The sequence below is a fragment of the uncultured Roseobacter sp. genome, from assembly GCF_947495275.1.
Lineage (GTDB): Bacteria > Pseudomonadota > Alphaproteobacteria > Rhodobacterales > Rhodobacteraceae > Roseobacter.
Genome location: NZ_CANLYL010000002.1, coordinates 230,687 through 288,357, shown reverse-complemented (window position 1 = coordinate 288,357; position 57,671 = coordinate 230,687). Strand labels below are relative to the sequence as shown.

Annotated in this window: 51 protein-coding genes and 1 pseudogene (1 of these 52 cut by a window edge); 26 read left to right on the top strand and 26 right to left on the bottom strand. The window is 56.0% G+C overall.

Annotation, left to right across the window (positions count from 1 at the left end; translation table 11 throughout):
- The 3 genes in view from Q0802_RS04660 to Q0802_RS04650 are tightly spaced (at most 59 nt apart) and all read left to right on the top strand, a layout consistent with a single transcriptional unit that may run on beyond the window.
- A protein-coding gene (locus Q0802_RS04660) for a CHRD domain-containing protein (protein ID WP_298914285.1) crosses the window boundary here: on the top strand, positions 1–1,090 show its 3' portion. 2,108 nt of this gene lie to the left of the window's left edge; only the last 1,090 of its 3,198 coding nucleotides appear in the window; its start codon lies off the left edge, out of view; its stop codon occupies positions 1,088–1,090.
- Positions 1,091–1,149: 59 nt separating this feature from the next.
- On the top strand, positions 1,150–2,895 hold the full coding sequence (locus tag Q0802_RS04655; RefSeq protein WP_298914283.1) for a type I secretion system permease/ATPase: 1,746 nt from the start codon (positions 1,150–1,152) through the stop codon (positions 2,893–2,895).
- Complete coding sequence (locus tag Q0802_RS04650; protein WP_298914275.1) at positions 2,892–4,259, top strand: HlyD family type I secretion periplasmic adaptor subunit; 1,368 nt, start codon at positions 2,892–2,894, stop codon at positions 4,257–4,259. Before Q0802_RS04655 ends, Q0802_RS04650 begins: the two co-directional genes overlap by 4 nt.
- Before the next feature lie 187 nt (positions 4,260–4,446).
- Here Q0802_RS04650 and Q0802_RS04645 read toward each other — a convergent pair whose 3' ends face one another.
- Genes Q0802_RS04645 through ugpC form a run of 6 tightly spaced genes read right to left on the bottom strand, consistent with a single transcriptional unit; the run spans position 4,447 to position 9,936 of the window.
- Positions 4,447–5,352, bottom strand: coding sequence for an HAD family hydrolase (locus Q0802_RS04645; protein ID WP_298914272.1), 906 nt, complete (start codon positions 5,350–5,352; stop codon positions 4,447–4,449).
- A gap of 3 nt (positions 5,353–5,355) precedes the next feature.
- Complete coding sequence (locus Q0802_RS04640; RefSeq protein WP_298914269.1) at positions 5,356–6,168, bottom strand: sugar phosphate isomerase/epimerase family protein; 813 nt, start codon at positions 6,166–6,168, stop codon at positions 5,356–5,358.
- Positions 6,169–6,203: 35 nt separating this feature from the next.
- Positions 6,204–6,974, bottom strand: a complete 771-nt coding sequence (locus tag Q0802_RS04635) for a glucose 1-dehydrogenase (RefSeq protein WP_298914266.1) — start codon at positions 6,972–6,974, stop codon at positions 6,204–6,206.
- A 3-nt stretch (positions 6,975–6,977) separates the two neighbouring features.
- Entirely contained in the window at positions 6,978–7,535 is a 558-nt protein-coding gene (locus Q0802_RS04630) for an SIS domain-containing protein (RefSeq protein ID WP_298914263.1), read from the bottom strand.
- A complete protein-coding gene (locus Q0802_RS04625) occupies positions 7,532–8,893 on the bottom strand; it encodes a sn-glycerol-1-phosphate dehydrogenase (RefSeq protein ID WP_298914260.1) in 1,362 nt (453 codons plus the stop codon). The genes Q0802_RS04630 and Q0802_RS04625 overlap by 4 nt, the downstream gene beginning before the upstream one ends.
- The gene (ugpC, locus tag Q0802_RS04620; protein WP_298914258.1) at positions 8,890–9,936 is read right to left on the bottom strand and encodes a sn-glycerol-3-phosphate ABC transporter ATP-binding protein UgpC; all 1,047 of its coding nucleotides are present in this window, start codon (positions 9,934–9,936) and stop codon (positions 8,890–8,892) included. The genes Q0802_RS04625 and ugpC overlap by 4 nt, the downstream gene beginning before the upstream one ends.
- A gap of 138 nt (positions 9,937–10,074) precedes the next feature.
- On the opposite strand from ugpC, the gene Q0802_RS04615 reads away from it, so the two are divergent.
- The 6 genes from Q0802_RS04615 to Q0802_RS04590 all read left to right on the top strand — a co-directional run bounded on the left by Q0802_RS04615 (position 10,075) and on the right by Q0802_RS04590 (position 17,230).
- Positions 10,075–11,424 carry a sugar ABC transporter substrate-binding protein gene (locus Q0802_RS04615; protein ID WP_298914255.1) on the top strand — a complete coding sequence of 450 codons (1,350 nt, stop codon included), beginning with the start codon at positions 10,075–10,077 and terminating at the stop codon, positions 11,422–11,424.
- Positions 11,425–11,492: 68 nt separating this feature from the next.
- The gene (locus Q0802_RS04610) at positions 11,493–12,368 is read left to right on the top strand and encodes a sugar ABC transporter permease (RefSeq protein ID WP_298914250.1); all 876 of its coding nucleotides are present in this window, start codon (positions 11,493–11,495) and stop codon (positions 12,366–12,368) included.
- Positions 12,369–12,371: 3 nt separating this feature from the next.
- Positions 12,372–13,190, top strand: coding sequence for a carbohydrate ABC transporter permease (locus tag Q0802_RS04605; protein ID WP_298914248.1), 819 nt, complete (start codon positions 12,372–12,374; stop codon positions 13,188–13,190).
- A 14-nt stretch (positions 13,191–13,204) separates the two neighbouring features.
- On the top strand, positions 13,205–14,173 hold the full coding sequence (locus tag Q0802_RS04600; RefSeq protein WP_298914245.1) for a sugar-binding domain-containing protein: 969 nt from the start codon (positions 13,205–13,207) through the stop codon (positions 14,171–14,173).
- Positions 14,170–15,630 carry a xylulokinase gene (gene xylB, locus Q0802_RS04595; protein ID WP_298914242.1) on the top strand — a complete coding sequence of 487 codons (1,461 nt, stop codon included), beginning with the start codon at positions 14,170–14,172 and terminating at the stop codon, positions 15,628–15,630. Before Q0802_RS04600 ends, xylB begins: the two co-directional genes overlap by 4 nt.
- Before the next feature lie 220 nt (positions 15,631–15,850).
- Positions 15,851–17,230 (top strand): DUF3179 domain-containing protein, encoded by a 1,380-nt coding sequence (locus Q0802_RS04590; RefSeq protein ID WP_298914239.1) that lies wholly within the window; start codon positions 15,851–15,853, stop codon positions 17,228–17,230.
- A gap of 301 nt (positions 17,231–17,531) precedes the next feature.
- On the opposite strand, the gene Q0802_RS04585 is transcribed toward Q0802_RS04590, so the two are convergent.
- The 4 genes from Q0802_RS04585 to Q0802_RS04570 are packed head-to-tail and all read right to left on the bottom strand — an operon-like array spanning position 17,532 to position 21,794.
- Positions 17,532–18,509, bottom strand: a complete 978-nt coding sequence (locus Q0802_RS04585) for a sugar-binding transcriptional regulator (protein WP_298914236.1) — start codon at positions 18,507–18,509, stop codon at positions 17,532–17,534.
- Positions 18,510–18,551: 42 nt separating this feature from the next.
- Entirely contained in the window at positions 18,552–20,015 is a 1,464-nt protein-coding gene (locus tag Q0802_RS04580) for an FGGY-family carbohydrate kinase (protein ID WP_298914233.1), read from the bottom strand.
- 2 nt (positions 20,016–20,017) lie between these two features.
- Complete coding sequence (locus Q0802_RS04575; protein WP_298914231.1) at positions 20,018–20,977, bottom strand: transketolase family protein; 960 nt, start codon at positions 20,975–20,977, stop codon at positions 20,018–20,020.
- Positions 20,961–21,794 carry a transketolase gene (locus Q0802_RS04570; RefSeq protein WP_298914228.1) on the bottom strand — a complete coding sequence of 278 codons (834 nt, stop codon included), beginning with the start codon at positions 21,792–21,794 and terminating at the stop codon, positions 20,961–20,963. Before Q0802_RS04570 ends, Q0802_RS04575 begins: the two co-directional genes overlap by 17 nt.
- A 187-nt stretch (positions 21,795–21,981) precedes the next feature.
- On the opposite strand from Q0802_RS04570, the gene Q0802_RS04565 reads away from it, so the two are divergent.
- From Q0802_RS04565 to Q0802_RS04545, 5 genes are all read left to right on the top strand, one after another.
- Positions 21,982–22,962, top strand: a complete 981-nt coding sequence (locus Q0802_RS04565) for an ABC transporter permease (RefSeq protein ID WP_366523299.1) — start codon at positions 21,982–21,984, stop codon at positions 22,960–22,962.
- Positions 22,963–23,060: 98 nt separating this feature from the next.
- Positions 23,061–24,002, top strand: a complete 942-nt coding sequence (locus Q0802_RS04560; protein ID WP_298914226.1) for a substrate-binding domain-containing protein — start codon at positions 23,061–23,063, stop codon at positions 24,000–24,002.
- Positions 24,003–24,039: 37 nt separating this feature from the next.
- Positions 24,040–25,533 carry a sugar ABC transporter ATP-binding protein gene (locus tag Q0802_RS04555; protein ID WP_298914223.1) on the top strand — a complete coding sequence of 498 codons (1,494 nt, stop codon included), beginning with the start codon at positions 24,040–24,042 and terminating at the stop codon, positions 25,531–25,533.
- Between the two features lie 19 nt (positions 25,534–25,552).
- Positions 25,553–26,335 (top strand): glucose 1-dehydrogenase, encoded by a 783-nt coding sequence (locus Q0802_RS04550; protein WP_298914220.1) that lies wholly within the window; start codon positions 25,553–25,555, stop codon positions 26,333–26,335.
- A gap of 35 nt (positions 26,336–26,370) precedes the next feature.
- Positions 26,371–27,162 (top strand): SDR family oxidoreductase, encoded by a 792-nt coding sequence (locus tag Q0802_RS04545; protein WP_298914217.1) that lies wholly within the window; start codon positions 26,371–26,373, stop codon positions 27,160–27,162.
- 105 nt (positions 27,163–27,267) lie between these two features.
- Here Q0802_RS04545 and Q0802_RS04540 read toward each other — a convergent pair.
- Positions 27,268–27,747: pseudogene (locus tag Q0802_RS04540) on the bottom strand (aminotransferase class IV); the annotation flags it as partial.
- 276 nt (positions 27,748–28,023) lie between these two features.
- Between Q0802_RS04540 and Q0802_RS04535 the strand changes: the two are divergent.
- The 3 genes from Q0802_RS04535 to Q0802_RS04525 all read left to right on the top strand — a co-directional run bounded on the left by Q0802_RS04535 (position 28,024) and on the right by Q0802_RS04525 (position 31,609).
- A complete protein-coding gene (locus Q0802_RS04535) occupies positions 28,024–29,700 on the top strand; it encodes an aconitase family protein (RefSeq protein ID WP_298914214.1) in 1,677 nt (558 codons plus the stop codon).
- Positions 29,701–29,988: 288 nt separating this feature from the next.
- Positions 29,989–31,227 (top strand): PQQ-dependent sugar dehydrogenase, encoded by a 1,239-nt coding sequence (locus Q0802_RS04530; protein ID WP_298914211.1) that lies wholly within the window; start codon positions 29,989–29,991, stop codon positions 31,225–31,227.
- A 55-nt stretch (positions 31,228–31,282) separates the two neighbouring features.
- Positions 31,283–31,609 (top strand): cytochrome c, encoded by a 327-nt coding sequence (locus tag Q0802_RS04525; protein WP_298914208.1) that lies wholly within the window; start codon positions 31,283–31,285, stop codon positions 31,607–31,609.
- Positions 31,610–31,639: 30 nt separating this feature from the next.
- Here Q0802_RS04525 and ureG read toward each other — a convergent pair whose 3' ends face one another.
- From ureG to Q0802_RS04475, 10 genes are all read right to left on the bottom strand, one after another.
- Positions 31,640–32,251, bottom strand: a complete 612-nt coding sequence (ureG, locus tag Q0802_RS04520; protein ID WP_298914205.1) for an urease accessory protein UreG — start codon at positions 32,249–32,251, stop codon at positions 31,640–31,642.
- Entirely contained in the window at positions 32,248–32,937 is a 690-nt protein-coding gene (locus tag Q0802_RS04515; RefSeq protein ID WP_298914202.1) for an urease accessory UreF family protein, read from the bottom strand. Before Q0802_RS04515 ends, ureG begins: the two co-directional genes overlap by 4 nt.
- Complete coding sequence (locus Q0802_RS04510) at positions 32,876–33,355, bottom strand: urease accessory protein UreE (RefSeq protein ID WP_298914199.1); 480 nt, start codon at positions 33,353–33,355, stop codon at positions 32,876–32,878. The genes Q0802_RS04515 and Q0802_RS04510 overlap by 62 nt, the downstream gene beginning before the upstream one ends.
- A 6-nt stretch (positions 33,356–33,361) precedes the next feature.
- Positions 33,362–35,074: an urease subunit alpha gene (gene ureC / locus Q0802_RS04505; RefSeq protein ID WP_298914196.1), complete on the bottom strand. Its 1,713-nt coding sequence runs from the start codon at positions 35,072–35,074 to the stop codon at positions 33,362–33,364.
- Positions 35,074–35,379 (bottom strand): urease subunit beta, encoded by a 306-nt coding sequence (locus Q0802_RS04500; RefSeq protein WP_298914194.1) that lies wholly within the window; start codon positions 35,377–35,379, stop codon positions 35,074–35,076. Before Q0802_RS04500 ends, ureC begins: the two co-directional genes overlap by 1 nt.
- Before the next feature lie 10 nt (positions 35,380–35,389).
- Complete coding sequence (locus tag Q0802_RS04495) at positions 35,390–35,692, bottom strand: urease subunit gamma (RefSeq protein ID WP_298914191.1); 303 nt, start codon at positions 35,690–35,692, stop codon at positions 35,390–35,392.
- A gap of 3 nt (positions 35,693–35,695) precedes the next feature.
- On the bottom strand, positions 35,696–36,523 hold the full coding sequence (locus tag Q0802_RS04490) for an urease accessory protein UreD (protein WP_298914188.1): 828 nt from the start codon (positions 36,521–36,523) through the stop codon (positions 35,696–35,698).
- A gap of 390 nt (positions 36,524–36,913) precedes the next feature.
- The gene (locus tag Q0802_RS04485; protein WP_298914184.1) at positions 36,914–41,560 is read right to left on the bottom strand and encodes an ExeM/NucH family extracellular endonuclease; all 4,647 of its coding nucleotides are present in this window, start codon (positions 41,558–41,560) and stop codon (positions 36,914–36,916) included.
- 569 nt (positions 41,561–42,129) lie between these two features.
- Complete coding sequence (locus tag Q0802_RS04480; RefSeq protein ID WP_298914181.1) at positions 42,130–43,188, bottom strand: OmpA family protein; 1,059 nt, start codon at positions 43,186–43,188, stop codon at positions 42,130–42,132.
- 311 nt (positions 43,189–43,499) lie between these two features.
- Positions 43,500–43,955, bottom strand: coding sequence for an Lrp/AsnC family transcriptional regulator (locus Q0802_RS04475; protein WP_298914178.1), 456 nt, complete (start codon positions 43,953–43,955; stop codon positions 43,500–43,502).
- A 121-nt stretch (positions 43,956–44,076) separates the two neighbouring features.
- On the opposite strand from Q0802_RS04475, the gene Q0802_RS04470 reads away from it, so the two are divergent.
- The gene (locus tag Q0802_RS04470) at positions 44,077–44,916 is read left to right on the top strand and encodes a PhzF family phenazine biosynthesis protein (protein WP_298914173.1); all 840 of its coding nucleotides are present in this window, start codon (positions 44,077–44,079) and stop codon (positions 44,914–44,916) included.
- A gap of 234 nt (positions 44,917–45,150) precedes the next feature.
- Here Q0802_RS04470 and Q0802_RS04465 read toward each other — a convergent pair whose 3' ends face one another.
- Entirely contained in the window at positions 45,151–45,978 is an 828-nt protein-coding gene (locus tag Q0802_RS04465) for a GNAT family N-acetyltransferase (protein WP_298914170.1), read from the bottom strand.
- A gap of 66 nt (positions 45,979–46,044) precedes the next feature.
- Between Q0802_RS04465 and Q0802_RS04460 the strand changes: the two genes are divergently transcribed.
- The 8 genes from Q0802_RS04460 (at position 46,045) to Q0802_RS04425 (ending at position 54,845) form a co-directional block, all read left to right on the top strand.
- A complete protein-coding gene (locus Q0802_RS04460) occupies positions 46,045–46,341 on the top strand; it encodes a hypothetical protein (RefSeq protein WP_298914167.1) in 297 nt (98 codons plus the stop codon).
- Positions 46,342–46,344: 3 nt separating this feature from the next.
- Positions 46,345–47,244, top strand: coding sequence for a LysR substrate-binding domain-containing protein (locus tag Q0802_RS04455; RefSeq protein ID WP_298914164.1), 900 nt, complete (start codon positions 46,345–46,347; stop codon positions 47,242–47,244).
- 99 nt (positions 47,245–47,343) lie between these two features.
- On the top strand, positions 47,344–47,775 hold the full coding sequence (locus Q0802_RS04450; RefSeq protein ID WP_298914161.1) for a RidA family protein: 432 nt from the start codon (positions 47,344–47,346) through the stop codon (positions 47,773–47,775).
- A gap of 1 nt (position 47,776) precedes the next feature.
- On the top strand, positions 47,777–48,412 hold the full coding sequence (locus Q0802_RS04445) for a LysE family translocator (RefSeq protein ID WP_298914157.1): 636 nt from the start codon (positions 47,777–47,779) through the stop codon (positions 48,410–48,412).
- A gap of 19 nt (positions 48,413–48,431) precedes the next feature.
- Positions 48,432–49,247 (top strand): alpha/beta hydrolase, encoded by an 816-nt coding sequence (locus tag Q0802_RS04440; protein ID WP_298914153.1) that lies wholly within the window; start codon positions 48,432–48,434, stop codon positions 49,245–49,247.
- A 243-nt stretch (positions 49,248–49,490) separates the two neighbouring features.
- The gene (locus Q0802_RS04435) at positions 49,491–50,045 is read left to right on the top strand and encodes a hypothetical protein (protein ID WP_298914150.1); all 555 of its coding nucleotides are present in this window, start codon (positions 49,491–49,493) and stop codon (positions 50,043–50,045) included.
- Complete coding sequence (locus tag Q0802_RS04430) at positions 49,987–51,465, top strand: DNA polymerase Y family protein (RefSeq protein WP_298914147.1); 1,479 nt, start codon at positions 49,987–49,989, stop codon at positions 51,463–51,465. Before Q0802_RS04435 ends, Q0802_RS04430 begins: the two co-directional genes overlap by 59 nt.
- Positions 51,466–51,521: 56 nt before the next feature.
- Positions 51,522–54,845, top strand: a complete 3,324-nt coding sequence (locus Q0802_RS04425; RefSeq protein WP_298915262.1) for an error-prone DNA polymerase — start codon at positions 51,522–51,524, stop codon at positions 54,843–54,845.
- A gap of 108 nt (positions 54,846–54,953) precedes the next feature.
- Here the strand turns inward: Q0802_RS04425 and Q0802_RS04420 are convergent, their stop codons facing one another.
- The 4 genes from Q0802_RS04420 to Q0802_RS04405 form a co-directional block, all read right to left on the bottom strand.
- The gene (locus Q0802_RS04420; protein ID WP_298914144.1) at positions 54,954–55,832 is read right to left on the bottom strand and encodes a M15 family metallopeptidase; all 879 of its coding nucleotides are present in this window, start codon (positions 55,830–55,832) and stop codon (positions 54,954–54,956) included.
- Between the two features lie 15 nt (positions 55,833–55,847).
- Positions 55,848–56,366: a hypothetical protein gene (locus tag Q0802_RS04415; RefSeq protein ID WP_298914138.1), complete on the bottom strand. Its 519-nt coding sequence runs from the start codon at positions 56,364–56,366 to the stop codon at positions 55,848–55,850.
- Between the two features lie 349 nt (positions 56,367–56,715).
- The gene (locus tag Q0802_RS04410; protein ID WP_298914135.1) at positions 56,716–57,018 is read right to left on the bottom strand and encodes a chorismate mutase; all 303 of its coding nucleotides are present in this window, start codon (positions 57,016–57,018) and stop codon (positions 56,716–56,718) included.
- 21 nt (positions 57,019–57,039) lie between these two features.
- Positions 57,040–57,651 (bottom strand): TetR/AcrR family transcriptional regulator, encoded by a 612-nt coding sequence (locus tag Q0802_RS04405; RefSeq protein WP_298914132.1) that lies wholly within the window; start codon positions 57,649–57,651, stop codon positions 57,040–57,042.
- Between the last annotated feature and the right edge of the window lie 20 nt (positions 57,652–57,671).

Genomic DNA, 57,671 nt, shown 5'->3' with positions numbered 1-57,671 from the left:
CGGCGGCGCGGGCGATGACGTCCTGATCGCAGGCAACGGTGACAACGTTATCGTTGGCGGTCTTGGCAACGACTTCATCGACGGGGGCGACGGCTTCGACACGGTCGATTTCTCCGACCTCGATGTGGCTGTTACGGTCAATCTGGGGCCAAACGGTAGCGGAACGGCGACACGTGAAACCGGCTTTAACGTGTCAGTGGTCAATCAGACCGTCGTCGCACCGGGTCAGTTCGGTTCAGCCATCGCCGATGGGGCACAGTTTGTGGAGCAGGCAGTGGCGGGTAACCTCTACTACAACATCCACACATCTGATTTCCCCGCTGGCGAGATCCGTGGCCAACTGGAGGTCATCAGCGACACAGGCACCGGTCATGACCGTGTGATCGAGCTTGCTGGATCGCTGGATGCCAGCCAGGAACCCGGGCCAACATCGGACAGCAACGCCACAGGCGAGGCAACAGTCACAATCTCGTTCAACGAGGCAGGTGAGGTGCTCTATTCTTCCGAACTGAGCGTTGTTGGCCTCAATGAGGCGGATCTGAACACTCCGATCCCGGGCGTTGTATCTGCAATCCATCTGCACAATGCACCCGCCGGTGCCAACGGCCCGGTTGTGCAGGACACGCTGGTGGACGCAGGAGCAACACTGGACACGGATGCCACAGGCGGCACCGGTGTGATCGGTCTGGATGTGATCGACAATGTGATCGAAACCGATGTCCTGAGTTCGATCGAGAACGTGATCGGATCCGACGACGCCGATGTCATCATTGGCAGCGATCTCGACAATGTCCTGAACGGTGGCGATGGTGACGACCTGATAAGCGGTGAAGGCGGCAATGATCTGCTGACCGGCGGCGCAGGTGCGGACACGTTCAACTTCGCCCCGGGCGACGGGAACGATGTGGTCACCGACTTCCAGCTTGGTGTGGACCAAATCCGCTTGAGTGACTTTGGCCCGGATTTCGACCTGGCAAGCAGCCTCACACAAGATGGCGCTGATGCGGTTCTGTCCTTCTCCTCCGACAGCTCCCTGCGCCTTGAAGGCATCGACAGCACGCAGCTGAGCGAAGACGACTTCGCGGTCTAAGCCGACAAACGGGACGGCGGGTTGCCTCGCCGTCCCTGCCAACAAAAAGGGTCCACACCATGTTCCAGAAATCCAACTCCGTCAAAAAAGCCTGGGGCGCGCTGCGCAGCGGATTTGCCGCCGTGGCTGTCTTCAGCCTCTTTCTGAACCTTCTCATGCTCGCAGGGCCGCTTTACATGCTTCAGGTCTACGACCGGGTGCTAACGAGCCAGAACATCGAGACGCTGATTGCCCTGACACTACTTCTGGGAGGCGTGTTCGTGGTGATAGGATGTCTGGACCTGATGCGGATGCGTATCCTTAACCGGCTTGGTGCACGCTTTGAGTTAGAGATTGGTGAGCCCATTCTTGCCGCAGCGATGCGCCGCCGGGTTCAAGGGCATTCTGTCGCCGGTGAAAACCCCGTCGATGACGTGAACGGATTTCGGGATTTCATTTCCGGAACGACACTTACGGCTTTCTTCGACGCCCCCTGGATTCCGATATACCTTGCACTGCTCTACGTTCTGCATCCGCTCTTGGGCCTGCTCGGTGTCTCCGGGGCCGTGGTTCTGACGCTTCTGGCGCTGATCAACAACGCCAGAGCGCAAACGCCAATGCAGGATGCCGCCTTTGCCCGAGGCCGGTCAGATGCGCTTTTTCAAACCAGCGAACGCAACGCCGAACTGGCCCACGCCATGGGGATGAAAAGTGACCTCGCGCGTCGCTGGAGCGCTCTTCAGGCACAGACTCAAATCTTTAAAACCAAAGCAAGCGACCGTATCGCCACATTTTCGGTGATCTCGAAAACCATCCGCATGGGCCTGCAATCTGCCATTCTGGGTCTTGGCGCCGCACTAGCCATCAGCGGTGAAACCACCGCCGGGGTCATGATTGCCGCGACCATCGTGCTGGCTCGGGCCCTTGCCCCCATTGATCAGCTCATCGGCCAGTGGCGCAGCTTTCTGGCAGCGCGTGGCTCTTATCACAAACTAAAATCTCTCGCCGCCGACTATCCCTCCGCGCCGCCACGGCTGCAGTTGCCTCGCCCGGAAATCTCCCTGGCAGCAAGCATTGCGCAGGCAGGACCTCCGCGTGCCCAAAACGCAACAATCGGCGGCATCAACTTCGCGCTGGACGCCGGAGACGTTGTGGCCGTCATTGGCCCAAGTGGATCGGGCAAATCAACGCTGGCCAAGATGCTGGCAGGCATCTGGATGCCCCAACGCGGCGCCATCACGTTGGATGGCACGGCCATGTCAAAATGGGATACCGAAGATCTTGGCCGATTGGTCGGGTATCTGCCTCAGGATGTGGATCTGTTTGATGGCACGATCAGGGAAAACATCGCGCGTTTCTCCACCACCATTGATGATGCGCAGGTATTACAGGCCGCGATGTCTGCCGACGTGCATGAATTGATCAGCACGCTGCCGGATGGATATGAGACCAAGATCGGCAACGGATATTTCCTGTCAGGCGGTCAGCGTCAAAGGATCGCTCTGGCGCGCGCACTGTACAATGACCCTTTCATCCTTGTGCTTGACGAGCCCAACTCCGATCTGGACTCAACCGGCGAACAGGCCCTGCGCAAGGCCATTCAGAGCGCGCGTGAACGCGGGGCCATCGTAATCGTCATGACCCATCGCCCCAGCACGCTGCAAGCCGTGAACAAGGTGCTCATACTCAGCAACGGCACGCAAACCCAGTTTGGCGATAAGGACGATGTCCTGCGACCGACCCAACAAAACGTTCTGGATGGGCAACGACCAAAACAGGTCAAGCGCGTGAAACAGCAACTCCGGATGGAAGGAACAGCACAATGACTGCACTTATTTCGGCACCCCGGGCTCAAGAGGTCTTGCGCCTCGAAGACTATAACCGCATCAGCGGCCCCGCGGCGGAACCACGCATCAGAGGCTTTGTTCTGGCTGGAATTGCGATGCTTATCATCTTTCTTGGTGGATCTTTTTACTGGGCGTTTTCCTCTGAATTGGACGGCGCGGTTGTGGCTCCGGCTTCGCTTGTGGTCGAGGGAAATCGCAAGACAGTCGAGCATCTGGATGGCGGTATCGTGCGCAGCATACTCGTATCAGACGGTGATTTTGTGCAGGCAGGTCAGACGCTTGTCGAGCTGGACAGCGCTGAGCTTGACGTCGATCTCGATGTTTTTGGCAGCCAGCTTGGAGAGCTTACCGTAAGACGCGCCCGCCTTATGGCACAGATCAATGGCGCCAGTGTGTTCTCGCAGAAAGATGTGGCTGAAGCCTCTCGGGTCGCAAAGGAAGAGTATTGGCACTCCGCATATCTCACCCAGAAACAGCTTTTTGCCACCGAGGCGCGGGCGCGGCAGACGGAAAGCGACATCCTTGATCAACGTATCGAAAGCCTGCGTGACCAAGTTGCCGGAATTCAAGCGCAGCGCGGTTCCAACGCGCGTCAGCTGGAGATCACCAAAACCGAACTGGGAAATCTCGAAACTCTTTTTGACAAGGGCCTCGTCGCGGCAACGCGGGTCACCGCGCGCCGGATCGAAATTGAACGACTGCGTGGCATTGACGCCTCCTTGGCGACCCAGCAGGCTCAGGCCGAAAACCAGATCGGGGAGCTGAAACTCGCGCATCTGAGCCAGCAAAAACTGCGAGATGAAGCCATCGCAACGGAACTGGCCGCCGTCGATGCCCAAATCTCCGTGGTGGCACCCCGCTATGCCGGTGCCACAGAACGCCTCAAGCGGATATACATTGCCGCGCCAGCAGATGGCCGTGTCGTCAATATGAGCCTCTTTACTGCGGGGGGCGTTGTGCGCCCCGGCGAAGCCATCCTGGATATCGTTCCAGCTGACAACCCACTGATCGTTGAAGCGCGGATCAACACGGCGGATATCGAAAAACTTAAAGTAGGCCAGAGCACCCGCGTGCGTCTCTCTGCATTCGATCAAGGCGATATCCCAGAAGCAACGGGGCAGATTTTCGACATCTCGGCAGATAGCCTGGAAGACGCCAGAACCGGTGAGAGCTATTTCATCGCCCGCGTAAAACTGAACGCAGATCAGCCCAAAGCGATTGCCGATCTCGAACTTCTACCTGGAATGCCCGCAGACCTTTTTGTCAATACGGGCGAGCGTACTGCGATCAGTTATCTGACCCAGCCACTCAGTGACCGGATCGCGAGAACCTTTATCGAATAGTTTGAAGCGCAAATCTTAACGAGTGCATTTTTTTCTGTGACCCTTTTTAACAATTGCCCTGTTTATCAACATGCGCTTCAGACGCCCTCGCCAGCACTTCTGGCGGGGGCACTTTTCATCGGGGAACACAAAAACGGGTGACGTCTGGCTCGTTTCCGCAACAACTCTAGGACGTCGATTGCCCTGTCTAAGTGACGGGACAGATGTAGTCAGGAACAATCCCGGACAGACGAATATAGGGACCAACATCCGTACCAGAAAACAATCCGAACCTTTCGATCAGGACGGTTTTGAAACCAGCGGCACGGCCACCGAGGATGTCAGTATGCAGGGTGTCGCCAACCATCGCAATGCGTTCAGGCGCGATCCCCTGCAACCGCCGTTTGACATCATCAAATGCATTGCCAAAGGGTTTGCCAAAAAACACTGGTTCAACGCCGGTCTCATCTGCCAGCAAATGGGCAAAATATCCGGGTTCACAGCTCAAACCCGTTTCACGCGGGGCCACGATATCGGGATTGGCGACCAGGAGCGGCCGCATGCGCCTGTGTAAATCAGCCTTCAGGGCGGTCATGGTCGCCGCATCGAGGGCCGCGCTGGACAGAAACAGAAACCCGTCCACATCCCAAGGCTCGGCTGCGGTCCAGCGGACAATGTCTGTATCAAGATCCACGAAGGTATCGACATCGGTACACAGCGCGCCCCATCGTCCCAGCGGCAGGTGATCACCGAGCCGTGCGGCGCACACATCGCGGCTGGCGACGACCTCATCAGCCGTGAAATCAAACCCCAATTTACGATATTTCTTCAGGGCTGCCACGCGCGTATCACTGGCCGCGTTGGTCAGCACGACCAGTTTTTTACCCATTTTGCGCAGCTCCGCCATTCGTTCGACAGCGCCTGGGATCGGGGTTTGGCCAACATTCAGGACACCAAAAGCGTCCAGCACAAATGCATCCACATCGTCAGCCACTTGTGCAAGGGATGCACGACTTTGGCTCCGGGACGGAAATGTCGTCTGGGGAAGACGCCTGCGGATTTCCTCATACCGTGAAAACGCAGCATCGGTCGTCATAAGGGATGTGTAGGACATGGGTTAAATGAGCCGATACTGCTTGGCTTTGTTACGCAGGAAAGGCAGCCCCTGATCCATGACTTCGCGATGATTGTTGGCGACCGGTCGCCAGACGGAAAGACCATGCGCGATCTCGGGCGGCATGTTGATGAAGCTTTCCATCGCCAGTCCACCGCTGAATTGCACCGCGGCAAGTGTTGCGAAAATCTCGTCCCAGTCGCAGGTGCCCATGCCCGGCGTCCCCCGGTCGCTTTCCGACAGATGAATGTAGCGCAGATGATCACGCCCATCCAAAATCCCGTTACCCGCACCCTTTTCCTCGATATTCATATGATAGGTATCCAGGTGCAAAAACATGTTGTCCGATCCCACTTTTTCGATCATCGCGACACCCTGTGCCGCAGTATTGATCAGATGGGACTCGTATCGGTTCACGGGTTCGATGCCAAATAGAATACCAGCTTTTTTGGCATATCCGGCGGCCATCTGCAGCGCTTTTGCAACGTTGTCGATCTCCTGTTGCGTCGGCGGCAGGCCTGAGCGTTCACCGATGCCGCCATAGGTCACGCCGCTGAGCGCAAGGCCACCCATCGCGGCCGTCTTCTCTATCGCAACTTTCAAAAATTCAACCGCACCCTCGGGATTGTGCGACGCCCAGACGGCCTCTGGCAATCCCAGCGAACATACCGCCGAAAGACCAGCCTCTTCCAACAAAGACCGGCTGTGATCAGCATCCGCAGACGGCGGGTCGAGCAAAGCAATTTCGATGAAATCCATACCGTCTGCTACGGCAGCGGCCACTGCACGTTCCGCGCCCTCGCGATCCCATGTCATCGTCCACATGCTGGTATGGACCCCAAATCCTCGCATCATACGCTTGAATAGCCCCCTTCAATCATCATCAGTGCGCCGTTCACCAGATCAGATGCGGGCGACGCGAGATAAAGGGCCATATCCGCAATCTCGACCGGCTCCCCGAAGCGACCCAGCGGCGTTGCCGCCAGAAAAGGGCCGGATTTCTCGGGTGGACTCCAAAGCTTGCGTCCCATCTGCGTCATGACGACAGTTGGGCAGATAGCGTTCACCTGGACGTTATGCGGGGCGAACTCGGTCATCAAAGCTTTGGTCAGCGCATTTAGTCCGCCTTTGGAGGCGGCATAGGCTGCATGATCAGGCAGCGCAATCACACCGGTTTGCGATGAAATATTAATGATCTTACCGCGTTTTTGCGCGATCATCTTCGGCGCCAGTCCTCGGGCCAGGATAAACGGTGCGCGCAGGTTCAGCGCCATTGTCCGGTCCCAGTCCTCCAGCGAAAACTCTGTCGCCGGGCCCACAATCGCAGTGCCAGCACTGTTGACCAGAATATCAACTGTCCCCGCCATTGCCAGAGCGCGGGAAACCACGCCCTCTGCGCCATCGATCTCGCCGATATCCGCAGGGATGATCCGGCAGTTTCCCCCCGTTGCCGCAATATCAGATTGCAGAGCAGCAAGCTTGTCCTCATTCCGCCCGGTGGCGATGACGCGTGCGCCAGCGTCGGCAAAGACCTCACAGATTTCCGCGCCTATACCAGAGGATGCCCCCGTCACCAAGGCAACGCGATCTTTGATCGCAAAGCGTTCCTGCCAGGCCGTCATTGTTTACTCCATATTCGTGTGAAAGGCGCGCATGTCTTCTGCGGAAACTCCTTTTGCATCCCGCAAATGCAGGATCAGCATTTCGAAGAACATGAACATCACCGCCTCAAAAAGCGACCCCATCGGCAATATTGAACCGTCACCGCCTTGATCATTGGCCATTGTCTGGGCCGACAGCAGAACAACGTGATCTGCGGATTTCGGGACAATCCCATCCTGTTCAGCCGTCACACATAATACCTGCGCCCCAGCGATCTTGGCCTGTTTGATCAACCCCGCGACGGTGGAAAAATACCCCGGACCGGCACTCACGATCAGCAGATCACCTTCCCCGATGTGTGGTGTGGTCATGTCCCCGATCATATGCGCGTCAAGGCCAAGGTGAAAAAGCCGCATGGCCAGAGATTTGATCATCAACCCCTCGCGGCCCACTCCGTATAGCGCGATGTGGTTGGCGCTCAAGATCGGGGACGCCATAGCAATCACCTGATCCGGCAAGGCGTTTTGCAAGACATCACCGACTTCCTCATTTGCCCTGTGGGCGAGTTCTGAAAGATTCATATTTTGCCTCCATGAGCGGCGAGCTGATCAAGCTTTGGCAGAACCTCGGAGAGTGCGCGCTCAAAAAGACCCGTTTCCTTGAGGAAATCGAGGATCGTATACCTGCTGCGTATGTAAGCTGCGGCTCTGATCGTTCGCTCCAGATGGACTGAACTGACCCCAATATCTTTTGCAAAGGCCGGTGCCCCGGCCATTTTGAGCATCGCAACCATTTCACCTGTGCGAAACAATTGTTGGCGGATGATTCCACGCGTGTCCTGCCAATAAGTACAAATGCGTTTCAGCCTGTCCGCGTGCAGCGCGGGATCAATCCATTTTTCCTGCGTTTGCAGAACGGCCCGATCTGCGATGCGTGCGTCCGGAATGACCCGTCTAAGTTCATCCAAAGCCGCATTCAAATCGGGAACAGGGCCAGTGATCTGTGATAAATCCTGCCCGAGCAACCAGTCATAAAGGGCCAACGTGACAACACAGCCGACAGCAACAGCGGCACCGTGACTGACCTTGCGCCCCTCCAAGCTGAGATCTTCCATCTCCCACATATGGGCGATCTGATGATCCGCGCCGGAGGCCGGACGCGATGAGCCATGAAACTCCATTGCGAAGCCAACAGCCGTGAGCCCAATGAAAAGCCGCGCCGTCGCATCGCGATCCCCGTGAGCCAATGCCTGCGGATCGCAAAGCCAGCCGCGCAAATGGTCCTGAACCAATGGCCAGGCGGTTGCATCTCTTACCTCTGCGCCAACAAGTTCTGCCAGCAACCAGTCCCCACCCGCCGGAGATTTACCCGCCAGATCGCCGTAGCCCCAACCGGTCATCTCTGCGGGTGCCTTGGCGATCACATCAAGATCAGCAATCAGGGCCATTGGCGCGCGGGTGGGAATCGTCACTTTGAACCCCTCCCGGGCTAGCGGGGCACCGGCACTGGTATAGCCATCCATCGACGCCGCCGTCGCAACACTTACGTATTGCCGATTTGTCTCGTAGGAGGCGAATTTGACCAGATCATTTATCACACCAGATCCCACCGAGACCGGCAGCAGCAAGGGATCAGATTTGAGCGTCTCGATGAAAGGTTCGGCTTCTTCAACCGAAGCCTTGGGCAAAGGATCATCGTTCAGGATCAACTGATCAACGGCAAACCCGGCGGAGGCCAGTTGATCCCGTGTGGCATACCCCGCCGCATCAAAGCCCGCGCGATCGGCGAAAAGGATCGCTCTTTGCGACGATGTTACCGATGCGGCAACTTCACCAACATGCGTGATCGCCCCGCGGTCAATAATCAGATGCTTTGTCACGGCGGATTTGGCGACCGCGGGCGCGATGAGGTTGTCAAATTGCGCCTTCCAGTGGCTCATACCGGCGCGCCTCCGGCGTTATTCGACAAGGTCACCCCGTTGGCATCGAACTGATGCACCCGGTGAGCGGGCATCGAGATACTGACGCTTTGCCCGGCCTTTGTCGCGTCTTCTCCATCGGTTTTAACGACAAGGCGTTCGCCATCATCACCTTGCAGGTAGAGGTAACTCTCGCCACCCAATTGCTCTTTTACCGCGACATTCAGATCGACGTCGCCCTGCCCCACCTTTCCCAGAACAATATGTTCCGGGCGGATGCCAAGACGAGCTGTCTGCTCCTGCCGCGAAAGCGATCCGGCAAAAATGGACGTGGTGTCAAAAATGTTCATTGCCGGCGACCCGATAAACCCGGCCACGAATTCCGAAGCAGGCCGGTGATAGAGGTCCATCGGACTGCCGACCTGTTCAATTCGACCAGCGTTAAGCACAACAATCTGATCCGCCATGGTCATGGCTTCAACCTGGTCGTGTGTCACGTAGATCATTGTGGCGTTGAGTTGATCATGCAGCGCTTCGAGCTCTACCCGCATCTGAACACGCAGCTTTGCATCCAGATTGGAAAGCGGTTCGTCAAACAGAAAAACCTTGGGCTTCTTTACAATTGAACGACCAATTGCGACGCGCTGCCGCTGTCCACCCGATAGCTGACCTGGCTTGCGGTCCAGCAGTTCACTGAGCTGCAGTATCTTGGCGGCCTCTTCGACCCGGGCGTTGCGTTCATCTGCCCCGACGCCTCCAACTTTCATCCCGAACTCCATGTTCGCGCGGACGCTCATGTGCGGATAAAGGGCATATGATTGAAAAACCATCGAGACATCGCGATCAACCGGTTCAAGCTGCGTCACATCCTTGCCGCCGATCTCAACAGTCCCGCCGTCAACTGATTCGAGACCGGCGATCGTGCGAAGCAACGTTGACTTGCCACAACCGGACGGCCCGACAAAAACCACGAAGGCCCCATCCGGCACGCTGAGCGACACATCAAAAAGGGCCTGCATTGCCCCGTAAAACTTGCTTATTCCGCTTAGATCAACTGTCGCCAAAGATCTGACTCCCTTGTGGTCGCAGCACGCCTTTACCGATGACCTGCCGACATTTTCATGTTGACATCTGCGCCATTCATTACATTTGTATGTGATCCGATACAAATGGATGTCAACAGTTTCCGATGGGAGGAACACATGAAATTCAAAAAAATGTTGGGCACCACCGCAATGGCCGCAGGCCTGTGTTTTGGTGCATCAAATGTGCTGGCCGATGGTCACGCATGGAGCCTTGAGAAAGCCGCTGAACCTTATGCCGGCACCACTGTCGATGTCGTGTTCTTGTTACGCCCGGGATATGAAGCGATCGAAGCGATGCTGCCTGAATTCGAGGAAGCAACCGGGATAAAAGTCAATATTATCAAGCATCCTTACGAAAACGCGCTGGGTGAACAGGTTCGGGATTTCGTCGCAGGCGGCGATCTTGATGTCGCGCTGATCGACCTGGTCTGGATCGGTAATTTCGCCGAGAACGACTGGATCGTCCCGCTGGACAAGTTCACCTCAAATCCCGATCTGGCGGACCCCGATCTGGACATGGATGACTTCTTCCCGTTGGTCCTGAACGCCTTTGGCGGCTGGAACGGCACAATCTACGGCTTGCCCGTCGACAACTATTCCGGATTGCTGTTCTACAATAGCTGCATGCTGGAAGAAGCCGGATTTGATGGCCCGCCAAAAACCTGGGATGACTTGAAAAACGTCTACGGCCCCGCGCTCACCAAGGACGGCAAATACGCCTACGCCTTGCAATCCAAACGGAACGAGACACAATCTGCGGATAGTTTTGCGCGCATGCTCTGGCCCTTCGGCGGATCGTTCCTGAATGACGAATTCAAATCGAACCTGATGTCGGAAGAAAGCCTTGCGGGTCTGCAATTCCGGCAGGACCTGATGCAATATATGCCCGATGGCATCGTCGCCTATGATCACGCGGAAACCGTGAACGCGTTCAGCCAGGGTGATGTGGCCATGATCACCGAGTGGTCGGCTTTCTATTCCACTGTTGTCAGCCCGGAGACCTCGAAAATTGCTGATTGTGTGGAAATCGCACCGGAACCCACAGGACCAGCGGGACGGAAGCCTGCTCTAGGCGGGTTTTCCATGGCCGTCGCCGCGCAGGCCGATGATGCGGAGCAAGCGGCAGCCTACCTGTTTATCCAATGGGCCACATCCAAGGCGAACGCAGGTGAATACCTGGAACGCGGTGGGGTGCCCGCACGACAATCGGCCTATGCCGATCCCGCATTGGCTGACACCTACAAGTTCATCCCCGCCCTGGTCGAAAGCTGGCAGGATGGTGTCCCGGAATTCCGTCCGCGCTTTGCCGAGTGGCCGGAAATCACCGAGATCGTGCAGGAATGGGGCACCAAGATCATGCTGGAAGAAGTCAGCATTGAGGAGGGTGTAACCGAGCTGGGTGCGCGCATGGAAGAAGTGCTTGAGGACGCCGGATACTACAGCGGTGACAAACCACTCGCGCAATAGCCACCGCCAGCCTAACATTGACGGCGGGGGCGCTTCGGCGCCCCTCTGCCCCGTAAAAGGTCATCGAAATGCCCGGCAAAGTTCCCAGAAAAACGATCTTCGCCTTTATTGGCCCCTCCGTCATCGCATTGGCCGCAATCGGCATTGTACCTTTGCTCTACGCGGCCTGGACCAGTCTGCATTTCTATAATCTGACCAAGCTCAAACGCGTCAAATTCATCGGGCTGGAAAACTACTGGGATGTACTGACAGATTCCGTTTTCTGGGAAGCGATGGGGCGCACGTTCACCCTGCTAAGCATCGCTCTGCCCTTGCAACTGGCGCTTGGCTTGGGGATTGCGCTGATCTTGCACAAGCCCGGCCTGACATTATTGAAAACGCTGGCACGGCTGTCTCTTGTGCTGCCAATGGCGACGACCTACGCGGTCGTGGGCCTTCTCGGCCAGGTCATGTTCAATCAAAAATTCGGTGTGGTAAATCAGTTTCTGTCCCCATTTGGCGGTGGCAACATCAATTGGATCGGCGATCCGACAAACGCATTCACCATGATCATTTTCTGGGATGTCTGGCAGTGGACCCCCTTTGTAGCGCTTGTTTTGCTGGCGGGCCTTACGATGGTCCCCGATGAGATCGAAGAAGCCGCGCGCCTCGAAACCAAAAGTTGGTGGACTGTTCTGCGCTACGTCCAGTTACCCTTTCTCATGCCCGGGTTGGTGGCGGTCCTGATCCTGCGCACCGCGGATACCCTGAAACTCTTTGATATGGTTTTCACGCTCACACGCGGCGGGCCCGGATCCTCCACCGAGCTGATATCATTGATGATTCAGCGGGTCGGGTTTCGGGCGTTTGATCAAGGGTTAGCCTCTGCTCAGGCGATCATTTTGCTGATCATCACGATCATTTTGAGCCAAATCTACATTCGCGTCTTCTACAAGGAAGTCTGAGCCATGACCTCGTCCCGCTCTATCTGGATACAAAGCCTGTTGCTTCTGGCTATTCTGCTGGTCTGTGTCTTCCCATTCTACTGGATGGTCACCACATCCTTGAAAACCCAGGTGGTGGCGTTGGAGAGCCCGCCGGTCTGGTTGTTTGAACCGACCTTGGCAAACTACCGCGAAGCGCTTTTCGACGATGGTGTGCTGCGCACGCTGATGAATTCCCTGATCATCGCAATCAGCACCACAGCGCTGGCGATCCTGCTGGGCGTGCCCGCAGCCTTCGCCCTTGCCCGCTTCGAGTTTCGCGGCAAAAAGGACCTGTGGTTCTGGTTTATCACCAATCGCATGGTATCCCCCATTGTACTGGCCCTGCCGTTCTTCCTGATCGTGCGCCAGCTGGGGATGCTCGACAGGCACATTACGCTGATCCTGATTTACCTGACTTTCAATTTGCCGATTGTCATCTGGATCTGCACCGATCAGTTCCGCGGCATACCCTATGATCTCGATGAAGCGGCGCGGATTGAAGGCGCCTCGCAATGGATCATCCTGCGGAAAATCTGCCTGCCGCTGGCGATGCCGGGTGTCGCCGTATCTGGGATATTTTCTTTTATTTTCTCATGGAACGAACTGATGTTCGGGCTGGTCCTGACGCGTACAACCGCAAAAACGGCGCCTGCAATGGCAGTGTCTTTCATGGAAGGATACAACCTGCCTTACGGAAAGATCATGGCCACATCGACATTGATCGTGATCCCGGTGTTGATCTTTGCGTTGCTTGCCTCCAAGCAGTTGGTTCGCGGCCTGACCATGGGTGCCGTGAAGTAGGGAGAGGAAAATTCATGCCCCGCGCGCCCAAGACCAATACTGTTGACGCCGAAGAGCAACTTTTGGTTCGGCTGGCCTGGGCGTGTGAAATGGAAGGCATGACCCAGGCGGCGGCGGCGGAGAAATTCGGCCTTACCCGCCTGCGCGTCAACAAATCTCTGCGCGAGGCAAGGGCCCGCGGCATTGTTCGCGTCGCGGTCAATTCGGTTTACGCGCCCTGCGCGGAGCTTGAGTGGAAGCTCTGCAATGCCTTTGGTCTCAAAACGGCATCGGTAGCTCCGATCGCGGGTGAGCAGTTTGACCTGCATACCATGATTGGATCATCGCTCGGTCAATACCTCGCCAGCTACCTGAGCCAGCGAGATGTAAGGCTTTTCGGTATGTCATGGGGCAATACGCTCAATATGGCGACGCGTTTCATGCAGCCGATCAACCGCCCTGACCTTGAGATCATCTCCGTCATGGGCGGGCTTTCCAAGGGCTCCGATCTCAATAGTTTCGAAATCACCACGCGGCTCGCGGACCTGTGCAACGCCGAGCACAGTTATTTCACGTCGCCAATCTACGCCGGATCGCGGGAAAGCCGGGATATTCTTGTCGCGCAGGACGTTTTCCAGTCCACGATCGAGAAAATCCGCCGAGCGGATGGGATCGCCCTTGCAGCGGGAGACATGCAGAAATCATTGCTGATCAAAGACGGGATGCCGCCGGATATCGACCTTGAGAGCATCCATGCAAGTGGTGCTGTTGGTGACATCATGGGTTACTTTCTCAGCGCGAATGGGGATTTGGTGGATCACCCGATCAACGAGCGCGTTCTGGGGTTGGAGTTGCCCGATCTGGATCAGATCGAAAACGTCATCCTTGCCGCAGGCGGCCTCAACAAAGTGCCGATCATCAGGGCGTTGCTGACACGGGGGTGCGTAGGGACATTGGTCACCGACGAACATACGGCCTTGGCGGTACTGGACCAGGCTAAATGAGCATCTTTGCCGGCATTGATCTCGGCACCTCCGGCATCAAGATCGCCCTGATTGATGCCGACGGTCAATGTCTCGCGCAAGCGTCGCGCTCTTGCGCAGTTGACCGACCACACCAAGGCTGGTCACAGCAGGAACCGGATCTATGGTGGCACCTGACCACAGAAATTTTCGACGAACTGGCCCAGAACCAATCGAAACTGATGTCCGGTATTGTCGGCATTTCGCTGTCCGGTCAGATGTTGGGGTCGGTGCTGCTTGACGGAAAAAACAGACCGGTTGCTCCTTGCCTTTTGTGGAACGATCAGAGATCGCTGGCGGAGTGCCAAATACTTCTCGACCGGGTTCCTGACATCGGCTGGCGCACAAACGGACAGCCTGATCCAGGATTGACGGCCCCCAAACTTCTTTGGATGGCGCAACACTGGCCAAGTGCACTGGATCGCGCGGACATCCTGATGCTGCCCAAGGATTACGTTCGTCTAATGATGACAGGCGAGCGTGCGAGCGATATATCGGACGCCTCGGGCACCATGCTGCTGGATTGCGCGACGGCCAGCTGGGACGACGAACTTATCGAAGCGGCCGGTTGGGACAGAAGCAAGCTGCCCAGTCTTTTACCCTCCTATGCAGCCGCCGGCTATCTGAAGTCCGAGCTGTCCGAGCGATGGGGCATGCCATCGCGTGTTCTGGTCGCAACCGGGTGCGGCGACAATTACGCGGGCGCTCTGGGCGTTGGTGCCGCGCGCCCCGGAACCGCTGCACTTAGCGTAGGGACATCGGGTGTTCTCTCGGCAGTGGATGACCGATTTCGCCCCAACCCCGAAAAGGCGGTACTGACCACTCCACACGCGGCTCCGGACACCTTTCTGTCTATGGGCGTGGTCATGAGCGCCACGCAATCGCTCGACTGGATCGCGGATTTGACCGCCACCTCTTCTGCTGAACTGGCCACGCTTGCGGATCAAAAAATCGCTAATATCGGCATGAGCGCCTTCCCAATTGCCCGGCCGAGCCTGACCGGCGTGCGCACTCCAGACAATCGCCCTGACGCGCTAGCGGCTCTATCAGGGATTTCGGCAATCACGGACAAAGTTGATTTGGCCTATGCCATCATGGAGGGCGTCGCCTTTCAGTTTTACGACGCTTATCTGGCGCAAACCCAGTCCGGTGTTCCTATAAACGAAATGGTAGCGGTGGGGGGCGGCACACGGTCTGATCTCTGGGTGCAATTAATCGCCAGCCTCATGAACATTGAAATGATGGTTCCGGTGAATGGCGATATCTCTGCCTGCATCGGTGCCGCGAAACTTGCGCAATGCGCCGCCAGCCCGTTGGAGACCTCGGAAATTCTGCAACGCAAACAAACAATCAGCAGAAGCGTTTCCCCGCGCCCAGAGTGGCGAAACGACTTGCTTGAACGGCACCAGAGATATCGGGAACTGCCATTCCACGCATGACTTGGGACCGGTGCCTGTGCGCTTGAGTGACTTGCATGGCACGGCCCTGCTCTCTTTCGACACGTATTGCAACAAGACGCCCCTGGAAAACCGAGGCTGGTGGGCAATTTGACCTCACACATACAGACACATTCGCGGCAACCTGCGCGGTCTCACGATCTCTTTAGTTGCAGTTGAATACAGAGCGTTCCAGCTTGGTGGCATTCACGGAGGCTATCCAATGACCCTATCGCGACGCCAATTTTCCGCTCTGGCGCTGTCGTCCGCATTCGTACCGGGAAGTGTGTCGGCACAGCAATCTTCCGAAGACAAGGCACTTCAGGATGCCCTGGATGCTCAGGTTTTTGGAACAACATCAGAATACAAGGCCGCCCTGCAACTCATCGAAAACCGTGGGAACCCGGATATGGCGGCGGGTCTGATCCGGGCATTGAGGTTTACGGAAGGGCGACGGCGCGAAGTGGCAGAGGTGCTGCAAAACATCACTGGCCAGTCGCATGGAACCCGTTGGTTTGACTGGATGCTTTGGCAGGAACGCAATCCGCAGATTGTTCCCCATCCTGCGCAGATCGCGTTCACGCGGCGTGTTTTGCTGCAAATCGATCCCAATTTTTCCGACTTTCTGAAAACTGAGTATCTGGCGCGTGACAAGATGCGGATACGTTTGGAAGAGATCGCCTGGGGTGGGGTCCGCAAGGATGGCATTCCCTCGCTTGACAACCCGCAACTGATCTCAGCCAGCGAAGCATCCTACCTGCGCGGGTCGGATCTGGTGTTCGGCGTGTCGATCAATGGCGATGTCAGAGCCTATCCGCTGCGCATCATGGGGTGGCATGAGATGTTCAACGAAGTCATAGGGGGCGTGCCTGTCGCACTCGCCTATTGCACGCTGTGCGGATCGGGCATTCTGTTTGAAACGCAGCTTGCCGGTCGATCAAAACCGCTGGTTTTCGGGTCTTCGGGATTTCTCTATCGTTCCAACAAGCTGATGTTTGATCGCCAAAGCCATTCACTTTGGAACCAGTTCACCGGCAAGCCGGTGGTGGGGCCGCTGGTCAACTCCGGGATTGAGCTGAAACAGCGGCCGGTTGTCATCACAACATGGGACAGGTGGAAAACATCCCATCCCGGCAGCAAAGTTCTGTCACTCGACACGGGTCATCGGCGCAACTATGGGTCCGGAGTTGTCTATGCCAATTACTTCGGTTCCCCTGACCTGATGTTTCCCGCCGTCGTAGATCAAAGCGAACATCGCCAGAAAGACTATGTTTTCACCATCCGCCAGTTCGGGGCCGCGCGGGCCTGGCCGCTGGATGCATTCGCCAAAGAGCGGCTGATTAACGATGGGATCAACAGTACAAACCTAGTTCTGATCGGGACTGCGGAAAGCCGTAGCGTCCGCGCCTATGAGCGGGGCAATCATACATTCGAGCTTTCATCGGGTGGGTTGAAAGCTGCGGACGGATCGGAGTGGATCATCACCGAAGACGCTCTCGTCGGTCCTGACGGCACCCGCCTGCCGAGAGTTGCGGGCCACATTGCCTATTGGTTCGCCTGGGACAACTACCTCAGCGATGCCGCTACGGTTTACAAGGGCTAGGGGTGTTCGGGCTGATGCCATCAGACAATGGAAGCCCTGCAGTTTCAAAGTGATAAGCATACATCCGGCTTGACCATGCACTCCGTTTATTCGGCAAGGGTTTGCGCGTCGTCGGGTGTGGGCAATCCGCAAATGCTTTGTGTCGTTCGAAAACCTGTCAAGCACATCGCGAATATCAGTCCGATGATTGCACCACATCGATCACCCCCCGCGACACGATCCATCTATATCGCTGAGACGGATTGCATAAAGGCAGAGCCCCAGCGGTTGCTGGGATAGATCGCCGACGACCGGCGATAGCCTAGCCCGACAGTTCCTGTAGGTTGTCCATTTCCGCGAGCCGTCCGGCGGTAAATTTATCGGTGATCAAAAGGTCTATTACACCGGTTCGCAAAGCGCCCCGGATTGAGTCCGTCTTGGATTGCCCACCGGCCAAGGCAATGACGCGGTCAATCTGAGACAGCTCCTCCAGTGACATTCCGATGACCCGCTCATCCAGCGGGGTTTTCACAAAATTCCCATCCGCATCAAAAAACCGCAGGCTGATGTCGCCGACGCCGCCAGCTTCTTCCACGGCAGCGAGCTCCCGACCAGAGAAGGTATTTCCCGACCGCGCCAGCATGCTGGAGGGTTCCATCGCGCCAATCCCGACGATGGCTAAAGTAATTTTGCCGAACATGTCCATCGTTTCACGCACATAGGTGTCTCCAAGCAACACAAGCTTGGCTTCGCGTGATTGCGCAACGCCCGGGGCACTGAGCAAATGCGCCTCCGCACCGGTGAGTTTGGCGAGCCGCGTGGTCAGCTGGTTCGCATGAATCTGAACGGTCGGATCACCCATGCCACCCAAAGTCTGGACCACATGTTTGGCCTTCCCATTTTTCATCGGGTGAATATTGTCCACCATCTTCAAAATGGTTTCCGACCAGCTGGAAACGCCAATTACCTCATCAACTTGCAAAGTAGCTTCGACAAAATGGGCGGCGGCCTCACCGATACGTGCCATAATGGCCCCATCGCGATCTTCGGAGCACTCAACCACGATGGCCTCACTCAGATCGAACTTGGTGCGCAAAACCGTTTCAAGATCGGCGTAGGTCCCAGAGGGCGTCACGACCGTCGTCCGAACAATCTCCTCTTCCTGCGCCCGTTTCAACATCCGCGAAACTGTCGCCTGGGATATCCGCAGGTGAGCCGCAATTGCAGCCTGTCGCTGTCCTTCGATGTGATACATCTGGGCAACCCGGGCGATCATACGAAGCTCATTTAGGCGGGACATGAGAAACCTTTTTGAACGGCAGGTTTGATGAATATTTATTCACTATCTCACAACGGTTGTACGGGCAATGGCATTTCTCCATGCCGATAGATTCACGTCGCGCACCCCCGATGGCATATTCGGAACGATGTCGCTGTCATGGCTGACCAATCCGGCCACGGCTTCAAGGTTGGGCCAGAAACCAGTTGCCAGCCCCGCCAGATACGCAGCGCCAAGCGCTGATGCCTCGGGATTTCTGCAAGGCGTTACCGCATGATCGAGATAGTCCGCCAAAATCTGCATCAAGAAACGGTTTGAACTTGGTCCACCGTCAACAAACAACCGCCCTGCCCGCGCATCATCCGGCGCCATGATGGCATATACATCCTGCACCTGAAGCGCCATGCTCTCAGCGGCGGCGCGCGCCAGATGGGCAGGTTGAGTACCAAAAGACAGACCACAGATCAGCCCCCGCGCCTCGGCATTCCAATGTGGTGACCCGAGACCGACGTGGGCCGGAACAAGTGAAACGCCCTCAGTGCCGGACACGGTCTGCGCAAGATCGAGCAGGGTATCGACGCCGTCCAATCCCAACATTTGAGCTGTCCATGGCAGGATCGACGCGCTGACAAGAATGTTGCCCTCATATGCGTATGTTGGCTCTCCATTCAGTGACCAAGCGATGGTGGTGGTGATGCCATTCGGGGGCACAACGAAGGCTGGTATCGTCGTCATGACCGATGAACCCGTGCCGAAGGTCACCTTGCTGTCACCCTGCCCAAAGGCGCCATGCCCAAACAGGGCTGCGTGAGAATCCCCGATGGCCGAAGCGATGGGAATGCCATCCGCCAAGGGCCCCACATTCTTGGTCGACCCAAACACATGCCCGGAATCGTGCACTTCTGGCAACATTGCGCTGTCAACGCCAAAGAGGTCACATAAGGTTGCGTCCCAGCGCAGATCGGCGAGATGAAAAAGCTGGGTGCGCGCAGCGTTTGACCGGTCCGTGGCGTGCACCGCGCCACCACTAAGCTTCCAGATCAACCAGCTATCAATGGTGCCGACGCAGATGTCGCGGCGCTCTCCAACATACTGATCGAGAAGCCAGGCCACTTTGGTCGGCGGGAAAAGCGGATCCAGAGGCAAGCCCGTGCGCGCGATGACATCTGGCTCATGCCCCTGCTGTTTCAACGCAGCGCAATCCGCAGATGTGCGGCGGCACTGCCAGGTTATCACCGGCCCGCAAGGCGCGCCGGTCTTGCGATCCCAGATCATGATGGATTCGCGTTGATTGGAAATACCGATGGCCACCACATCCGTTGCGGGAGACGCATTGGTACATTCGGCAATTGCCTGCAGAGTCGCTGCCCATATCGCCTCAGCATCCTGTTGCACCCAACCAGACTTCGGATGCTCAATAGGAACCGGCGCAGAGCCGCTCGCGATGATGTCGCCGTGTCTGGAGACGAGGATCGCCTTGGAATTCGTCGTGCCTTCGTCAATCGCCAGAACAGCACGCTCGGCCATATTCACCCTTTCCGGTCAATCAACTCTAACGCGCTATTTGCGATACCCTCTGGAGACATGCCAAAATCGTCAAGAAGCCTGTTTGCAGATGCAGTATGTGCAAAAACGCCCGGCACCCCGAGACGTTTCATCGGCACAGGACATTCATCCACGACAACTTCGGCAACAGCACTGCCCAGACCGCCAAATATCGTATGTTCCTCGCAGGTGAGGATAGCAGCAGTATCACTTGCCGCCTGTACAATTGCCTCGGCATCAATCGGACGCACGCATGCCATGTTGAGAACCCGTGCAGAGAGACCACGATCCTCCAAAAGCGTTGCTGCCGCCAACGCGCGATGGGTCAAAACACCATTGGCAATCAAAGTAATGTCGCCCCCTTCCATCAAGACATTTGACTTACCCAACTCAAATACATGGTCGTGAGGCAGAATATCCGGCACCCCCACACGGCTCAACCTCAAGAAACAGGGACCATCATGATCAGCTGCCCATCTGACTGCGGCGGCCGTTTCAATGCGATCCGCTGGCGCAATTACCGGAACGCCGGGCAGCGCGCGAATCCACGCAAAGTCTTCAATTGAATGATGCGTGGGACCAAGTTCACCGTAAGCCATGCCGGAACTGATCCCGACAAGCTTAACATTGGCCTGCGAATAGGCCACATCGGCCTTGATCTGCTCCAGTGCACGCCCTGTCAGAAAGGGAGATGCCGCGCAAACAAAAGGAAGCTTGCCACCGTTTGCGAGGCCCGCGCCTACGCCGACCATGTTCTGCTCTGCGATGCCAACGTTGATCAAACGGCTGGGGAACTTCTCGCGAAAGCCGCCCAATTTCGAGGATCCGACGGAATCGTTGCAAACAGCAACGATATCGGAATTTGCCGCTGCCAATGCCTCAAGCGTGCTGGTAAAAGCATCGCGGCAATCATGCAGATCAGCCGGATCAAGGGGCATATTCATTCGCCGCCTCCTCCAACTCCTTCATCGCTTGTTCGAATTGTTCATGGTTTGGCACCTTGTGATGCCAGGCAACATTGTCAGACATGAAGGAAATTCCCTGCCCTTTGGTCGTCTGGGCAATAACACATTTCGGCTTCCCTTTGCTGGTAGTTTCCACCGAAACCGCCTTGCAAATCTGATCCATATCGTGACCGTCAATCTCCTCGACCTTCCAGCCAAATGCATTGAGTTTTGGAGCAAGCGGCGCGATGTTGTTGGTTTCGGCCAGTCTCGCTCCCTGCTGAAGACCGTTGTGATCGATGATCAGGGTCAGGTTATCGAGCTCAAACTGTGCGGCCGCCATAATCGCTTCCCAATTAGAACCCTCCTGCATCTCGCCATCACCAACGATGACGAAGGTGCGCCATCGTTGGCCATTCAGTTTGGCCGCCTTCGCCATACCGACCGCCACCGGCAGGCCATGCCCCAGAGGACCGGTATTTGTTTCAACACCGGGAACTTTAACACAATTGGGATGACCATTGAGCCGTGAGTGAGGCTTCAGAAAAGTAGACAGTTCTTCCTTCGGAATGAACCCTTTTTCCGCGAGCACCACATAGAGTGCGAGCGCCGCGTGTCCTTTGCTGAGCACCATCCGATCCCGATTTGGGTCGCGCGGCTCAAGGGGATTTACGTTCATTATATGGAAATAGAGTGCGGTCAAAAGGTCGGTCACGGACATCTCGCCACCGATATGGCCTGCCCCCGCTTCATAGACCGCATGAAGGTCGCGACGACGCATCCGGTTCGCAATGGCGCGGAGATCATGAGCTTCCATCTTCAACCTTGCATATTTATTCTTATATAGTTATACATTCTATGCCTCATATGTCAAGCCATATAGACCTGCCATTGCGACAGACAGAACCAAAGCGGCATAACCCCAACGCTTGACATGCGCCACATCCTCGGGTAAGGATTTTTCATCTTGCTTGCATAATTATGCTGTTTTGGGGAATCTATTGATGTCGGGGACAATGCCTCCGAAAAAGGAGAGGTTGAGCGTTCGGGAAATCTTCTCTTTGAGCGGAGCCACCGGGCCTTTCATCGGTCTCTTGGTACTTTGTGCATTCCTTACAGTTGCAACCGATTCCTTCTTATCAATCCGCAATTTCCTGAACATTCTTGACCAAATCACCGTTCTTGGAATTCTGGCTGTCGGCATGACGTTTGTAATCCTGATAGGCGGCATTGATCTTGCCGTTGGATCAGTGCTCGCCTTGTCAATGATGGTGCTCGGATACCTGAACGTTACGGCTGGGTTGCCCATGGGAGCCGCGATTTCCGGCGCGCTGATCGCGGCCGCCCTGACAGGTGCATTCGCCGGCATCATGATTGCAGAATTCAAGGTCCCGGCATTTATCGCCACCCTGGCGATGATGTCTATCGCCAGGGGGCTGGCCAATATGATTACGAACGGTTCTCAGATCATCGGATTTCCGCCCTGGTTCAATATGGGTGCTATCATAAGGTATGGTGGATTCTTGACCATGACGGTCGCAGTCATGCTCATCGTTTTTGTCGTGGCGCTGTTATATCAGCGCTATCGCAAAGGCGGGCGTGAACTCTATGCCATTGGCGGCAACCCCGAGGTTGCGAGGCTCGCTGGTATCAACGTCAAGAGAAAAACCATCGCCGTCTATACCGCGTGCAGCACGCTTGCGGGACTGGCTGGCGTCCTGCTTGCTGCGCGCCTTGATTCAGTTCAGCCCAGTTCAGGTGTGGCCTATGAACTGGACGCCATCGCCGCTGTGGTCATCGGGGGCACCAGCCTTTCAGGTGGCACCGGCGGCGTTGGGGGCACAATTGTTGGTGTTCTGATCATTGGCGTTTTACGTAACGGTCTCAATCTGCTCAGCGTCTCCCCATTTTTACAAGCCGTCATAATCGGCACCGTTATCTTGCTGGCGGTGGTCGCAGAAACGTTCAAGCACAGAGGCAAGTAGATTATTGGGGCCGTTTTTCCGGCCCCCAAAAAATTGCCCGCAATAGCGGGCCAAATCGGGTTCAAGCTCAATGACCCAAACCACATGGAGGAATAAAAATGACATTTACCAAAAGGGCTCTGCTCGCATCTGCCATGGCCTTTGCGCTGGCCGCACCAACAGCCGCTGTGGCGGAGGGTGTTTCGAAAATCGGCCTGGCCGTTCCAAATCTGCAGGCTGACTTCTTCAACCAGATCAAACTTGGCGTAGAGAGCTATGCTGGCGCTTTGGGCATCGAAGTGATCGTCGTGGACGCCAAGAATGACACGGCAACGCAGGTGAGCCAGGTTCAGGATCTGATTACGCAAGGCATTGATGCATTTATTTACATTCCGGCTGGTGCCGCAGCAGCTGCAGTACCTACACGGTTGGCCCGCGCCGAAGGTATCCCGGTGATAAACGTCGACCGCGAACCTGATGGGGCGCCCGGCGACACCTTCATTGCAGGCGAAAGCGTCCAATCGGCATATGAGGTATGCAACCACGTCATTGGCCTCGCGGGGGGCGAAGGCAAGATGGCAATCATCCACGGGCAAAAAGGCACGACGCCCGAAGTTCTGCGTTACGAAGGGTGCATGAAGGCCGTTGCGGAAAATCCGGGCGTGGAAGTTGTCGACAACCAGTGGAGCCAGATGTGGTCGCCCGATGAGGGTTTCTCGATTGCCCAGAACATGCTTCAGGCCCACCCCGACATCACGATGATTTTTGGTCAGGCTGATGGTCTCGCAATGGGTGCTGCCAAGGCCGTAGATGTCGCCGGGCTGTCGGACAAGGTCATCATCGGCGGCTATGATGGTGATGTGGCCGCGCTGGAGTATCTTGCCAAATGCGAGGGCCCGTTTGTTGTGACCGCGACCCAAAGCACGCAGGCGATGGGTGTTCTGGCCGTGAACTCGGCAATTGCGGTTGCAAACAACGCTTCCGTGCCAGCCCGTCAGATCCCCAATGCGGTGCTGACAACCTGCGACAACGCGCCAACCTTCGTGGAGAAACATCCATAACGCAATAGGTCTGCAATCTGAACAGACGGGCAGCGCCATGACACCAGACGGCAAATCACCGATCCTTAGCCTGCGGAACATTCACAAGTCCTTCGGACCCATTGAAGTTCTGCACGGTATTGATCTGGATATTCATGCCGGAGAAGTCGTGGCGCTGCTTGGCGAGAACGGGGCCGGAAAATCGACGGTCTCGAATATTATTTCGGGTACAACCTTGCCGAGTTCTGGCGAAATGACGTGGCAGGGCGCGCGCTTTGCGCCCGCCTCCCCCCGCGAAGCCCTCGACGCCGGCGTTGGCATGATCCATCAGGAATTGCTTCTCCTGCCGCATCTGTCTGTCGCGGAGAACATCTTCGTCGGGCGTTATCCAATGAAGGCAGGTCGCATTGATCGTTCAACAATGGAAGCCAGAGCGCATAGCGGGCTCGAACGTCTGGGGCTGGACATATCCCCCCGTCGTGTCGTCGAAGGCCTGTCCACCGCAAGCCAGCAATTGATCGAGATCGCCAAAGCGCTGACGCTGAATGCCCGCTTGCTGATCCTTGACGAACCCACCGCAGCTTTGGGCAGCGAAGAAACGAAATTGCTCTTCAAGCAAATCGAGCGCGTCAAGGCCGAAGGTGTCGGGGTCATCTACATTTCCCATCGCCTAGAAGAGATCAGGGAAATCGCTGATCGGGTCGTGGTGATGCGGGATGGTGAAAAGGTTCAGGAATTCGATACGGCCAAAATCCCGGTGCGTACGATTGTCGAAGCGATGGTGGGCAGAAGCATGGACCAGATGTTCCCGCCAATAGCTCAACCAACCGACGAAACGGTCCTTGAGGTCAAAGGCCTGACATCCCCTGTTAGCCGATTTGAAGACGTGAATTTTACGGTCCGAAAAGGCGAGATTTTTGGTATTTCCGGGCTTGTCGGTGCGGGCCGCACGGAACTGGTGCGTGCAATCGCCGGTGCAGATCCGATCCGGTCGGGATCGATCATTTTGAACGGTGATGACATCACACCGAACTCACCGCGAGACGCCATCAGACAGGGCATCGTCCTGGTTCCAGAGGACCGCAAGCTTCAGGGCGTGGTATTGGACCACCGCATTGACGAAAATATCGTCTATTCGAATTTCGAAACCGTCAGTAAGTCAGGATGGATCAGCGCACCGAAGATAAAGGCTTTCGCGGATGGGGTGATCGAAAAATTCGGGGTCAAAGGCATAGGCCGCCAGAACGTGAGCGAGATGTCAGGGGGCAATCAACAAAAGGTCGTGCTGGCCAAGTGGCTCGCGCGCAATCCCCGCGTGGTGCTTCTGGATGAGCCCACACGCGGGATCGATGTGGGCGCCCGTTCTTCGATATACGAGATTATTCATGGGCTGGCGGCACAGGGCGTCGCCGTTGTTGTGGTAAGTTCCGATCTTGAAGAGGTACTCGGCGTTTCCAACCGCATTCTGGTGATGGCGGCGGGGCGGCAATCCGGCATTCTGGATCATGCGGAGGCCAACGATGTGTCGGTCATGGAGTTGGCCACCGCATGAGATCAACAGGGAGATTCTGATGAAGCGGTTCAGTGGAAAAACGGCTGTCGTGACCGGTGGAAACAAGGGCATTGGCTTTGCCATCGCCAAACGTTTTTCGCAGGAAGGTGCCAATCTGGTGCTGGGGTCAGTCGAGGACAGCGTGGCGCAAGCGGCCGATACCTTGCGCAACGCCGGTGGAACAGCGATTGCCGTGCAATGCGACGTCTCTGACAAAGCAGCGGTGAGCGAACTTTATGATCGCGCAACCGAAGAATTCGGATCGGTCGATATCTCTGTCCAGAATGCAGGCATCATCACCATCGCCAAGATCGAAGACCTGACCGAGGCGGAATGGGATGCAACGATGGCGGTGAATACCAAGGGCGTTTTCTTATGCTGTCAGGAGGCCATAAGGCGCATGCGGAAATCCGGCAACGGCGGACGGCTGATCAACCTCGCGTCGGGTCAGGCACGCGACGGATTCATCTATACCCCCCACTATGCCGCGTCGAAATTTGGCGTGATGGGACTGACCCAGAGCCTCGCCAAAGAGGTCGCTCTGGACAACATCACCGTCAATGCGATCTGCCCCGGCATCATCAAGACCGACATGTGGGATTATAACGACCGCGTCTGGGGGGAAATGCTGGGCGATTTCGGCCCCGGTGAACTTATGGCCAGCTGGGTTGAGAATATCCCAATGAAGCGCGCAGGCGAAGGCAAGGACGTTGCCGCTCTGATCGCCTTTCTTGCCAGCGAAGACGCCGATTACATTACCGGCCAGACCATCAACGTAGACGGCGGCCTGATCATGTCCTGAACCGTGCCGATCACAACCACAGAATGGAAAACGAAATGCCTGATCCCTCCCTGAATACGCCTGCCATGTTCGATCTGTCCGGCCAGGTGGCACTTGTCACAGGCGCGGGCAGCGGCATCGGGCAACGCATTGCGATGGGCCTCGCGCAATGCGGCGCGGATGTTGCGTTGCTGGATCGGCGCGGCGATGATGGTCTGTCGCAGACAGCTGAGTTTATCGCGCAAACCGGGCGCAAATCGCTGCAAATCGCAGCAGATGTAACCGATGCCGACGCTTTGGCCGACGCCGTTTCGCAGACCCAGGAAGTCCTCGGCCCCCTGACCCTTGCCCTTAATGCAGCAGGGGTCGCCAATGCAAACCCTTGCGAAAAGATGGGCGAAGAACAGTACCAGACCCTCATGGACATCAACATGAAAGGGGTCTGGCTTTCCTGTCAGGCCGAAGCGCGCGCCATGCTGGATCACGGCAAAGGCGGTGCCATCGTGAACATCGCGTCCATGTCGGGGGTGATCGTGAACAAAGGTCTGTCACAGGTTCATTATAATGCATCCAAAGCAGGGGTCATCCACATGTCAAAATCAATGGCGATGGAATGGGTGGATCGTGGTATCCGGGTAAACTCCATCAGCCCGGGATATACCGCCACCCCGATGAACACCCGACCGGAAATGGTGCATCAGACGAAGGAGTTCGAGCAGCAAACGCCCATGCAGCGTATGGCGCATGTCAATGAAATGGTCGGACCGGCGGTTTTCCTGCTATCTGACGCAGCGTCCTATTGTACGGGTGTCGATCTGCTGGTCGACGGCGGGTTTTGTTGCTGGTGAGATACGCCTATCCCGACCGGCATTCACGATGAATGCGGACCAGCTATATCTGACATTTGTATCAGCTGTAGCAGCGCGCCTTTAACCAGCCGCTTTGAAACGCATTCAACGACCCTGGGCTTTCTGATCAGCAACGTTTTGCGCGACAAGTTCCTTGTAGAGCTTTCGGAGTCTCAGCGTCATCGGACCTGCCCCGGTGTTTTCACCAATCGGCTTGCCATCGATCTCTGCAACAGGCGTCTGAGCCCCGAATGTGCCGGTCAGAAAAGCTTCGTCAGCCCCGTAAGCTTCATAGAGTGAGTAACTTTTCTCATGAACCGGAATATCATTGGCACGGCAAAGATCGATAGCCTTCGGACGGGTCACACCGTTCATGCAATAGTCCCCGGTTGAGGTCCGAACCTCTCCTTTGCGCACGATGAAAAAGTCGCAGCCGTTTGTGGTGTTCGCAAAACCATGTGGGTCCAGCATCAGCGCTTCATCGGCCCCGGCCTGCTCAGCCTGCAAGCAGGCAATTACGCAATTCAATTTCGAATGACTGTTATATTTGGCGCCCTGAAACATGGGCAATTCACGCGTCTGAGGGAACGGCTGAAGCCCAACCCCCAATTCTACTTTGCCCTGCATCAGAAGGCACATGGGCGAGGCGGCTCGCTCAGAAAATCGCACGGCACCTATATCAGCCTTGCAATAGGGGACAGTCTGGAAGCAGTGTTGGCGCATCTGGATGACCACATGCGGCGGGGACTGGAGTGTACATGGAAGATGGCCGATTGGTGATCCCATTCAGGTTTCGGATCGACGTCCAACCGCTGAAGCGCTCAGCCCCGCGCTGCATTTGCTGATATGGAAGGCCCGGCAATGGCGCAATTGATCGTTCCAGCACCCGCGTCGGGCAGCATTCTGGTTTGCACAGAAGGGCTGAGTTTCTGGGGTGGTGTCGATGCCAGCAGCGGCGCGGTGATTGACGCCCATCATCCGCAATCAGGCCAAAGCCTCGCGGGTCGAATTGTCATGATGCCGACCAGCCGCGGCTCCTGCTCAGGTAGTGGGGTCCTTGTTGAACTTGCTATGAACGGGCGGGCGCCCGCGGCCCTGATATTTCGCGAGCCGGAAGACGTCCTGACCCTTGGGGCCATCATCGCCACACGCATGTTTGACCGCCCCATCGCCGTCGTTCGATTGGCTGCACGCGATTATGACACCCTGGCAACGAAGTCTCAGGCGGAAATCACCGGCACCCGACTTCTCGCCGACGGGCTTTCGCTGAGGCTGGATGCATTGCCAATATCGGACCTAGCTCTCTCGGAAAGCGACCGTTCTATGCTGGACGGAACAATGGGATCCGCCGCGAAACTTGCGATGGAAACCCTTTGTACTGTTGCGTCATCACAAAACGCCAAGCAGCTCACGGATGTGACACGGGCGCATATTGATGGCTGCATCTATGCGAGCCCTGCCAATCTTATTTTTGCTGAAAAAATCGCCTCGCTGGACGCGAAGGTCTGCATTCCCACGACCATGAACGCCATTTCGGTTGATCGGCAAAACTGGCGAGATCAGGATGTTCCGCCCAACCTTGGGTTGCCGGCCAGTCGGCTCGCCGACGTCTATGTTGATATGGGCGCGCTACCTACCTTTACCTGCGCCCCCTATCAATCGACAGATCACCCCCTGATGGGCGAGCAGATTGGCTGGTCGGAATCCAACGCGGTGATCTATGCCAATAGCGTTCTGGGCGCACGCAGCGCAAAACATCCTGATTTCCTTGATCTCTTCATTGCACTGACGGGCCGCGCGCCATTGTCGGGTGTGTATTTGGCGGAAAATCGACAGGCAGAAGTGATCATCGATGTCGCATTGCCGACAGACTTCGACGATGCGATCTGGCCGTTGATCGGATGGTTGGTCGGGCAAAAGGCACCGGACCGAATTCCGCTGCTGAAAGGGTTGGAGGGAACCTCTCCCAGTGAGGACGATCTTCGCGCGGTTTGCGCCGCATTCGGAACGACATCGGCGGCCCCGTTATTACACCTTGCCGGGATCACACCAGAGGGAGATCATCCTGCAAAGGCGGGTGCCACGCAGGTTCAACTGACCCAGGCAGACTTTAAAGCCGCCTGGAAAGCGTTCAACACGGGCCCATCAAAGATCGATCTTGTGGCACTTGGAAGTCCGCATTTTTCGCTGAGCGAGACGCGCACCTTCGCGTCTTTGATGACAGGACGCAAATGCCATCCTTCAACATCGACCATTATCACTTTAAGCCGAGCAACAAAGGCAGCGGCGGCGGCTGAGGGCCTCTTGTCCGAGCTCACAGCCAACGGCGTCCAAGTCCTTTGCGATCTGTGTTGGTGCTCCATTTCAGAGCCGGTGTTTCCAACTGATGCGCAAACGTTGATGACGAATTCCGGCAAATACGCACATTATGCGCCCGGTCTGTCGGGGCGGCAGGTTCGTTTCGGAGGGCTGGCGGCCTGCGCTGCGGCGGCAACTTCTGGAATCGTTGATGACGAATTGCCCCATTGGTTGAGGTGATCGAGATCAATTCGACATTTTTCTGCACAATCCTGCCAAATCAACCCTTAAATGCACCCAAAAGTCTTAACTCTCAGGTGTTTGGATTCCCGCAATGTCAGGCTAGTGTTCTTAGGTTGTGTGACCAAAGCTATCTTCGCCCAGACCGATAATTCCGGCGCGCGTGAAACGAAGTAAGCGCGATCCTTTAGCTTTCATGGTCGTTCAATTTTGGGACCCTTCGTCAAATGCGAGTTTCGCCGAGCGTGGCGAAATTTGCAAAGCGATTACATGATTTGGGAGGATCATATGAAAAAACTTCTTACAGCAACAACGGCCGTCGCCCTTCTTGGCGGCACGGCAATGGCGCAAAGCAATCTGGAAAAGCTCGGTGCATTCAAAGTCACCGGCACGAAGGAGCATACTGTTGTTGACCAGAACAGCGGCAGCGCGGATTCGATCCGGGCGGTGCTGGAAAACATCACGATGCCGGAAGGTTTCAAAATCCAACTTTATGCGCTCGTTCCGGATGCACGCCATATGGCAATGGCTCCGCAAGGCACAGTTCTGTTCGTCGGCACAAAGAAGAATAAGGTCTGGGCTGTCATGGACCGCGACCGCAACAAGGTCGCCGATGAGGTCAAGGATTTTGCCCCGTCTCTGGAACTGGACGTACCAAATGGTGTCGCCTTTTCAAAGGACGGCTTCTTGTTCATTGCGGAACGTAACCGGGTGATGATGTATCCTGCCGCGGAGTTTTTCCATGAAAGCCCCGATGTTGTGGCAGTTCCCATCGTGCCTCAGGGCACGCTGATCCCGGTCGAGGAAGAAAGCTACAATCATACAGCCCGCGTCGTCAAAGTAGGCCCGGACAACAAGCTTTATATCTCTCTCGGCCAGCCCTTTAACGTCGCCCCGCCGGAAAAGCTCGATCTTTACAATGAAACCGGGATCGGCGGCATCATCCGCATGGATCGTGATGGCAGCAACCGAGAAGTCTATACCTACGGTGTCCGGAACTCGGTAGGCCATGATTTCCACCCGGTGACCGGCGAGCTTTGGTGGACAGACAATCAGGTCGATGGCATGGGCGATGATATTCCGCCCGGTGAAATCAACCGTCAGACCGCTGCGGGGCAACATTTTGGTCACCCGTGGTACGGCGGCGGAGACGTGCGCACCAATGAATACGCAGGCCAGGAAGTTCCGGTCGACGTGGTGATGCCAGCAGTAGAGACGGTTGCACATGCCGCAGATCTGGGCATGTCGTTTTACAACGGCAATATGTTCCCGGCAAAATACAAGAATGCGATCTTTTCTGCGCAACACGGGTCCTGGAACCGGACAGAGCCGATCGGCGCGCGCGTCATGGTCACCTTTATTGACGACGAAGGCAACGCCACAACCGAGCCATTTGCCGAAGGCTGGCTGAACGAGAACGGCGAATACGATGGCCGTCCGGTGGATGTCATTCCGATGAAAGACGGATCCCTTCTGGTATCAGATGATTTTGCGAACGCAGTCTATCGCATTACCTATTCTGAGTGATACGTCGCGACTTGCGGACCGGTTCAGCCGGTCCGCCCCTTCTGTCGGAGCCTTCATGAAGAAACACGTCAATCTGATCTCTGTCGTGGCCCTGCTTTTTGCCGCGGCACCAAGTCTTGCCGCCGATGTCGAGAACGGCAAGAAGCTGTCTCGTCAATGCTCGGCCTGTCATGGCAAGGACGGGTTATCCAAGGACCCTGAAGTTCCCAATCTCGCAGGACAGCCCGCTCTCTATCTGGAGAAAAGCCTCAAAGACTATCAGACCGGTGCCAGGGAAGACCGGCGCATGACCCTTATTGTCAAGAACCTGAGCGACGAGGACCTAAAGGATCTGGCAGCATATTTCGCAGCTTTCGAGATAACTGTCGGCGCACCCGAATAGGTAGCGAGCCCGTAATTCCCCGAAAACAGGTCAAATTCCGGATATGGACTTGAGACACTCAAGCACTTCCCCGGAACCCTTCCGCTCTTTCAGGCAGGCAAAAACAACCGGTAAATCACCCCGCATACGCGCGGCATCAACCCGCATCACGTCGAGAGACGCTCCGACATGCGGCGCAAGATCCGTTTTATTCACGACAAGAATGTCTGACCGCGTTATTGCCGGGCCACCTTTGCGCGGTATCTCTTCGCCCGCGGCCACGTCGATGACGTAGATCGTCAGATCGGCGAGTTCCGGGCTGAAGGTGGCTGAGAGGTTGTCACCACCGGATTCGATCAAAACGACCTCGACGTCCGGATGGCGAGCGCGCATTTCGGCGACGGCCGCAAGATTGATGGATGCATCTTCGCGGATCGCCGTATGGGGGCACCCACCAGTCTCAACCCCAATAATGCGATCCTGCGGCAATATCTGCATGCGCATCAGGGCCTCCGCATCTTCTTGAGTATAGATGTCGTTGGTGATGACGCCAATTGAGTGGTCGGCCTTCATCAACTCGGCCAGACGGGCCGTCAGTGTCGTCTTCCCGGCGCCGACAGGGCCACCTATCCCCACCCGTAATGGGCCGTTTAGCTTTGTCATGATTGGAATAGCCTTGGTTGCTGGGTTTCATGTTTCATTGCTGCAATGTCGGAAAGAAAGGCGTTGCTGAAAACGTCATCGGGCGTTGCGCTTCGCGTTTCGAAAACGGCTTTGAGACAATCGTTTTGCAATTGATGGATGACCCGTTGACCAGCGGTTTGACCAATCGGCATCAGGCGCATTGCCGCCGAAACAAGGTTCGTCACAAACGCCTGCAAATAGAGGCTGACTGTGGCTTCCTCTTCAAGGTGCGCGATCCGGGCAGCGTGTCCGACGGCAACGGGCAACAGCAGATTTGGCAGCTCGAACCCCCAGACAGAATTCGTGGTTTGCACGAAGGCTCTGCCCTGCAACGCGGCCTCGCGCAACCTTTCCTGACTTGGGGCAAAGGCACGCGCAAGAGCATCTATCAGACACGGGTCTTCAGAGGCGAAAGCGAGGCGGAGCCAGACCGCGTCCGCGCGCCCAGAACCGCGGATCAGACAGTCACGCACCCAATGCTCCAGCCCTTCGGCATCTTCGATCCAGCCATGCGCGATGGCGGTCTCGATCCCGTGAGAGTAAGCGAAAGCGCCAATCGGATAGGCCGGGGATAGCCATTGGGCAAGAGTGAGGAATTTGGCATCAATGGGCATGAGAATGCGCGCTGTGCCCATGCTCATGCGAATGAGTACGGCCAAAACCATATGCGCCGCCTTCCGGCGTGAATGCTTCGATAACCGCCATCGCCGTAGCGCCAAGATGGGTCAGCATATGCGCGATGACCGGGTCGTTTTGGATCAGCAACCGTGTCGCCTCAATCTGGCAGGGGGTATGGCGATTTCCGATATGCCAGGCCAGTCGCGGCAGGTCCGATCCGCTAATTGCCAGCAGGCTTTCAGGGGCGGCCCTGACCTCGACCAGCTTCCCATCACTCAGCGCCAGCGCGTCGCCATGGTTAAGCGACACGGTTTTTTCAAAATCCGCAACAAAAGACCAGCCGTCCTGTGTCGTGAGTTTCTTGCGGCGAAAAAACCGGTCTTCATAGCTCAACGCGCAGGTTGAGGCCGCTCCGCTCCAGGTGCCGACAGGATGAATTTTTTGGGCAACGGGTAGTTTTGTCATAGGGCCTCAATACAGGAAATATCGCTGTGCCATAGGCAGCTCGGTTGCGGGTTGGCAGGTCAAAAGCTCACCATTTGCACGCACTTCGTAGGTTTCAGGATGCACCTCGATCTCAGGCGTGGCATCATTCAACACGAGATCTTTCTTACCAATGTCGCGCGTATTCGCGACCGGCAGCGTTTCTTTTGCCAGCCCCAACCTGCCGCCTATCCCTTCGCTCATCGCGGCCGGGGATACAAAGCTCACAGCACTTGCCTCCAAAGACCTGCCGTAGGCGCCAAACATCGGACGGGTGTAAACAGGTTGCGGGGTCGGGATGGACGCATTCGGGTCACCCATCTGTGCGCAGACGATGCTCCCCCCCATCAGCACCATCTCAGGCTTCACGCCAAAAAACGCGGGATGCCACAGCACAAGGTCGGCACGTTTGCCCTCTTCGACCGATCCGATGTAGCTCGACAACCCATGAGCAATAGCCGGATTAATCGTGTATTTCGCGATGTAACGGCGGACACGCAGATTGTCATTGTCCCCGGTTTCGTCAGCCAATTGCCCGCGCTGCTTTTTCATCTTGTCGGCCGTCTGCCAGGTACGAATGATAACCTCACCGACGCGGCCCATGGCCTGACTATCGGAGGCAATGATCGAAAAAGCCCCCATGTCGTGCAGGATATCCTCGGCGGCTATGGTCTCGCGCCTGATGCGGCTTTCGGCAAAGGCGACATCTTCGGGGATCGATTTGTCCAGGTGATGGCAGACCATCAGCATATCAAGATGTTCATCAACCGTATTGACCGTGAAGGGACGTGTCGGGTTGGTGGAGGACGGCAACACATGTGCTTCGCCGCAGATCTTGATGATGTCGGGCGCATGACCTCCACCCGCGCCTTCGGTGTGGAACGCATGAATGGTCCGGCCCTTGATTGCGGCAATGGTGTTTTCGACGAAACCGGATTCGTTCAGCGTATCCGTATGTATCATCACCTGCACATCCATCGCGTCGGCCACGGAAAGACAGCAATCTATGGCGGCGGGAGTGGTGCCCCAGTCTTCGTGAAGTTTCAACGCGCAGGCACCTGCCTTCACCTGCTCTTCGAGGGCGGCTGGCAATGACGCGTTGCCCTTCCCGGCAAAGGCAAGGTTCATCGGAAAGGCATCGGCAGCTTGCAGCATACGCCCGATATGCCAAGGACCGGGTGTGCAGGTCGTCGCAAGCGTGCCATGTGCGGGACCAGTGCCGCCGCCCAGCATCGTGGTCATACCGGAGTGCAACGCATCTTCGATTTGTTGGGGGCAGATGAAATGGATGTGGCTGTCAAAGCCGCCAGCGGTCAATATCCTGCCTTCCCCGGCGAGCACTTCGGTGCCGGGACCGACGATGATATTGACACCGGGTTGCGTATCTGGATTCCCGGCCTTTCCGATCTTGTGGATTCGGCCATCCTTCAAGCCGACATCAGCTTTGTAAATACCTGTCGCGTCCACGATCAGCGCGTTGGTGATCACCGTGTCAACGGCTCCGTCGATACGGGTCACCTGCGACTGCCCCATACCGTCCCGGATTACCTTTCCGCCACCAAACTTTACTTCCTCTCCGAATGGCCCGGTCAAATCACGTTCGACCTCAATGATCAGGTCAGTGTCCGCGAGGCGGAGCCTGTCCCCGGTCGTGGGCCCAAACATGGCGGCATGTTCCCTGCGGGAAATCATCGCTGGCATTACAGCTCTCCCATCACGTTTTGATTGAACCCGAAAACCTTGCGCGCGCCGCCGATGGGAATGAGTTGCACTTCGCGCCGTTGCCCGGGCTCGAAGCGCACGGCGGTTCCCGCAGCGATGTCCAGCCGCATTCCGCGGGCAATATCCCTATCAAAATCCAAAGCCATGTTGGCTTCGCCAAAGTGGTAATGTGAGCCGACCTGCACCGGTCGGTCTCCGGTATTCGCAACCATGAGCGTCACCGTTTTTCGTCCGCTGTTCAGTTCGATTTCCCCATCGGTGATGAAATATTCTCCCGGGATCATGGCGGGCCTCCTATCGGATGGGGTTGTGAACGGTGACAAGTTTGGTCCCGTCCGGGAAGGTCGCTTCGACCTGCACTTCGTGGATCATCTCGGGGATACCCTCCATGCAGTGGTCGCGGCTAATGACCTCGGCTCCTGCTTCCATCATGTCTGCGACTGAACGACCGTCGCGCGCTCCTTCAACAACCGTGTCCGTGATCAGGGCAATCGCTTCGGGGTAGTTCAGTTTCACACCCCGAGCGAGGCGTCTGCGCGCAACTTCGGCGGCCACGGCAACCAGCAGCTTGTCTTTTTCCCGGGGGGTCAATTGCATCGCTCAAAGGCTCCATGATTTTGGTAGGGGGTTGTCGGTGAGCATTTCCAAAACGGGCACCAGAGATCGACGCAAAAGAAATGAATCCGATGCAAGGCACCGAATGCTCAGCAAATCGGGTGCCAGCAAGCTTGCCCCCCCCGTCGCTGGCAAGGCTTGACGGACAGCCGGCAATAGCCCCTGCGCACGCGGCCCACAGTACAGGGCACTAGCCAGAGAGGTCATGCCGGCGCAGACGGCCGGGCGCGCCAATTGCGTACCGATGTCCCCGGTCAGATCAATCCGGTCCAAATAGATCGGCTCGTTGTCACGATTGATCGTAATGCTGTCGCGAAACGTTCCCGACGTCAGGGTCTCGCCCATGGCTCGGCGGCCGAAAACGATGGGTTCGACCAGTACCAACTCGGCATTTGTTGCCAGATCGACGTGTAACCGACGCTCTATCGAAGCCCCGTCAAACACGATGGTCTCTTGTGGCAACCAATGCAGCGTCGAACCCGCCGCAGCGGCCAATCGTGTGCCGACACGCGCATGGCCTGATCGGCTGCGATAAGCCCGCTCGGCCGCCTGGGTTGTCAGGATCAGATGACTGCCAGCACCCGCTTCAGCCATCAGATCGACGCGATCACCGCCGGTCAATCCTCCGGATGTATTCAGAATTATGGCTTCGACAGCATCATCACGCCGCGGAAACGCCACCTTGATGGAGCCAGAAGTTCTGAAGCGGGCGAGGCCCGAACGTTCTTGAACACGCTTGGTCGACAGCCTCAACGAGCCAACCGACCGTGGCGTGGCACCCGTTTCCCGCGATACCGGCATTACATGCGTCATAGACGGAGCCACCTCCCAGAACCCGACCAATTGGGTTCAACATGGCTGGCGGTTTTGATCCACAGACACGACGCGTGTAAGCCCATGATCGGGTCGCGCTGCTCAAATGGCAAGCAGGCTTGGGTGTCGATGCTCAGAATTTATGCAGATCACAAACTCGGGTTCATTGTCCCTGGTTGGCGTGAAAATCGGGGAAAAGAGATGGCATCAATTGCGCGTCAAACGTGAGGGCGCAATCAACTCGATTGCGGCCCTACAAACGGCCTGAAAACATTTCTGCGCGGGTTCCAAAGTATCCCTCGCCGTCTCACATCGTCTGTCATCGATCCAACATAGCAAAGACAGGCACCCGTTTGATTGTTCTGGACAGAGGCCTCCCGCCAGGTCTGGTCAGACAAACACCGTATCCGAGAAAATGAAATCATCCTCGGTCAGTTCGGCGGAATTCACCCCGGTAAGATACATTGATCCCTTGTCCGCCCTTACCAGAGCATTTGAAAACACGTCACGGATTGCCATGTCCTCGAAGGTGTTGATGCCAAGGCCGGATACGTCAATTTTATCCATGCCAACATCGAAATCTGTCACCAGATTGGTGGATTTGTCGTTGAAGACAAACACGTCCTCCCCGCCGCCTCCCGAAAGAACATTGAAACCCCGGCCACCATCAATCAGGTCGTCGCCCTGTCGTCCGCTAAGCCGGTCGAAAGACTTGCCGCCAACCAGAACCAGATCTGTCACAGGCGCAAAGACGAAATCCTCCTCCGTCAGATCGGAACCGCGTGTATCGCGATCATCGAACCTGACTTTGGCGATATTGCCTGAAATCGTATCGGCCAGGATCGCCGTTCTGCCCTGGCCATAAATCTCCAGTTCTTCGAAGCCTTGAACACCCCATTGAGAAACGTCAATCCGATCTCCCTCGACTTTGGAGAAGTCGAGAATCTTGTCCCTGTCCCGGTCACCCAGAATAAAGGTGTCCGCGCCATCCCCACCCGTATATTTGTCACGCCCGGCAAGGCCGTCGATGAAATCATCGAACTCCGTTCCGACCAGCTTGTCGTTCTTGGCAGTACCGAAGACTTCGGATTTGAAGTTGAAACCGACAATGACCGGGTCGTGGTCCGAGTTTCGCGCCGCAGTATCGCCGTTGTAGAGTGTGGGATCGCGGCCAAAATCAAGATTGTAGTCAGTGATCGTTGCTTCATCGGAATTGATCCGCCATTCGGTCACCCCGGTGACCTTTGACAACAACGCATCGTTTGCCAGGGCATAATCCAATGTTCCGGCTTGACCATCGAACACAAAACTTGTGGCCCCATCGATGAACGTATCTGCCAGATCGGTATAACCTGCGTCTTCAAGCGCGGTGATGGGGTCTTCTTGAGCATAGGCATTCAGGTCCCCGACGATCAATGTGTTCTCGGCCCCTTGGCCAGTTGGATCGGCGGCCAGCCAATCTGCAAGAATCTTCGCGGCTTCGGTGCGGGTCGCATTGTTATTGCCCTGACCATCAAGTTGATCGTTGTCTGCCTCCAGACCCGAAAGCGACCCTTTGGACTTGAGGTGATTGACCGCCACCGTGATCGTCTCACCGCTGGAAAGATCCTGGAATGTCTGCGCAAGAGCCGGGCGGTTAAGTTCGCGCCCCGCATCCAGCGGATCCAGAAAATTGCGGCCTTCGAACTCGAACAGACCTGCGCTTTCGCCTAGAGGTGCCACCGATCCGGTCTTGTAGATCATGCCCACAGTGATCGCGTCACCGCCGAAATCACCGGTCGGAATAAAATCATAGACCTCAGAGCCCAATTCGGCGTTCACACGGGCAACGAGATCGGCGATGGCGATATCATCATCGTTCTCAAGTTCCACCAGACCCAGGACATCCGCGTCGATCTCAACCACAGCCTGCACGATCTTGTTCACCTGTCGGTCGAATTCAGCCGTTGCCGGCTCTACCCCAAAGCGCGTCAGATCATCTGCACCACGGCCCCCTTGGTCATCATTCGGGCCTGCGGTGTTCGATCCATCATCAAGTGTGGTGAAGTAATTCAGAACGTTCAACGAGGCGACTTTGAAATTGCCGCCCACATCTTCAGGCGTTTCCGTCCGCGGGTTGGATGCCTCGTAATCCGCAGTCGGCAAATGAATGCGGAATTCAGGCTCTTCAGAACTGGATTGGAAGTCCTCTGAATAGGACAGAACGCCGGTGACATTGGTTAGCGTATCGCCCATGCGAAAACTATCACTGGCCGTCAAAATACCGTCGTTTCCATCGGGTATTCTGATCAGGTCGGCGTTTTGTTCACGCGACCCATCATCCAGAGTGATTGTTCGCGCAGCAATGTCCTGCAGGTGCTGCGCATACCCTTCGGCGTCCGGGGCGTTGTTCTGGGTAAACTGCTCCAGCCGTCCATCGGCGGAGGCTTTCAGCGTCCCAAAGCGCCCAAGTTGGAAAAGCTCGGTGACTTCGAGGCTTTGCGGCAGAGTGACCAACATGCCTTCATAGGCCTCAAGATTTGCGACAAAATCGCCATCTTGATCAATCATCACCCCTTCGCTGCCCAGGTTGACGACCGTCGCGGTCGGCAGCAGTTGGTTGGAGGCGATGACTTCGACTGCACTGGCGGATATCTGAGTTTCCCCGAAGAATTCGGACACCGTGCCGGTCACCTCAACAAGATCACCAACCTGCACATCGGGATTGCCCTCCGCAAAGTCATCAAAGATAAAAATGCCCTCGGATGTGCTGGCGTCTGCATCCGCGTCCGCGTCTTCTTCCTGCACAAAGAACCCGTTGAGGTCTGCGCCCTCTACGTTGGACATCATCGACTGGAAGTCCGCTGTAACGATGGCCTGTATTCGAATGGTCTGGCCTTCGAGGACCGAACGATCATCTATGCCGACAGTGGCAAAATCTGCAAAGCCGTTAAATGCCGTGCTGCCCTGGATTTCCGAAATCTTGACCAATTCGGGTGGTGCGATCACCTCGTTGGTCTCGCCAGGTGTTGGCGCTTGCGCAACAAACTCACCTGAACCGTCGGGATTGCGCGCCAGCGCATCTGCCGTCGAATTGGTCGCCCCTTCATTATATTGCGTTGTCTGACCAAGCGCCGCCAACAGACCTGCATCGTCAGCATCGTTGGTGTCATAGACAAGCGCATCAACCAGATTATCCGTTGTGGCGACAGAAATGTCGGCGGGGTCCCCAAGGTATAACCCCACGGCATCAGCCCCGTTTTGCAGACCATTCGTTGTGAAGGCTTCAAGGTCCACATTTGCGACGTTTTCTGATCCGATAACAAAAAAACCGTTCTCATCCGTGCTGAACCCGTCCAGATCGAAGGCGTCATAGGCAGTGTCATCATTCCCGTTGAACAAAACGACAGTGTAGCCATCAAGTGGGGTCCCCCCAACGCCACCGTCATACAACTCGATGAATTCCGCTGCATCGCTGCCGGTTTGATCCGCGTCAACCTCATTGATTGTCAGCATCACGGGACCCGCCACGAAAGGGTCACCGTTCACTTGACTGCCGGGTGAGTAAATCGCGCCTTCGGCACCACTGGCATCCGTGTGCTGAACGAATGCACCGTCAAGATCAGGGTCGCGGGTCACTGACTGATTGTTTCCCCCTTCCGATCCATAGACAACTTCCTGGATCAGGGTGCCATCTGCGTTGGCCAAGGTAACCGTGTCGCCGCCGTTGTTCAGCCCAAGTGAACCAGAGGACGCCGTTACAACTTGCGCGCCGCCGAAATCACCCGTGGGTGTACCGCCACCAAAAACGACGATCGCGGCGCCAACCGCAAGGATCGTACCATCTGCAAAAGTATGACGAAGCCCAACGGCATCGGAAAGGGTCACTCCTGAAAGGTCGGCCTCTTCCGAACCGGTATTGACGATCTCGATGAATTCATCGTCTGTGGCACTTCGGGTGCCATCGCCATTCGCATCGCCAGTGAGGTCGGCGGCAGGGTCGGCGTGAATCTCATTGATTGCCAACATCAGCACAGGTTCCAAGACCGTTTCAAACGGATCGCCATCTACCTCTGTTCCCGGTGAGAAAATTGCCCCATTGGCCGCAGCAATGTCGGAATGGCCAGCGAAGTCGCCAGATATATCCGGATCCCGCGTCAACGACTGGTTGTTACCACCTTCAGATCCGTAGGTGACTTCCTGGATGGTTTCGCCATCAGCCGTTTCCAGGCTGACAGTCTCGCCGCCATTGTTGAGCCCCAGCGAGCCTGTGGAGGCCGTGAATATCTGCGCACCACCAAAATCGCCTGTGGGCGTTCCGCCACCGAAGACGACAACTGCCGCACCGGCCGCGAGCGTGGTTCCATCCGCAAATGTATGACGGACACCCACCGCGTCAGAGAGTGTGATGCCCGAGAGATCAACTTCCAGATCACCTTGGTTTACGATCTCGACAAATTCATCATCAGTCGCATCTCGCACGCCATCGCCATTCGCATCTCCGGAGATATCGGCGGCAGGGTCCGCATGAATTTCATTGATCACGAGGGAGGGAGGGGCTGCGACAACCGGACCAAACGTCTGGCCCTCATTAACCGCATCGCGCGTGGCGTCCAATGGCGCGGAAAACACGAAATCTGCACCTGCTTGCCCATCCCCGGTTCTTTGCAAAGATTGTCCGACATTCGTATTCCCGGGCTCAGACACACCGATATCTGTAGACGTCAGACCCGCAGCCGGGCCGTCTGTTGCAACAAGATTGCCTTCATAGCTTAGAAATTCCACGACCCCGCCGGTATTATCAACCAGCGCAATGCCGTCTGGTGACCCATTCTGAATGCCGACTGCATCGACGGACACAAAACCAAAACCATTGCCGCTGTCGGTGACGGTCAATCCGCTCAAATCAAGCGTGTTATAACTGGCCCCATTGCTACCGTTGTACAAAACAAGAGACCATCCGGTCAGATCGAAACCGGCCGGTGCAGCGATTTCGACAAATTCGCCGATATCTCCGCCAGCATTGTCATAGTGAAATTCATTTATGAAAGCGCTCATTGAACAGCCCCGCTATTGGTGAATGGCAAATTGACCGGATTTACTGGTAATGGATCGCGAACACGGAGATGAGAATTCTGAATGTCCGATTCACAACTCACCCGGGAATATAAAAGCCGAATTCATCAGGGTTTGCCACGAAGATTTTGTGAAATTCCGCACTCGCTTCGAGAAGGCGGCAATTCCCGGCCCAAGCTTTCAATGTCTCTGAAAAGAGAAGCCAAAACGACAGCGGAATTTGAAGAGTGAATCGTCCACGCGGTCTTGTGGCCGGGCCCCAGCCAGCCACGACGTCTCAAGGTCAGGCAAACACGGAAAAATTGATGGAGATTGCAACCTCAAGATATTGCGCGCACGCTTGTCTTGTGTTGCTCATAATGGCCACGGACAGCAAATCGCGATACGGTGACCTGCGTCGATTGCAAGCTCTCAAAGCTCTTGCATCAGACCAAACCAAGAAACGCGCGCGCGCCTAACTCTGCAAAATCAAGGAACCCGCCTGCTTCGAAGCTTACCAAGCATTTTCAACCGTTTGTTTTTCTTGGAAAAGGCGCCCAAAGCCCCCGCGCTCAGTCGTCGGCTTCTTCATGCACGTCAAAAACAACCCGCCGGTCAATGCCCTCGTAATGCACGCAAAACTCGGGGTGATCTTCCATGTGGCTGCTGACCTCTATATTCTCCATGGAAAACCCGGCTTCCTTTATGGAGTGGAAAACACCGTTCGCACGACTCCAGCTGATCCGCTGATTGACTTCTTCGGCACCACCGGGATCCGTGAACCCGATTATGGATACATGTGCTTCGGGACATGACTGGGCCTTGGCCGCAATTTGCCGCGCCGCGCTTGCGCCACGTTCATCAAGGATGCTGGAGCCGCTGTCGAAGTAGATTTGCGTGTAACTTGCCATCAATTGCAGCTCAGCAATACAGGCGATCTCTGATTTCTTATTTTTTTGTCCACTCAAATGATATCGAAGATTGTGGTAGTGCTTTGCCGAATAGCCCGGTGCCTCTGGGTGCTTTGTCTGCTGGTCTGAATGCGCCACCGGTCGTGGAACGGGCGCAGCCCGGACCTTGGGTGGTTTGACGACAGCCGCCTGTTCACTCTGCGCATCTGGATGGGTGTCGTCAGTCCCTTCACTGACCTCCACGCTTTGGTTTTTGTCCTTTTCAGCCATCGGCAAGGCGGAGAGTATGAGATCGAGTTGTGATGGTTTCGGCGTGTGCCGCCCCTTTGCAGCACTTTTCATCAATTCAATCGGCGGCATTCCTTCCAGATCGACCTCTTTGAGCGGAGACAGTGAGCGTTGGGGGGCCTGGGGTTTCGCTTCCACCGGAAGTATGTCTGAAGTTTGAGCGGCGAGTTGGCTTGCTACCGGTCTCGTTGGCACAGCCCAGGTTGTCTCTGTGATAGGCTTTTGGCGGAACTGACTTCGTCCATCCGGGATTTGAAGGAGCGGCAGACCCTCCAAGGGCGCGCCGGTCATCGCACTTATCGGATTGACCTCTAAGGGCTGAACCGCACCTGCAACTTTGTCGAGGATTGCGTCCCGGTGAAAACCAGCAGCCGCCCCCGCGACAGAGGCGCCAGCAAAGAAAATCACGAAAACGGAACTCTGAACTGCCATCTGACCTCCCAGTTCATTCCAATTAAACTTAACTTGTAATAAGGCACTTGCGCTTAAGAGTTGGTTAATTGCGCTGCACTGATGAGAAACCACTCTGTGTTACAACGCGCAGGTACACCCGGAAAGATTGACGCGAGCAGAGCAGATACAGCACCGCGCCCTTGCGTGTTGATCTCCCCGATAAGTCGAGGGTTGCAGCTTCATTGGGTGGTCGCACGGCGCCTGGTCGTAAGCATGTCCTCGCCACATGACAAAACGGGCGTTAGATTGAATAACCAACTGCTTAGCAGCCGATTTTCAGAAACTACGTTTCAGGCCGATGGACGCAGTGGCGGCAATCTGTCTTCAAAGATGGACGACTTGATAATCGACGTGTGGGTCTCGGCTCTGTCGTGAAAGGGAAGCAAAATGTCATCCAGTTCCGCCACATCTGCCAGCGCCAGCCTCGCGACATAACAATCGTCACCCGTTACCCTGTCACAGGACATGAAACGTGGCTGGTCTTCGATCATACGTTCCACCGTTTGGAGCTGCCCGCTGCGCGGCTTGATTCTGACAAGCGCCTGAATCGTGTAACCGATTTCACGCAAATTGACGCGCGCGCCAATGCTCTGAATGTATCCCAAATCACGCATCTGACGTAGCCTTTCCCCAACGGCGGGGCCGGTCAGGCCCACGTCTTTCCCGATTTCTGAAAGGCTTGCTCGACCATCGCCATCGAGAATCTCAATGATTGCGCAGTCTGTTTGGTCAAGAGATTTCGACATGAAAGATAACTAGCGTTTATACGAATGATTTGAAAGTGAAATTGATACATTGCGCTCGCCTTAACCGGGACAATGGCAGATCAAACCGCTATTTTAACACCAAATCAAACTGGAGACGAAAATGAACATTCAGAGGATTGCGGCATTTAGCCAGGGCGACAAAGGGGGTAACCCTGCGGGTGTGGTGTTGTTGAAAACTGAAGCGCGCGACGAAGATATGGCACGCATTGCCGCTGAGGTCGGGTATTCCGAGACGGCATTTGCCGTGGCGCTGGATGACAGTGGCAAGAATTGGCGCGTACGGTATTTCTCACCAGAATCCGAAGTTCCCTTTTGCGGGCACGCGACGATTGCCCTTGGCGCCGCATTGGGTCAACAGCACGGCGCAGGCACATACGCGCTGACACTGAACAATGCCTCAATATCGGTTGATGCTGCAAGCGAAGGCGGAGGCATTCTGGCCACGCTCACGTCACCCCCCACCCGAAGCCAAGCCATCGGTGATGATGAGCTTCAAGATGTCATGTTTCTTTTCAACCTCACGAACGCCGATCTGGACTCACGTCTTGCACCAGCGCGCATCCACGGTGGCGCAGACCACATCGTTATGCCACTGAAATCCCGCGCAAAGCTGGCCGATATGGGCTATAATCTTGATAAGGGGCGTGCCGTCATGCGCGAGCATGGTCTTGTCACGGTCATGCTTGTCTTTATCGAAACGGATCGGATGTTTGTGGCACGCAATGCCTTTGCTTCAGGTGGCGTTCTCGAAGACCCGGCCACCGGTGCGGCGGCTGCCGCCTTTGCCGGTTATCTCAGGGACGAGAATTGGCCCCATGGCGGGCAGTTTACCATTCGCCAGGGCGAAGATATGGGCAGCCCTTCGTTAATCAAGGTGAAGATGGACAATATCAAAGGCGCACCCGTTCAGGTTTCCGGAATGACCCGGAAAATCATATAACATCAATATGATGAAGGACACTCAGGTCTCTGCGAGACGGGTATCTAACACAAGGTTGCGCGCCAAGAAAAAATTGCTTTGGCCTTATCCCGCTTCGCCCAAGGCCAGCCAAGGTTTAAACCGTGGCCCCGGCCTCGTCGGTTGCCAATGGACATTATACGGATTTCGTCCTTTGTTATGGGCAATGCCAGCCAATCATGCCGACGCTGTATCAATATGGCTTGTTTGAAAGTGTCAGAAACTCAGGCGCAGTTCTTTTTGTGACAGGGTAAGCCGGGCACCCACCCCGCATAAAAATGTGTTGAGACCGATATTCGCGCGATCAACGTTGATTGCCCTTAAATTGTCGATATTCAGCGTATTTTGCCCATATGTCAGAAGCTGGGTTGCAAGATTTTTGCGCCGCATATCCTGACGTACTGCGATTTGCGCCAGGCTCGATTGAGCCCGCACAAATGCAGCATAAGCGACCAATCCCGATGTGTCCTGGATTGCAAAGCAGGTTGCGTGATTTCCCGCGTCAATCAGCGACGGGATATCGTTCTGCCAACTCGGTTTACTGTCCCAAAACGGCGACGCAAAGGATGCAATCGAAGAAATCTCGCAGATTGTCAAATCGTTCGGGGTTGCTTCCTGCGCTTGCATCGGGCGCGTGTAACACGCCAAAGTCCGGGTTTCGACAAAGCCGAGCGCGCCGTAAAGCGCGCGCGCCGCCGGATTGTTTTCCAGCACTTCGGATTGCAACGTGTCAAAGGCTTTCGATTTCAGATCGCCGATCACGGATCGCCCGATCATCCGTGACAATCCACCTCTGCGAAATTGTGGCAACGTCCCGCTTGAGATCAGGTAGGCATGGCTGCCACGCGCGCCCATCAGCCAAAAGGCGGCAACCTTTCCATCAAGGATCGCAACCTGCGACAAACCTTTGTTCAAGCCGCGTGACCGCATCATGAGATCGAACGCATCCGCTTCAAGGCGCATCGGGACCGGATAGTCCGAAAAGGCCAGGTTCATCGCGGAGCGCAGGCGGTCGTTAGAAATTTGCGTAGCGCTGTCGATCATGGAAACCCGCCCTGTGCATTTACGGTGAACCCCAATGGATCACCGATCTAAGTGAAATGCAAAACCGTGAACGACCACCGTAAAATGATCACGTGCGCCACTCATGGAACAACGATCAATCCAGCCAATATCGTTCTTCATATGTCGCGACCAGTTCGCGATGTCGATGTTGTCTACCCGCGACCGCCCAAAAACTTTTCCAAAACGCGGCAATGGACGTCTTTTTCCTTTAAAAAATTGAAACATCTTTTCATCTCCGCTCGATCATCAACAGCAACCGATTGGGTCGGTGCCGGTATTGACATCGCCGTTCGAGGAGCTGAAAACCAATTCGAAAACCGCAACTGCCATCAAATGAATTGATATATGAATACCCGCAGCCTACCCCCACTGACCGCCGTTCGGGTGTTCGATGCCGCCGCCCGGCACGGGACATTCACCTCCGCAGCGGACGAGCTTGGGATGACACAGTCCGCGGTGAGTTATCAGATTAAAGTTCTTGAAGAGCGTGTTGGCGCACCTCTCTTTGAACGCTACGCGCGCGGTGTCGGCCTGACGGCCATCGGGCAGCGGTTCCATCAGCGCACGGCGGCTGCCCTGGACATTCTTTCTGACGCGTATGGCGATGCAAAAGGTGCGGTGGAAGGCGCTCTATCGATCAGCGTAATCCCAACCTTTGCCACCAATTTTCTGGCACAGCATTTGGGGGCGTTCCAGCTCGAGCAACCTGGGATCGCCGTTCGGATGGAAATCAGTGAGGCTCTCACTGATTTTACGCAAGACGACATTGATGTGGCCATACGGGGCGGCCAAGGCAAATGGGAGGGACTGGTCAGCCATCTGCTGATGCCCACAACCTTCACGCCCATGCTCTCACCTGAATTGATCGACAGCATTGGCGGCATTCACAGCCCCGAAGATCTGCTAAAGCTCCCGATCTTGTCAAAAGATGATCCTTGGTGGCGCATCTGGCTGGCCACCGCTGGCGTCGCAGACACATCTGCGGAGACCCATGCAGCCCGCTCATTTGGCCCGCAAGTGGTCGAAGCGGGTGCCGCGATGTCGGGGCACGGTGTTGCGATGCTGACACCCGCCTTTTTCCAAAACGAATTAGCACGCGGACAGCTGATACAACCCTTTGAGGAAATCGGCGATGACGGCAGCGGCTATTGGCTGGTCTACCCCGAAAGCCGGCGAAACGCATTGAAGATCCGCCGGTTCCGGTCATGGATCGAAAAAGCGACACGGGCTTACCGTCAAGCATGACATATCAATTGAGTTGATGGCGGGTATCCTGATTTTGTTGGTTCACCAATGACATCGGTGCCACTTGGTACACTGTATTTACCAGGACAGGCGTCACCAATGATCCTCCGACATGCTCCCAAAACCGTCTCTGAAATCCCACCCCGCTATGCTGGGATCTTTTCTCATGGTGTGGAAATCAGCGCGCCCGCGCGTTTTCTTTTCCTGTCTGGTCAGATCGGAGTGAACACCCGGGGCATCACGCAACAAGGCTTTGAAGCGCAGACGCGACAAGCAATGGATAATGTTGAAGCGCTCTTGCACGCCGCCGAGATGCAGCAAGACGATATCTTGCGGGTGATCTACTATGTCACCGATGCGGCCAATCTGAAAACACTCAGCAATCTGCGACAAGAACGCTGGCAATCCGACAGCGGACCAGCGGTCACCACACTCGTCGTTGCCGGACTGGCGGCGCCCGACTTGCTCGTTGAGATCGAGGTGACAGCATGTCAGGGGATATCGGACCAAGCCCAGTCAGGGGCATTCTGAGTTGAACCTGTCGGATGTTTTAACCTTCACCCTTGTGGCCTCTCTGCTTGTGATGTCACCGGGTCCAAACGGGATGTTGATCGCAAAAACCGTACCGACGTCTGGTCGCAGGGCTGGGTTTGCAAATGTCGCGGGTTTCATGGCCGCCTTCTATCTGCATGGAGCGTTGTCCATCCTTGGCATCTCGCTTCTCCTTACACAGTCAGCCACCGCCTTTGCCATCGTGAAGTTTGCTGGTGCAACCTACCTTATGTGGATTGGCGTCAAGGCGCTGATATCCACAAGGCAAGGCGGTGCGTCTTTTTCCCGCACAAGCCCCACGAGGAAATACCGCTCCTTCTTTGTCGCCTTTTCCGAAGGTTTTTTGACAAATGCGCTCAATCCAAAGGTTTCGATGTTTTATCTTGCCGCGTTCCCCCAGTTTGTGACAGTAGGCGACGCACCTGCCTTATCATCCTTTGTTCTTGTTGCTATCCACTCCCTGCTAAATGCCCTCTGGTTTGGCGCAATGGTCCTTTTGCTGGGCAGGCTCTCTGGCTGGGCCCAAAGTCCTCACGTACAAAGGTACTTGAAATACACCATCGGCGTGGTGTTCATCGGATTTGGCGTGAAATTGGCAAACCTGCATCGGGCTTGATGGTTTGAGAGGAGAAAACGTGGCCGAATGGACATTGAATGAGACTTTCAAAACGTCCGCCGGTCTGGTTGCCGCAGGTCGGGCTGGCGATGGGCCCGATCTCGTGCTCGCCCATGGATGGCCGTGGTCATCCTATTCGTGGCACCGCTTGATCCCGCCACTGGCCCGGCAGTTCAGAGTGCACTGGTACGATATGCCCGGATACGGCCAGTCGGAAAAACCTGTTGAGCAACGGACCTCTCTCGATGTGCAAGGCGAGGTTTTTGCCGAAATGCTGGCGCACTGGGATCTGACAATGCCGAGGGTGGTAGCCCATGATTTTGGCGGTGCCACGACACTCAGAGCGCACTTGCTGCTGGGCTGCAAATTTCAGCGCTTCGTATTGATGAACGTTGTCGCGATGCGCCCTTGGGGATCAGCCTTCTTTGACCATGTCGGCAAGCATGTCGAAGCGTTTCAAAACCTCCCACCGCACATCCATCGCGCCATTGTCGAAGCCTATATAAAGGGTGCTTTCGCCACTGAAATTGATCGAATCGACTTTGATCATCTCGTCGCGCCATGGTTGACCGAAGACGGCGCAACCAGTTTTTATCGACAGTTCGCTCAGGCAGATGAGGCATATACCGCCGAGATCGAACCCCATTTCGGCGAGATTCGGTGCGCAACCAAGATCATTTGGGGCGAAGACGATCCCTGGATTCCAATTGACCGCGGCAAAGCACTGCACAAGGCCGTGGGACATGCCGAGTTTGCAGCGCTGCGCGGTGTTGGCCACATGCCCCAGTTGGAAGATCCCGATGCGACCAGACAACAGTTGGTGGACTTCCTTTGATCATTCAAACGTCGACACTCTCAAACCCGTTGTCAGCGCGAATGACGGTTCCGCGACCCAAGTTCCAACGAAGCATCTAGCAAGTACCCGGCTGCACAGCTTTTGTTTTCCGCGTCCAAGACCCCCAATTTGACACCCTCCCGCCAGCTCAAAAATCATCGCGGTGACCCAACGAACAACAAGGAGTTCGAATATGGCACGCAAGCGTTTTCCAATGCTATCATCAGGTGCTAAAGTTTGCTTATGCACGATCCCGACCCACGGTTTTTCCCGCCTTCTAAGGCCCGCATGCATGAGGTTTGCGGACCTGGCGCATATACTTACGCCTTCGTGCTGGCGGCGCGACTTGGGGGCGTGTGTATGTGGGTGCGCGGAAGGCGGGACCTCACTCTGATCAACCCGAATGGTTTCACAGACTTCATTGCCCCATCGGAATTGATATTCTGCAACACAAAGGACGAAATACAAAGTCTTGCCGTTACCGAAGAGGCGCTCCGCGCAGGGGCTGTTTCGCTGGTCGTGGTGAGCCTGAACAAGCCTTTGGGGCTGACGGAGGGGAGACGCTTGCAACTTGCGGCGCGTGATGGAAAATCCACCGGCCTGGCTATTATTCCCGAAGGTATGGGGAGCAATGCCGCTGAAACGCGCTGGCGCTGTGCACCCGTATTTGGGCACGGAGACTCGACACTGCAAAAATGGGAGCTTATTAAGAACAAATCGGGAACATTAGGAGCTTGGCATGTTCGATGGGATGCAACGTCGCGTCGTCTCATTATGGTTTCCCCGGCTGGCAAGTAACCGGGTTCTGCGGCGCTATCCGCTGGATGGTCCCTTTGCCTTGACGATAAAACAGAACAACGCCAACCGTCTCTATTGCCTCAACGCAGAAGCCACACAGCAGGGTTTGCATCAGGGCATGCCCTATTCCGATGCCCGCGCATTTTGTCCCGACTTGCAAACGGCACCTGCTGATCTTCCGCAAGACCAGCGATTTTTGCAGATTCTGCGCCGCTGGGCCATGCGGTACTGCCCTTGGGTCGGGTTGGAGGGTCAGGATGGGCTGGTGCTGGATGTCAGCGGGTCTGCTCATATCTTTGGCGGCGAAGAAGGCATGCTGTGCGATATGCGCGCACGCCTGATGCGCGCGGGCCTGTCAGTGCAGATCGGTTTGGCAGACACACGCGGGGCGGCCTGGGCATTGGCGCATCATGGCGAAGGGGTGGCATCCCCCGGGGAAATGCTGCCAGCGCTGCAAACCCTCCCTGTTGTAGCCTTACGGCTGGATGAGAAAACATCAGTGGCGTTGGCCTGGCTGGGACTGCGCAAGATTGGCGATCTTGCCGCCGCGCCGCGTGCCCCTCTGACCCGCCGTTTCGGGCCTGATGTGCTGATGCGGCTGGATCAGGCTTTGGGGCAACAGCCCGAAGAAATCATGCCGCTGGCTGATCCGCCGCATTACGGGGTGCGCATGACATTGCCGGACCCTATTGGCCTTGTCAGCGACGTGATGGCAGGGACCGAGCGGCTGCTGATCCAGCTTTGCGCCAAACTGAAGGCTCAGGAAATGGGCGCGCGGGTGCTTGCCGTCACCCTGCGCCGGGTTGATCAGGACCAACAGGAAGTCGAATTGCGTCTGGCCCGCCCTTTGCGCGATCCTCATCGCATCTTGCCGCTGTTTGAACGGGGATTGGCCGGAGTAGATGCAGGCTTTGGCATTGATCAGTTGCGACTGGAAGCAACACAGGTCGAAGCTCTGCCCGTGCGCCAGATCAGCCACACCCTAGAACGCGGAAAAGATCAATTGGATGATCTGATTTCCCGCCTTGGCACAAGGATCGGCCTGGAGAATATTCAACGGTTCCTTCCCGCTGACAGCCATATCCCGGAACGCAGCTTCATCATTGCGCCTGCCGCCTACTGTGAACCGCAAAGCGGCTGGGCCTCCCCAAACCCACGGCCCCTTTGCCTGTTTCCACCCGAACCAATCGCAGCCAGTGGCCCGCACCCGCCAGAACGGTTTCGCTGGCGGCGCATGTTTCTGACCACGGGCCGCGCCACCGGCCCTGAACGCATTGCCCCCGAATGGTGGCTAGAAGACGACAGCTGGCGGTCAGGCCTGCGCGATTACTGGCGGGTGGATACCATACAGGGACGGCGGCTCTGGCTGTTTTACACGCCGCAAAATCCCGGATGGTTCGTGCAGGGGGAATTCCCGTGATCGAGGTCAATCGCACCCATCGTCCCGTCGAGGCATTTCGCCGGGATCTGCTGGATATGCGGATGCACAGGCAAGACTACGCCGAACTTTGCGTCACCAGTAATTTCACCTTTCTCACCGGGGCTTCACACCCTGAGGAGCTGGTGGTGCGCGCCGCTGAACTGGGGCTCTCTGCGATTGCCATCACGGATCGCAATTCATTGGCGGGTGTCGTGCGGGCATGGACGGCACTGAAAGAACTGAAACGCGCGACCACGGAAGCGCTGAAAATCCGTTCTCAGCAGCGTGTGGATTCCTCCTCCCGGCAAGAGATGGGACCGGGGGAAACCCTTGCAAAACCGCCCCTCGCAACATTGCCCAAACTGATCATCGGGTGCCGTCTGGTCCTGCGCGACAGTTCAGTGGAGTGGATCGCCCTGCCCCGCGATCGACCAGCCTACCAGCGCCTGACCCGCCTGCTGACATTGGGCAAGCTCCGTGCGGAAAAAGGTGATTGTGAGCTTTATACCAAGGATATGTTTCTCACCTGCAAGGGAATGACTTTAATCGCCCTACCGCAAAGACAACTAAAAGAGGCCGTGCCGGAAATCCAGGCATTGCGGCGGCGCTTTCCCAATTGCGTCTTTCTCGGAGCCGCCCCCCGCTATAACGGCAGTGATCAGGCCTATCTGACGGCCTGCGCCAAAGCCGCGCAAAAGGCATGCGCCCCGATGGTCGCGGTTGGCGATGTGCTGATGCACCGGGCCAGCCGCAAACAGCTGGCTGATGTTCTGACCTGCATGCGCGAACGTATCACCATTGATCAGATCGGCACCCGGGCCCTGCCCAATGGCGAGCGCCGGATCAAGGCGGGCCGGGATATGGCGCGATTGTTTCGCAATCATCTGGGTGCCATACGCCGCACATTGGAGATTGCCGACAAATGCAGCTTCGATCTGGGCGAATTATCTTATGAATATCCCCACGAAGAGGTTGAGGGCGAAACGCCTCAGGTCCGGCTGAACCGACTGGCCCGCGAAGGGTTGACGCGCCGCTACCCTGAAGGCCCGCCCGCCCGGGCAATTCAGCTCATGGAAAAAGAGTTGGCCGTGGTCCGGGATTTGAACTTCCCGGCCTATTTCCTGACCGTCCATGACATAGTGCAATTCGCCAAGTCAAAAAATATTCTGTGCCAAGGGCGCGGATCGGCAGCCAATTCGATCCTGTGCTATCTCCTGGGCATCACCGATGTCGGGCCGGATATGATCTCGATGGTGTTTGAACGGTTTATCTCGAAATATCGTGGAGAACCGCCCGATATTGATGTCGATTTCGAACATGAGAGGCGTGAAGAGGTAATCCAGTGGATTTACGAAAAATACGGCCGCGACCGCGCCGGGCTTTGCGCGACGGTGATCCATTTTCGCACGCGGGCGGCTATCCGCGAAGTGGGCAAAGTCATGGGGTTGAGCCAGGATGTGACTGCCGGCCTCTCTAGCCAGATATGGGGCATGACCAATGGTGGTGTCGATTTGGATCGCATCCGCGAGCTTGGCCTTGATCCGGAAGATCGCCGATTGATGCAAACCATCAACCTGATTGCTGAGATCATCGGCTTCCCCCGGCATCTGTCACAGCATGTTGGCGGCTTTGTTATCACACGCGGGCGTCTGGATGAACTGTCCCCGATATCAAATGCCGCGATGGAGGACCGTACGGTCATCGAATGGGATAAGGATGATATCGACGCTTTGGGTATTTTGAAGGTCGATGTGCTGGGGCTGGGGATGCTGACCTGCCTGCAAAAAGCGTTCGACTTGTTACAGGAATACGAAGGGCAAACCCAAAGTATCGCGACAATCCCGCAGGAGGACAAAGCCACTTACGATATGCTCTGTGTGGCCGATGCGGTAGGGGTTTTCCAGGTGGAAAGCCGGGCCCAGATGAATTTCCTGCCCCGGATGAAACCCCGGACTTTCTATGATCTCGTGATCGAGGTCGCGATTGTGCGCCCTGGCCCAATTCAAGGCGGCATGGTGCAGCCTTATATTAAACGCCGTCAGGGGCTGGAAAAGCCGGAACCCTTTGGCCCAGCCTTGGAGGAGGTTACAAAACGCACGCTTGGCGTGCCCCTGTTTCAGGAACAGGCCATGCAGATTGCCGTGGTTGGGGCCGGATTCTCCGCCGAAGAAGCCGATCACCTGCGCAGGTCACTGGCCTCATTTCGACGCATGGGTACAATTGGCATTTTTCGCGAAAAATTCATCAATGGCATGCTTGGTAATGGGTATGGCCTTGAGCTGACAGAACGCTGCTTTTCCCAGATCGAAGGCTTTGCAGATTACGGCTTTCCAGAGAGCCACGCCGCCGCCTTTGCCATGCTCGCATATGTCTCGGCCTGGTTAAAATGCCATCATCCGGCTGTCTTTGCCTGTGCGCTCCTCAATTCCCAACCCATGGGATTTTATGCCCCCGCCCAGATCGTGCGCGACGCGCGAGAACATAACGTTGAAACACGCCCCATATGCGTCAACCGGTCAGAGTGGAATAACACCCTTGAACGCCGCCCCGATGGCGCATTGGCGCTGCGTCTGGGTTTTCGTCAGATCAAGGGTTTCAAAGAAGAAGATGCTGGTCGGATTATTACCGCGCGGGGCAATGGGTATCCCAATCCAGAGGCGCTATGGCTACGGGCAGGCCTGCGCCCCGATGTGCTGACACGGTTGGCCGAAGCGGATGCATTTTGCGACATGGGCCTCACGCGCCGTGATGCTCTGTGGCAGGTTCAGGCCATCCGCAGCCAAAAGCCTCTGCCACTTTTTAATGATCCGATTGACGGAGAAAACATTCATGAGCCGCAGATCACCTTGCCCACCATGCATTTGGGCGAAGAGGTGGTCGAAGATTACGTCTCCACCCGTCTTTCACTGCGCGCCCATCCGATGGAATTATTGCGGCCCGGCATTGCGGGGCTCACCCCTCACAATGCGCTCATGAATGTACCCCTGGGGCAATATACGATCTGTGGGCTTGTCATCACCCGCCAACGCCCCGGCACCGCATCAGGCGTGATCTTTCTGACGCTCGAGGATGAAACAGGGGTCAGCAATGTGGTTGTCTGGCCCAAAGTCTATGAGCGGTTCCGCCGCATCGTGATGGGTGCACGATTGCTGCATGTCCGGGGCTATCTGCAACGCGAAGGCATTGTTGTGCATCTGATAGCGCAAGATATTCGCGACATGTCCCACAAGCTTTATGAGTTGGGCCACCCAATGCCGGAGGCTCTCACCACCGAAGGGTCTCGGGCAGACGATACCCCCAAAAAATCCCGCCACCCCGCGCGCGCCATGCACCCACGCGACCAAGCCAAACGACTGTTCCCGAGCCGGGATTTTCATTAAAGCGTTTGATTTGGTCTCAGAGAAATCCGCCCATTCAACAGCGCGGCCAACACCTTTGCCGTCAGCCCTTTTGTGACCGTGCCGCTTTGTAACCCGTCGCCAGCCCGTTTAGTGACTATAGAACCTGGACGCTCTGCCCTTCGCTGCCTGGACGTGCATCCAGTCGTAGTTCTGCGCGCGTCCCAATGAGTACCAACCCTCGTTTTCGAATGCTTCCCAAAAGGCTTGGCAATCAGCATGCGCCAAGGTCGGAGGCGGCGTGTCATGTGTTGTGCGCTTCAACTCATTCTTTGATCCATAAAAATCAATTGCGATGCCGTAAGCATGGGTCGACATCCGTGTGCCTCCTGTAATCTTGCGGCACACGTAATCTCCCGAAAAACGGTTCAGACCAAGCTGATTCACCTCGGATTCAGAGTAGCTTGCCTCGATCGCCGCCAGAATCCGTTCCAGTGATGGCGCAACAATTTCGTGAACTTTAAAAAAGCTGCGCGATTGAGCCATATTCCAGTCAAGAGGCATCCTCCACGGGCTATCAACTTTCACAATCCTTGGCTCAATGGCGCTGCAGTTGTTGTTTTTGCGCGGAGTCCCATAAAACGCATTCAAATCGGAAGCTTTATCTGAGGGCCAGTTATTTGGGTTAACGTCGATGGGGTCCGATTCGAACACGTTGATGATCTCGAGCCCATCAAGCGTACGGATATAAAGCGTCGAGGCATTACGTGTATCGGTTCCCAGCCAACCGTCGATAACACCTGGATCAAAACCCGCATCCGCTGAAAGCATTTGGATACAGGCGACAAATTTTCTCTTGTTGGGCCACGCGCTGTATCCCGACGGCAAGCGGGCATCATTTGCCAGCAGATAGGCATTTGCTGCCGTCAGAGAGTTTCCGCCCAAATCACCGTCAATCTCATCTGCGTAGATACCGAGGTCCTTCAACCCCCGCTGGATTGCCTTCGCTTCAGATTTGCGTAGTTCCATGACCATATACCTCTCTCAGTCAGAATATTGATTTATCGAATTCTTGAAACAATCGTATTTCTGGAGAGTTTCTTGCGAAAGTTCTCCGGTCTTCGTTCTATACCCCACAGTTCGGTGCGAGACTGGATCAGATGATTGTGAAATCTCAAATCGTCCGATGGCATCTTTGTAAGTCAGTTCCAGATCGGTAAAATTATCGGTGGGCGTATCACGTTGGGTCAATTCACGTTTGGCCAGCGCTCCTAAAAAAATATCATAGGGTGTGCCGCCCCATTGCGGTGAATAGAGATAGAATTCGGTACGGCCATCCTCCGAGCGAACCCATATGGACAGTGCTTCTTTATCGATCGATGACGTCCGGGACGGCTCCACTTCCATTCCCTGAGGGATTTTGACAGTGAACCAGGCGCCTTCATATTGAAATCCTCCGCAGCCATCGTGTTCAGCCGTGGCGTTCGATCCTGATAACCAAAACCACGAAAAGGACAGCGAGAGAAGAAGTACAATGCCAGCAGGAATAACATATCGTCGCATCACTATTCTCCAATGCGGACCTTAACCGATACCGATTTTCAAAAAACTTTTCTTGTAGATATCGAAACGATAAACCGATTTTGCGTTTCGGTAAACAAGTCCGCCATTGATCGGGCACAAATGCCCCACGAGCCCTCATCCGCAGATCTTCGAATACACCCGATCGCTTGGCTGCAAACTGCCCAAAGAGAACATTGAAATGAATGGGCAGAGCAAGCGACGCTGGCACATCTTCGCACGCAGAGAATCCAGACATTTGCGAATTTAAATTGTGCGCGGCGAAGGAGACTATCGCCGCGACGAGACGACTGCCTGCTTGCGGAATGGCGGGCTAATAAGCCTCACAATGCTACGCGCCCAGTTCTCTGATTTCCCGTTGAATGGACCATTCAATGAGCTCTGCCCAAAGCTTGCGGGCAAGCTCGGGATCCAACCCTTTTGCCGTTGCCGTTGCGCTGACCTTACCCAGAACTTCCGCCACGCGGTCTGTTATTCTCGCGGGTAAACCTTCAGCTTTTTTAAGATCAACGGCGCGATCTATATAATGGCTGCGGGCGACCAGCAGCGCAATGAGTTCGACGTCCAGAGCGTCGATCTGCACGCGAAGCTCTGCCATTGAGTGACAGGTTTCGGGGGGTAAAAGAGCGTCCATATGCACTATCCAGTCTGATTATTAACAAGGGTCCGGTTGGCCAAGCAATTGGCGGAGGTATCCTAAAGCACGTTCTGAGCGTTCTTCGCAAACGGCTTCCGAAGGACTTGGCAGACGGCCGATAACGCGTCGGATCTGTTGATCGCCAATCAACAGATCGAGGTACAGACCAACAGCTTCGCCGGCATGTTCAAACGCAAGCTGGCCGTCGTGCCTCGCGCGAAGCAGAACCTGTTCCAGCAAAGGGAAAACCGCTTCGCGGCCAGCCTTTGACAGTGTCGCACCCAACTCACCGGTTCTGTCCGCTGCAGCGGCGCGGTTCAGGGCGACGGCGCGATCACCGGTGAGCAGCCTGAGCAGTTTCGGGCCAAGCGTGCCGAGAATGGACAGGGCATCATGATCGGTCTCCAGTTCGGCTTCGAGGTGCCGTTTCACTTCTTCTGCGTTCCGGGTAACAAGCGCCTGAAACAGGCCCTGTTTGTCGCCATACCAATTATAAAGCGTTTCATTTGACGCCCGCGCCTCTTTGGCAATGCCAAGCATCGAGGTACCACTGTACCCCTTTACTTCCAACAGCTTATAAGCGGCCTCTTCGATTTGCTTTTGACGCCGCGACCGCTTTTCTTCCCGCAATCTTTTTTGCCTCCGGATTG

Excerpts from the sequence above, each read along its gene's own strand:
- Q0802_RS04655 (WP_298914283.1), top strand. The coding sequence starts at position 1,150 with ATGTTCCAGAAATCCAACTCCGTCAAAAAAGCCTGGGGCGCGCTGCGC.
- Q0802_RS04650 (WP_298914275.1), top strand. The coding sequence starts at position 2,892 with ATGACTGCACTTATTTCGGCACCCCGGGCTCAAGAGGTCTTGCGCCTC.
- Q0802_RS04645 (WP_298914272.1), bottom strand. The coding sequence starts at position 5,352 with ATGTCCTACACATCCCTTATGACGACCGATGCTGCGTTTTCACGGTAT.
- Q0802_RS04640 (WP_298914269.1), bottom strand. The coding sequence starts at position 6,168 with ATGACATGGGATCGCGAGGGCGCGGAACGTGCAGTGGCCGCTGCCGTA.
- Q0802_RS04635 (WP_298914266.1), bottom strand. The coding sequence starts at position 6,974 with ATGACGGCCTGGCAGGAACGCTTTGCGATCAAAGATCGCGTTGCCTTG.
- Q0802_RS04630 (WP_298914263.1), bottom strand. The coding sequence starts at position 7,535 with ATGAATCTTTCAGAACTCGCCCACAGGGCAAATGAGGAAGTCGGTGAT.
- Q0802_RS04625 (WP_298914260.1), bottom strand. The coding sequence starts at position 8,893 with ATGAGCCACTGGAAGGCGCAATTTGACAACCTCATCGCGCCCGCGGTC.
- Q0802_RS04615 (WP_298914255.1), top strand. The coding sequence starts at position 10,075 with ATGAAATTCAAAAAAATGTTGGGCACCACCGCAATGGCCGCAGGCCTG.
- Q0802_RS04610 (WP_298914250.1), top strand. The coding sequence starts at position 11,493 with ATGCCCGGCAAAGTTCCCAGAAAAACGATCTTCGCCTTTATTGGCCCC.
- Q0802_RS04605 (WP_298914248.1), top strand. The coding sequence starts at position 12,372 with ATGACCTCGTCCCGCTCTATCTGGATACAAAGCCTGTTGCTTCTGGCT.
- Q0802_RS04600 (WP_298914245.1), top strand. The coding sequence starts at position 13,205 with ATGCCCCGCGCGCCCAAGACCAATACTGTTGACGCCGAAGAGCAACTT.
- xylB (WP_298914242.1), top strand. The coding sequence starts at position 14,170 with ATGAGCATCTTTGCCGGCATTGATCTCGGCACCTCCGGCATCAAGATC.
- Q0802_RS04590 (WP_298914239.1), top strand. The coding sequence starts at position 15,851 with ATGACCCTATCGCGACGCCAATTTTCCGCTCTGGCGCTGTCGTCCGCA.
- Q0802_RS04585 (WP_298914236.1), bottom strand. The coding sequence starts at position 18,509 with ATGTCCCGCCTAAATGAGCTTCGTATGATCGCCCGGGTTGCCCAGATG.
- Q0802_RS04580 (WP_298914233.1), bottom strand. The coding sequence starts at position 20,015 with ATGGCCGAGCGTGCTGTTCTGGCGATTGACGAAGGCACGACGAATTCC.
- Q0802_RS04575 (WP_298914231.1), bottom strand. The coding sequence starts at position 20,977 with ATGAATATGCCCCTTGATCCGGCTGATCTGCATGATTGCCGCGATGCT.
- Q0802_RS04570 (WP_298914228.1), bottom strand. The coding sequence starts at position 21,794 with ATGGAAGCTCATGATCTCCGCGCCATTGCGAACCGGATGCGTCGTCGC.
- Q0802_RS04565 (WP_366523299.1), top strand. The coding sequence starts at position 21,982 with ATGTCGGGGACAATGCCTCCGAAAAAGGAGAGGTTGAGCGTTCGGGAA.
- Q0802_RS04560 (WP_298914226.1), top strand. The coding sequence starts at position 23,061 with ATGACATTTACCAAAAGGGCTCTGCTCGCATCTGCCATGGCCTTTGCG.
- Q0802_RS04555 (WP_298914223.1), top strand. The coding sequence starts at position 24,040 with ATGACACCAGACGGCAAATCACCGATCCTTAGCCTGCGGAACATTCAC.
- Q0802_RS04550 (WP_298914220.1), top strand. The coding sequence starts at position 25,553 with ATGAAGCGGTTCAGTGGAAAAACGGCTGTCGTGACCGGTGGAAACAAG.
- Q0802_RS04545 (WP_298914217.1), top strand. The coding sequence starts at position 26,371 with ATGCCTGATCCCTCCCTGAATACGCCTGCCATGTTCGATCTGTCCGGC.
- Q0802_RS04535 (WP_298914214.1), top strand. The coding sequence starts at position 28,024 with ATGGCGCAATTGATCGTTCCAGCACCCGCGTCGGGCAGCATTCTGGTT.
- Q0802_RS04530 (WP_298914211.1), top strand. The coding sequence starts at position 29,989 with ATGAAAAAACTTCTTACAGCAACAACGGCCGTCGCCCTTCTTGGCGGC.
- Q0802_RS04525 (WP_298914208.1), top strand. The coding sequence starts at position 31,283 with ATGAAGAAACACGTCAATCTGATCTCTGTCGTGGCCCTGCTTTTTGCC.
- ureG (WP_298914205.1), bottom strand. The coding sequence starts at position 32,251 with ATGACAAAGCTAAACGGCCCATTACGGGTGGGGATAGGTGGCCCTGTC.
- Q0802_RS04515 (WP_298914202.1), bottom strand. The coding sequence starts at position 32,937 with ATGGTTTTGGCCGTACTCATTCGCATGAGCATGGGCACAGCGCGCATT.
- Q0802_RS04510 (WP_298914199.1), bottom strand. The coding sequence starts at position 33,355 with ATGACAAAACTACCCGTTGCCCAAAAAATTCATCCTGTCGGCACCTGG.
- ureC (WP_298914196.1), bottom strand. The coding sequence starts at position 35,074 with ATGCCAGCGATGATTTCCCGCAGGGAACATGCCGCCATGTTTGGGCCC.
- Q0802_RS04500 (WP_298914194.1), bottom strand. The coding sequence starts at position 35,379 with ATGATCCCGGGAGAATATTTCATCACCGATGGGGAAATCGAACTGAAC.
- Q0802_RS04495 (WP_298914191.1), bottom strand. The coding sequence starts at position 35,692 with ATGCAATTGACCCCCCGGGAAAAAGACAAGCTGCTGGTTGCCGTGGCC.
- Q0802_RS04490 (WP_298914188.1), bottom strand. The coding sequence starts at position 36,523 with ATGACGCATGTAATGCCGGTATCGCGGGAAACGGGTGCCACGCCACGG.
- Q0802_RS04485 (WP_298914184.1), bottom strand. The coding sequence starts at position 41,560 with ATGAGCGCTTTCATAAATGAATTTCACTATGACAATGCTGGCGGAGAT.
- Q0802_RS04480 (WP_298914181.1), bottom strand. The coding sequence starts at position 43,188 with ATGGCAGTTCAGAGTTCCGTTTTCGTGATTTTCTTTGCTGGCGCCTCT.
- Q0802_RS04475 (WP_298914178.1), bottom strand. The coding sequence starts at position 43,955 with ATGTCGAAATCTCTTGACCAAACAGACTGCGCAATCATTGAGATTCTC.
- Q0802_RS04470 (WP_298914173.1), top strand. The coding sequence starts at position 44,077 with ATGAACATTCAGAGGATTGCGGCATTTAGCCAGGGCGACAAAGGGGGT.
- Q0802_RS04465 (WP_298914170.1), bottom strand. The coding sequence starts at position 45,978 with ATGATCGACAGCGCTACGCAAATTTCTAACGACCGCCTGCGCTCCGCG.
- Q0802_RS04455 (WP_298914164.1), top strand. The coding sequence starts at position 46,345 with ATGAATACCCGCAGCCTACCCCCACTGACCGCCGTTCGGGTGTTCGAT.
- Q0802_RS04450 (WP_298914161.1), top strand. The coding sequence starts at position 47,344 with ATGATCCTCCGACATGCTCCCAAAACCGTCTCTGAAATCCCACCCCGC.
- Q0802_RS04435 (WP_298914150.1), top strand. The coding sequence starts at position 49,491 with ATGCACGATCCCGACCCACGGTTTTTCCCGCCTTCTAAGGCCCGCATG.
- Q0802_RS04430 (WP_298914147.1), top strand. The coding sequence starts at position 49,987 with ATGTTCGATGGGATGCAACGTCGCGTCGTCTCATTATGGTTTCCCCGG.
- Q0802_RS04425 (WP_298915262.1), top strand. The coding sequence starts at position 51,522 with ATGCGGATGCACAGGCAAGACTACGCCGAACTTTGCGTCACCAGTAAT.
- Q0802_RS04420 (WP_298914144.1), bottom strand. The coding sequence starts at position 55,832 with ATGGAACTACGCAAATCTGAAGCGAAGGCAATCCAGCGGGGGTTGAAG.
- Q0802_RS04415 (WP_298914138.1), bottom strand. The coding sequence starts at position 56,366 with ATGCGACGATATGTTATTCCTGCTGGCATTGTACTTCTTCTCTCGCTG.
- Q0802_RS04410 (WP_298914135.1), bottom strand. The coding sequence starts at position 57,018 with ATGGACGCTCTTTTACCCCCCGAAACCTGTCACTCAATGGCAGAGCTT.